Origin of the sequence: Burkholderia sp. BCC1644 (assembly GCF_902833225.1) — a bacterium.
Lineage (GTDB): Bacteria > Pseudomonadota > Gammaproteobacteria > Burkholderiales > Burkholderiaceae > Burkholderia.
Genome location: NZ_CADFEI010000031.1, coordinates 1 through 56,083, shown reverse-complemented (window position 1 = coordinate 56,083; position 56,083 = coordinate 1). Strand labels below are relative to the sequence as shown.

Genomic DNA, 56,083 nt, shown 5'->3' with positions numbered 1-56,083 from the left:
CTCGACAAGATCCGGCAGAGCAACCTGATCTCGATCGGCCATCGCGAAACGTCGGTGCCGTTCTCCTATGTCGATGCAGGCGGCAAGGTGACCGGCTTCTCGCAGGACCTCTGCGACCGCGTGATCGCCGCGGTGAAGGCGCGCACCGGCAAGCCCGACCTCCAGGTGCGGTTCATCCCCGTCACGTCGCAGAACCGCATCCCGCTCGTGCAGAACGGCACCGTCGACCTCGAATGCGGCGTGACCACCAACCTCGCCGCGCGCCACGCGCAGGTCGCGTTCTCAACCACCTTCTTCGTCGCGACGACGAGGCTGCTCACGCGCACGACGTCGGGCATCCGCGACTTCCCCGACCTCGCCGGCAAGACGGTCGTGACCAACCAGGGCACGACGTCGGAACGCCTGCTGCGCAAGATGAACGAGGAAAAGAAGATGAACATGCAGATCATCAGCGCGAAGGACTATGGCGAAGGACGCCTCACGCTCGAATCGGGCCGCGCGGCCGCGTACATGATGGACGACGTGCTGCTCGCGGGCGTGCGCCAGCTTGCCGCGAAACCGGCCGACTGGCAGATCGTCGGCACGCCGCAGTCGTCGGAAGCCTACGGGTTCATGCTGCGCAAGGACGACCCGCAGTTCAAGGCGCTCGTCGACGGCGTGCTCGTGCAGTTGATGAAGCGCGGCGAGATCAATGCGCTGTACGACAAATGGTTCATGAAGCCGGTGCCGCCGAAGGGGCTGTCGTTCGACTTCCCGATGAGCGACGTGATCAAGGCGCGCTATGCGGCGCCGAACGATGCGCCGCTCGAGTGAGCGCCGCGTGTGGACGTGCGCTCACGCGCGCGTCCACGCAACGCACGCCGCATAGCCGGGCGCCGCGTCGAGCCACGCCGCGTCGAACGCCGCGACGCCGGCGGCAGGCGCGGCCGGCTCGACGATCGTCGTCCCGGGTGTCGCGGCATCGCGCGGCGGCACGACCGCGAACGCGCGCAGGCCGCCGACGATGCCCGTGCCGAGCGCCTTGAGCAACGCCTCCTTCGCGGACCACACGCGCATGAATTCGCTCGCGCGCACCGCGAGCGGCATGCCGTCGAGATACGCGACCTCGGCGGGTGCGCAGACTTCACGCGTCAGCGCGCGCCAGTCGGCTGCGCGGCTGCAGCCCTCGATATCGACGCCGACGCGCCCCGCCGGTGCCCACGCGATCAACGCATGATCGCCTGCGTGAGACACGTTGAAGTCGAGCGATACGCGATGCACGCGGTCCAGCGACGGCCGCTCCGATTCGTCGACGACGATCGCGACCGTGTGCGGCGCGATACCGAGCGCCGCGCCGAGCACGTCGCGCAACGCGGCGCGCGTCGCGGCGCTGCGCACCGCATCCTCGTGGCGCAGGAAGCGCGCGGCCCGCGCACGCTCGTCGTCGCCGAGCGCCGCATAGGCTGGCGACATCAGCGGCACGCGCCAGTCGAAATCGATCCGCACGACCCGCACGCCGGCACCGGACGCGGCAGCCGGCACGTCGAGCGCGTGCACGCGCCACGCACGGGGCGTTTCTGGCGGGGAAGCGGATTCGGACGGAATGGACATCGGCACGCGCAGCCTGTGCTGTGAGGGGAAACGTCCGATGTTAATCGATCGCACCGGCCAGCGACCGGCGCAGCGGGATCAGGAAGCGGATCGCGACAGCGCGACGCGTGGCGCGCGCCCCGTCACCCGTTCGCGACCACGCCCGCCACGCTGCTGGCCGTTACCGGCCCGCGCGACGCCGGATGAAGCGCATGCACCGCGCCCGGCGCATCGGCCGGCAGCACGCCGTGTTGCAGCCAGTACAGCGCGACGGGCCACAGCGTGTCGGTGAAGCGGCTGTGGAAAAACGCGAAATGCCCGATCGCGTCGACACCGATGTCGGCCGGCGCGATCCGCAGGTGCGTGACGTTGCTGCCCGTGTAGTAGCCGACCAGCCGCTCGATCGCGTCGACCGTGCCGAACGCGTCGTCGTCGATGCCGATCGCGAGCATCGGCGCAGACAGCCCTGCGAAGCGCGCGGGCAATGCCGCGCGGCTGACGTTACCGGCATCGAGCATGCCGCCGATGTAGCCGTCTTCGAAACGCGGCTGCGCGCGCGCCCACGACAGCGCGACCCCGCGCGGCGTGTCCTCCATCCAGCCGAGCCGCTTCGCGGGCACATAGCCGAACACGGCCGCGAGCGCGGGCATCGCGACATGCCACTTCCACCACATGCGGCGCCGCTCGGCCGGCAGGTAATCGCGCCAGTACGCATACTGCGCGCCGACGGTCACCGCATGCCGCACGTGCACGTTCGATGGTGCGAGCCCGAGCAGGCAGCCGCCGATGCTGTGCGCGACGACATCGAGCGGCTGGCCGGGAAACGCGTCGCGCGCATACTGCAACGCGGCTTCGCAATCGAGCCGCCCCCAGTCGAGCCAGTTTGCGTGCAGCTTCGCGAGGTGCGCGGGGCGCGAACCGCCGATGCCGCGATAGTCGTAGACGAGCACGTCGCGCCCCTGCGCGAACAGCCAGGCCGCGAAACGGAAGTAGTAGTCGCAGCGCACCGACGTCGCGCAATTGATGACCGTCACGGGCCGCACGGCGCCGCCGCCGCGATGGCGCCACACATGGCCACGCAATTCGTAACCGTCGGCCGCGCGCAGCGTCACGGGCTCCGGCGGCAATGCGCCCGCCGCGCGACCGCGCTGCGCTGCCCCGCTTCCTTCGTTCGAAATCGTCATCCTGTCTCCTGTCGGTCCGAGTTAGCGCTTTAGCGCTTACTCGGACCCCATGCTTCGCGGTCGGTCCGAGTTAGCGCTTTAGCGCTTACGCGGACCCCATGCTTCGCGGTCGGTCCGAGTTGGCGCTTTAGCGCTTACCCGGGCCCCATGCTTCGCGGTCGGCCCGAGTTGGCGCTTCAGCGCTTACCCGGACCCCATGCTTCGCGGTCGGTCCGCGCCCATCGCCAAGCCTCCATTGAACTTGACGCGTGCCGCGTTCTCAACCAATCTTGCTGCTCCGTTCGCATGAGTCACGCGCATGTCAACGCCTCTTGTCCGTCTTCCGTCGCTCGATCTCGTCCGCGGTTTCGTCGCGGTCGGCCGCCGCATGAGCATCACGCTCGCCGCACAGGATCTGTGCGTCACGCAGTCGGCGGTCAGCCGCCAGATCCATGCGCTCGAAGCGCACCTCGGCGTCGCGTTGCTGCAGCGCGGCTACCGGAAGATCGCGTTCACGCCGGAAGGCGAGCGGCTGTTCCGCGTCGCGGATGCGGCACTGCACGGCCTGCAGGACACCGTCGCGTCGCTCGCTGCCGCGCGCGAGCGCCAGCCCGTCACGATCACCGCGAGCATCGGCGTCACCGCGCTGTGGCTGTTGCCGCGGCTCGGCCGGTTGCAGGCACGCCTGCCCGCCATCGACCTGCGCGTCGCCGCGAACGACAAGGTACTCGATTTGCGCGCCGAAGGCATCGACCTGGGCATCCGCTATTGTCCGCGCGATCGCGCGCCGGCCGGCGCGCTGCGCCTGTTCGACGAGATCGTCGTCCCGGTCGCGCATCCCGCGCTCGCCACGCGGCCGGTCACGAGCGCGGCCGCGATCGCCGACCACGTGCTGCTCGAATTCGACGGGCCACCGCAACCGCAGCTCCAGTGGCACGCGCACCTGCATGCGGCCGGGCTCGGCGACGCGCGGCCGAAAGGCGTGCTGCGCTTCAACCAGTACGACCAGGTGATCCAGGCTGCGATCGCGGGCCAGGGCGTCGCGCTCGGCCGGCTCGCGCTCGTCGCGCCGATGCTCGCGGACGGTCGGCTCGCGGTGCTCGGGCCGCACACGCAGGCGCTGTCGGATACGTACGGCTACTGGCTGTTCCAGCACGATCCGGCCCCGCGCCGCGAAGTCGCCGATGTGCGCGACTGGATGCTCGCCGAAGCAGCCGAATGCGATGCGGCCATGCGCGCGCACGACACGACGTCGGCGGCGTAAGCCGGTGCAGGTTATCCGGCCGCACCCCGGCCGCGTGCGGCGCCTGCCGCTCCATCGCATTCCCCGCACGCATGCCAACCTGACCGAATGATCGCTTGAGCGGCACCGGGCGCGATCGTCTAATCGGATCGAGCGCGGCCGTTTCGCCGCGTACCTTCATCCGGAGACACGCATGACCCCGATCGAGCAGGAAGTCCGACGACGCTGGCTGCCCGTCCTGGCCGGCGGCCTGATCATGGGCGTCGCGCTCGGGATCCGCCATGTGCAGGGCCTGTTCCTCGCGCCCGTCTCGCTCGACCACGGCTGGTCGCGCGAAGCGTTCGGGCTCGCACTGGCGCTGCAGAACCTGATCTGGGGCGTCGCGCAGCCGTTCACGGGAATGATCGCCGACCGCTTCGGCTCGGTGCGCGTGATCGTCGCCGGGATGCTGCTGTATGCGGTCGGGCTCGTCACGATGGCGCAGGCAGCCACGACCGGCCTGTTCACCGTCGGCGCCGGGCTCGTGATCGGCATCGCGCTGTCGGGCTCGGCGTTCGCGTCGATCTACGGCGCGCTGAGCCGCCTGTTTCCGCCCGACCGGCGCGGCTGGGCGCTCGGCGTCGCGGGCGCGATCGGCGGGCTCGGCCAGTTCTGCATGGTGCCCGTCGCGCAGGAACTGATCGGCGGCATCGGCTGGCGGCTTGCGTTCATCGCGCTGGCGCTCGTCGCGGCGCTGCTCGCACCGCTCGCCGTGCTGCTGCGCGATCGCCCCGCGCAGGCGGTCGCCGCCGCCGGCCCCGACCAGTCGATCGGCGAAGCCGTGCGCGAGGCCTTCGCGCATCGCGGCTTCTGGCTGCTGAACGCGGGCTTCTTCGCGTGCGGCTTCCAGCTCGCGTTCATCGCGACCCACCTGCCCGCGTACCTGCTCGACCACGGGCTGCCGGCGCGCCACGCGAGCATCGCGCTCGCGCTGATCGCGCTGGCCAACGTGGCCGGCACCTATGCATGCGGCCACCTCGGCGGGCTGCTGCGGCGCAAGTACGTGCTGTCGGTGTTGTACCTCGTGCGTGCGCTCGCGATGACCGCATTCGTCGCCGTGCCGCTGTCGCCCGCGAGCGTGTACGTCTTCGCGGCCGTGATGGGGTTCACGTGGCTCGGCACGGTGCCGCTGACGAACGGCGTGATCTCGCAGGTGTTCGGCGTGCGCTACATCGCGACGCTGTTCGGCTTCGTGTTCTTCGGACACCAGCTCGGCAGCTTCTTCGGCGTCTGGCTCGGGGCGGTCGTCTACGACGCGACGCACTCGTACATGCCGCTGTGGATCGGCTCGATCGCGCTCGGCGTGCTCGCGGCGCTGCTGCATCTGCCGATCGACGACGCGCGCGTCGCGCGACCCGCATCGGGCAACACGGCATGGGCCTGATCCGCGCGGCGCTGACGGCCGGCATGCTCGCGTTCGTCACATGGTGCGGCGCGGCCTACTTCGATCCGGACATCGCGTATGCGCTGCTCGAACACGTCGCGTTCTGCAACTGACGCGGCAAATCGTGCCGCCAGGGTTGACCGTCAGCGGCGCTTCGGCAACGCGGCCAGCGCATCGAGCGCGCGGGCACGCGCGGCCGCATGCTCGACGAGCGGCTCCGGATAGTCGATGCCGAGCCGCACGCCGGCAGCCTCGCGTTCCAGCGGCGACGCTTCCCACGGCGCATGGATCGACGCGTTGTCGAGGCCCGCGAGTTCAGGCACCCAGCGCCGCACGTATGCGCCGTCCGGGTCGAACTTCTGCCCCTGCGCGACCGGATTGAAGATGCGGAAGTACGGCGCGGCATCGGCACCGCAGCCGGCCACCCACTGCCAGCTCGCCGCATTGTTCGCCGGGTCCGCATCGACCAGCGTGTCCCAGAACCACGCTTCGCCCGCGCGCCAGTCGAGCAGCAGATGCTTGATCAGGAACGATGCGACGACCATCCGCACGCGGTTGTGCATCCAGCCGGTCGCCCACAGCTCGCGCAGGCCCGCATCGACGAGCGGATAGCCGGTCAGCCCGCGCTGCCATGCGCGCAGCGCGGCGGGATCGTCACGCCACGGCATCGCATCGAACTGCGCGCGGAAGTTGTCGGTCGCGAGCGCCGGGAAGTGATACAGCAGCGTGTAGCTGAATTCGCGCCAGCCGAGCTCGCTCAGGAATTTGTCGGCGTCCGCGGCATACGCCGCGCCACCTGCATGCGCGGCGGCCTGCACCGCGTGCCATACCTGTCGCGGCGACACGTTGCCGAAGCGCAGGAACGGCGACAGCCGGCTCGTCGCGGGGCGGTCGGGATGGTCGCGCGCGTCCGCATAGCCAGCAAGCGCGGTCGTCAGGAATACGTCGAGTTGCGCGTGCGCGCCGGTTTCGTCAGGCGCGGGCCAAGCGTCGCGCAGGCCGCCTGCCCAGTCCGGCGCATGCGGCAGCAGCGCGAGCGCGTCGAGCGCCAGCGCACGGTCGCGCACGGCTTTGGGCCACGAATGAAACGCGATCCGCTCGGGTTCCGGCAGCGGCGCGGTGACAGTGCGATCGCGGCGCGCCGCCCGCCAGTACGCCGTGAACACCTGGTACGGCCCGCCGCTGCCCGTCAGCACCTCCCACGGCTCGTTCAGCAGGCTGCCGTTGCAGCTCTCGACCGTGACGCCGCGCGCCTTGAGCGACGCCTTCAGCGCCGCGTCGGCATCGCGCTGCGGCTGTGCATAGCGGCGGTTCCAGTACACGGCTTGCGCGCCCGTATCGTGCGCGACGCGCTCGATCTCGCGCTGCGCGTCGCCGCACAGCAGCAACAGGCGTCCGCCATGGCGCGCGAGTGCGGCATCGAGTCCGGCGAGCGAACCGTGCAGCCACCAGCGTGCCGCGCCGCCGAGCGGGCGCCCTGCGCCGTCGCCGGTGTCGTCGACGAATACACAGACGAGCGGCCGGCCCGACTCGACCGCGCGCGTCAGCGCGGGCTGGTCGGTCACGCGCAGATCGTCGCGGAACCAGACGATCGCGGGAGCAACGGACGACTTGGCGGGCACGGGCACCTCGATGACGAAAGCGGAGGAAGACGCGTATTGTCGCGGCTGCGCCGCGCGGTGTCGACGTTCGACGCGCCGACGGTCGCGGCAATCGCACCGCCTTGCCCGGTGAAACGCCTTAGTCCATTCCGACGATTCTCCGCCGCGTGCGCCGGCCTACGCTCGATGTCGGGTGCCCCGCGCTGCGCTGCGCGGCCCGACCTGCACCCGTCGCGCGCGCCGGCCGATACCGGCGCGACTCCTTCCGACCGCTGCGCCGCCTCAGGCCACCCGCGCGCGCAGCCTCATCCGATACGCCGCCATGACCAAACCCTCGAATCTCGTCACCTCGATCACCGTCGACATCGACGCACCGGCCTCCGTCGTGTGGGAAGTGCTGACCGACTTCCCGCGCTATGGCGAATGGAATACGTTTTGCGTCGGCTTCGAAACGACCGGCAAGCTCGGCGATTTCGTGCACATGCAGATTCGCATTCCGGGCACGGAGACCGTGATTCCCGTCAGCGAAATCCTCGTCGCCTGCGAGCCCGAGCGGCTGCTGTCGTGGGAGCAGCGCCCGACCGACGACAACAAGGACGCCGCGCGCCGCGACCAGTACATCGACGCGATCGGCGAGCAGCGCTGCCGCTATTTCACGACCGACCAGTTCCTCGGCGTCAACGCGGACACGATCATGCAGCAACACGGCGCCTGGGTGAAACAGGGATTCGACCAGTGCGCACGTGACGTGAAACAGCGCGCCGAAGCACTGCATGCGGCACGCAAGCGCAAAAGCGCGTGACCGGGAGCGGCCGATGCCCGATCTGCAAACGCTGTCAGACCACCACGACATCCGCGAGCTGGTCGTCGCGTATTCGAGCGCGATCGATGCGCGCGACTTCGACGCGCTCGACGCCGTGTTCACGCCCGACGCGGCGATCGACTACCGCGCGATGGGCGGCATTGCCGGCCGCTACCCGGACGTGAAGGCGTGGCTGCGCACCGTGCTGCCGCAGTTTCCGCAGTACCAGCACATGGTCGGCAACCTGTCGATCCGGCTTGATGGCGACACCGCGCGCGGCCGCACGATCTGCTTCAATCCGATGGAAGTGGTGCTGCCGGACGGCGGGACGCAGGTGATGTTTCTGGGGCTGTGGTACGTCGACCGGTTCGTCCGTACCGCGCGCGGCTGGCGCATCGCCGAACGCGTCGAGGAGCGTTGCTATGGCTACAACGTGCCGGCCGCGCTCGCGGGCGCGACCGGCTGAACCAGTCAGGACGCGCGCATCGTGCGATGGCCGCACGGTGCGCGCATGGCCGGCCGCTGCGTCAATCGAGCCGGAACGCCGCCTCGAAACGCTCGGCGAACGCGTCGAACTCGGCTTCCGGCAGATGGTTGATACCGCCCGCGCGCTTGCGCCCGCCGCCGGTCGCAAAGCCGCGGCAGAACTCGTCGGCGCCGAGCGGCCGGCCGTCGGGCACGCGCACACTGACGACGAGCCCGCCGTCCGCGCGCGGCGACAGCACCGCGAGCGCCGCATGCGGCGCATTGCGCATCCGTTCGTTCGCAAGCATGCCCGTCGCGCGTCGCGCCCATGGATGGTCCGGCATCCGGACCAGCGTCGCGCCCGGCACCTCGCGCAGCGGCGCGAGCGCGCACGCGCGCGCCATGTCGTCACGGTAACCGTCGCGCAGCGCGGCAAACACGTCGGTCCCGCGCACGAAATCGAGCGGCTCGGCGCAGGGCAGCATCGCGTCGGCGAGCGCCGCCGGATCGAAGTGCAGATCGCCGACGCACTCGCCGTACGCGTTGTAGTTCAGGTAGAGCCCGAGTTCGGCGAGCGTGCAGCGCTCGGCCTCGTCGATCCCGTGCTCGCGCGCGAGCGCGTCGCCGAGCGCCGGCAGCTCGTCGCCGAATGCTGCAGCGATCGCCCAGCGCACATGCCGGCCGCCGAGATGGCGGTTCACGATCACACTCGTGCAAACATCGGCCGCCGTATCGATATGCGCGTCGAAACGCGGATCGTCGGGCAGCTCGCCCGCGAAGTGATGGTCGAAATAGCGGACCGTCGCGCCGTCGCGCAGCAGCCGTGCACATGCGTCGCGGTTCTGGTCGTGCGACACGTCGAGCACGGTGACGATGTCGCCCGCGTGTGCGTCGATCCGCTCGAGCAGCTTGATGTCGCGCTTCACGCCGGTCACGAGCGTGCCGTGGACGCGCTCCGCGAGCCGCAGCTGCTGAAGCGCGCACAGGCCGTCGGCGTCGCCGTTGAACGCGAAAAAATGCCGCGCGTGTTGGTTGTCCTGCATGATCCGTTGCTCCATCGTCAAGGCATGAAATCGCCGCCGTTCGCGTCGAGCGTCGCGCCCGTCACCGCGTTCGCGTAGTCGGACGCGAGAAACAGCGCCGCGCGCGCGCAATCGTCGTCGGTCGGCAGCTTCGCGAGCGCAATATTAGACGCGATCGGCGCAATGATCTGCTCTTCCGTCATTCCGTATTCGGCGGCCGCCTGCCGGAAATACGTCTGCGTCGGCACGCCCCACATCCAGCCCATGTGGATGCTGTTCGCGCGAATGCCGTGCACGCCGAGCTCGCGTGCCAGGTATTTTGCCGCAACCGACAGCGCCCCCTTCGATACAGCGTAGCCGCCCTCCCCTGCAAACGGCTTGCGGGTCGCCTGCGTGTTGATCATCACGATCGCGCCGCGCTGCTGCCGCTTCATGTGCGGCACGACTTCCTGCGTCAGCGCCATCGTACCGAACACGTTGGTGTCGAACACCGCGCGCCAGCCGTCGAGGTCGGCTTCTTCCATCGGCTCCGGAAACGTGCCGTGCACGAACGCGCTGTTCACGAGCGCGTCGATCCGGCCGAAGCGCTCGACGGCCCGCGTCGCAAGCTGCCGGCATTGCGCGCGGTCGGTGATGTCGGTCTTCACTTTCAGCACGTCGCAATCGACGCCGAGCGCGCGGATCCGCGCTTGCGCGTCGTCGAGCTTTTCCATCGTGCGCGCGGCAACGACCACGCCGCGCGCGCCTTCGCGTGCGGCCTCGACCGCGAGCTTCACACCGAGCCCCGGCCCGATCCCGGAAATCACGACGATCTTGTCTTTCAGCAACATGGGTTGTCTCCTGGTTGTCGTTCGTCTCGCGGGCGCGGCCGTCAGCCGGCCGCCCGCAGGTGCCGCGCGCGATACGCGGCGAAGTCGTGCGCGAGCTGCGCGTCGGTGAAGCCGAAGCGCGCGATCGAATAGTCGTGCGCGGCGCGCTTGTCGCGGCCGTTACGCGCCATCCAGTCGGTCATCGCCGCGCGCTGCGCGGCGTCGAGCGGCATGCCGGCAAACGCATACACGGCCTCGGCAACGCCGAGCGGATTCGACACCGTGTCCTCGAATCGCACGTCGAGGAACCGGTCGGCCGGCAGCGCGTCGCGCGCCACCATCGCCGCGCCGATCGCGCGCGCCATTCCCGCGTTCCACTGCGCGCCGACGGCGAGCGGATCGGGATCGTCGGCATACATCTGCCACAGCGTGTGCGCCATGCTCGCCATCGACGGAATCGTCTGCGCGGGATCGCGGTGCGTGAGCACGACCTGCGCGCGCGGAAACACGCGGCACAGCACGTCGATCGCATGCAGGTGCTGCGGCGTCTTCAGCAGCCAGCGCTGCGCCGGCGCAACGCCGCGCCGCGCCTTCTGCCACTGCAGGAACTGCAGCATCCGCTTCAGGTACGTGTAGACCGGCGTGAGATCCTGCCGCGCGAGCCACGCCGTGTAGCGCGGAACGTTCGCGTACGAATCCATCGCGCACACGAACGAATGCTCCATCAGCATGAACTCCTCGTCGGCGAGCATCGCATCGAGCGGATGGATCGTCAGGATCTGCGGAATGCAGTCGACCATCATCGCGACCTCGGCCTGCGCGCGCGCGATGCGCACGGCCGGCGCGTCGAGCGTCTCGCCCGCGAGCGGCGCCGGGTAGCGTGTCTCCCACCATGCGGCCGAATGAAAGCGTGGATCGACGGCCAGCAGCCGCTGCAGCAGCGTCGTACCCGTGCGCGGCAGGCCGACGATCACGAGCGGATCGTCGATCGCGATGTCCGCAATCTCCGGATGACGCCCGAAGTAATCCTCGACGACGAGCCGGTTCACGAGCTGGCCGACGAGTTTCTCGCGCATCATCTGCGCGCCGCGTGCGGACAGCTTCGCTTCGTCGATCAGCGATTCGCACATCACGTCGAGCGCCTCGCGATACGGCCCGTCGCCGAACGCGGCGAGCCCGCCCGTGCGCGACACGGCCTCGGCGATCAGTCCGTCGGGAGCCAGCAGCGTGCGAATCTGGTCGAGCGGCGCGTTCATGCGGCCTCCTTCAGCGTGGCGAGCTTCACGACGCGCGTGCGCGGATGCACCGGTTGCGCCGCGCCGACCCAGCGCCAGCAGATCGTGCCGGTGCGATGTCCGGCCGTATCGAGCCAGTTCGCGTCGTGCGGCCGCGCGGCCGCGACGACGACCGTCACGCCGCCGTCGGCGTTCAACCGTGCGCTGTGCTTGTTCACGCAGATGTCGAAGTGCCGGTAGTCGAGCGACTCCATCCAGTAGTTGTTGAGCTGTACGTTCCAGAAGTCGCAGTCGGGCACCGTGTCGACGTCGATCACGAGCGCCTCGTCGTCGGCCAGCGCCCAGCACGAGTGGTAGTAGTAGATGTTCGGGTCGCCGCCAACCGACTGGCACAGCGCCTGGTCGGCGGGCGGCAGCGCGTTCACGTGCGACTGGTAGCTCGCCGCCCAGTCCGCGAACAGCTTCGACGTCTGCTCGACGAATTGCGCGGCGCGCGTGAGGCCGCCCTGCAGCACGAGCGGATCGAGCGGCGCCGGCCGGTCGCCGGCGCCGATGCGCTCGATCTTCAGTTGCGCAGGCGTTTCCGTGCGCCGGTCGAGGAAGGTCTGGCGCACGAGCAGCGCGTTCGTGCCCGGCTCCATGCGCACCCAGTTGCCCGCGCGCGGCGTCTCGCCCAGCATGATCTCGAAGCTGCCGTCCGGTGCGATCTCGAGCTGCTTCGCGTCGAGAAAGCCCGTCTGCAGCATCTTGCCGTCGGTTTCGTAGCCGCCCTTCTGCGTGCCGAAGCTCAGGTACGCGACCGTGCCGCGCCGCCCCGTCACGCGATATTCGCAGCGTCCGTCGAGCCGCGCGTACTGGTACAGGTTGTCGGGATTGTCCGCGCCGATCTTCGCGGTCTCGTGCGACGGCGAGAAAAAGCCGGGCCACGCGCCGTCCGCGAACTCGACGTGCATTTCGAGCGCGATGCGCATCAGCCGGCTCAGGTAGCGGAAGCCTTCCGCGCGTGTCAGCGGATCGTCCGGCGCTTCGGCGCGCAGGATCTGTTGTCCGCTGCGTTTCAGGGTGTCGCAGAAATCGGCCCAGGTCTGGCCCGAAAGCAATTGCGTGGCACGTGTGTCGTCCGTCATGTGTCGTCTCCGCCGATGGTCGAGCGCTCACCTTAAGCGCCGCCGCCGCGCGCCACTTCGTCCGGGTGGACTAAGGAAAGATCCGCTCCGCCGCCGCAGGCCGGTTTAGTCCACCCGGACGAAGAGCGGCATGCCGCTCGCTCGATACCGTTGGCGTCATGCACGAAACGCCGCACATGTCGCGCGGCACCGGCATGAAACAAGGAGACGAACGATGTTGACCCACTTGGAGCGGCTGGAGGCCGAAAGCATCCACATCATGCGCGAGGTGGTGGCCGAGAGCGAGAACCCGGTGATGCTGTATTCGATCGGCAAGGACAGCTCGGTCATGCTGCATCTCGCGATGAAGGCGTTCTACCCGGCGAAGCCGCCCTTTCCGCTGCTGCACGTCGATACGACGTGGAAATTCCGCGAGATGATCGCGTTTCGCGACGAGACGGCCGCGCGCCTCGGCCTCGACCTGCGCGTACACATCAACCCCGAGGGCGTCGCGAACGACATCAACCCGTTCACGCACGGCTCGGCCGTGCACACCGACGTGTGGAAGACCCAGGGGCTCAAGCAGGCGCTCGATCACTACGGCTTCGACGCCGCATTCGGCGGCGCGCGCCGCGACGAGGAGAAATCGCGCGCGAAGGAACGCATCGTGTCGCTGCGCTCGGAACAGCACCGCTGGGACCCGAAGCGCCAGCGCCCCGAACTCTGGTCGCTGTACAACGCGCGCAAGCGCAAGGGCGAAAGCCTGCGCGTGTTTCCGATCTCGAACTGGACCGAGCTCGACATCTGGCAGTACATCCAGCTTCACGACATTCCGATCGTGCCGCTCTACTACGCGAAGGAGCGGCCCGTCGTCGAACGCGACGGCGCGCTGATCATGGTCGACGATGAACGATTGCCGCTGGGCGACGGCGAGCAGCCGCAGATGCGCAAGGTGCGCTTTCGCACGCTCGGCTGCTATCCGCTGACGGGCGCGATCGACAGCGATGCGACGTCGCTCGACGACATCCTGCAGGAGATGCGCGAGACGCGCACATCCGAGCGTCAAGGACGACTGATCGACAGCGATTCGGCCGGTTCGATGGAAAAGAAGAAACAGGAGGGATATTTCTGATGGCACACGTACTCATTGCGCCCGACGAGCTCGCGCGCCACACCCCCGAAGCGCCCGCGACCGGCGACGCGCCCACGCAAACCCAGGACCTGCTGCGGTTCATCACCTGCGGCAGCGTCGACGACGGCAAGAGCACGCTGATCGGCCGCCTGCTGTACGAGTCGAACATGCTGTTCGACGACCAGCTCACGCAGCTCGAAGCCGATTCGAAGAAGGTCGGCACGCAAGGCGGCGAACTCGATTTCGCGCTGCTCGTCGACGGCCTGTCGGCCGAACGCGAGCAAGGGATCACGATCGACGTCGCGTACCGCTTCTTCGCGACCGCACGACGCAAGTTCATCGTCGCCGATACGCCGGGCCACGAGCAATACACGCGCAACATGATCACCGGCGCGTCGACCGCCGATCTCGCGGTGATCCTGATCGATGCGCGCAAGGGCGTGCTCACGCAGACGCGCCGCCACAGCCATCTCGTCGCGCTGATCGGCATCAAGCGCGTCGTGCTCGCGATCAACAAGATGGATCTCGTCGACTACGACCAGGCCGTGTTCGACCGCATCGACGCCGACTATCGCGCGTTCGCGGCCGAACTCGGGCTCGCGGACATCGTCAGCATCCCGATGTCGGCGCTGCGCGGCGACAACGTGATCGCGCCCAGCGCACGCATGCCGTGGTACGCCGGAGCGTCGCTGATGCAGCATCTCGACCACCTGCCGCTCGCCGCGCGCGTGACGCGCGACGAACCGTTCCGGCTGCCCGTGCAGTGGGTCAACCGCCCGCACCTGAACTTCCGTGGTTATGCGGGCAGCATCGCGTCGGGCGAGATCCGCGTCGGCGAGCGCGTGCGCGTGCTGCCGTCCGGCAAGGAGAGCCGTGTCGCATCGGTGATCACGCAAAGCGGCGACAGCGACATCGCGCACGCCGGCGACGCAGTGACGCTCACGCTCGCCGACGAGATCGACATCAGCCGCGGCGACATGATCGCGCGCGCCGATGCCCCGCCGGAAGTCGCCGACCAGTTCGAGGCGACACTCGTGTGGATGCACGACGAGCCGATGCTGCCCGGCCGCCCGTATCTCGTGAAGCTCGGCACGCAGACGGTCGGCGCGACCGGCGCGACGCCGAAGTACAAGATCGACGTGAACACGCGCGAGCATCTCGCCGCGCGCACGCTCTCGCTCAACGAGATCGGCGTGTGCAACCTGAGCTTCGACCGGCCCGTCGCGTTCGATCCGTACGACCGCAACCGTCATACGGGCGGCTTCATCGTGATCGACCGCTTCACCAACGACACGGTCGGCGCCGGGATGCTGCACTTCGCGCTGCGCCGTGCGCACAACGTGCACTGGCAGGCCGTCGACGTCGATCGCGACGCGCGCGCGGTACAGAAGGCCCAGACGCCGCGCATCGTGTGGCTGACGGGGCTGTCGGGCGCCGGCAAGTCGACGATCGCGAACCTCGTCGAGAAGCGGCTGCACGCGCTCGGCAAGCACACGTACCTGCTCGACGGCGACAACGTGCGGCACGGACTCAATCGCGATCTCGGCTTCACCGAGGCCGATCGCGTGGAGAACATCCGGCGCGTTGCCGAAGTCGCGCGGCTGATGCTCGACGCGGGGCTCATCACGCTCGTGTCGTTCATCTCGCCGTTCCGCGCGGAACGCGAGATGGCGCGTGCGCTCGTCGGTCCCGACGAGTTCGTCGAAGTGTTCGTCGACACGCCGCTCTCGGTCGCCGAGGAGCGCGATCCAAAGGGCCTGTACAAGAAGGCGCGGCGCGGCGAGCTGAAGCACTTCACGGGCATCGACTCGCCGTACGAGCCGCCCGCGCAGCCCGAACTGCGCGTCGACACGGTGGCCGAGTCGCCGGAGGAAGCCGCCGACCGCATCGTCGCGTACCTGCTGCGCGAGCGCGCGGCGTGAGCGCCGCAGGCGGGCGGCCCGATGGTTGCCCGCCTGCCCGCGTCGCCTACTCCGTTCGGATGACGCGGGCCGCCAGCCGGCCGGTATGCTGGTCCGGGAACCCTTCATCCCGACCAAGGAGAACACGAGCATGCGGATCGCGCTGGCGCCCGGCGATACGGCCACGCACGACGGCTTCGACGACGCGGCCTGGACGGCACGCGAACTCAGCGCGTGGCTCGGGCTCGTCTATCAGGGGCCGTCGGAAGCGACGCCGTGGGCCGGCTTTCTCGAAGCGGCTCGCGTGCGGCTCGACGCAAGCTTCACGACGCTCGTGCTGCGCAATCCGGGCGGCGCACGGCACGGGCTCATCATCAACGCGTCGACGCACGGCCCGCTGCTGCCCGGCGAGCCGTCGTACAGCGAGCAGTTCTATGCGCTGTGCCCGTTTCTCGACCAACCGCCTGGCCAGGTCTTCACGGCCGACCGGCTGTTCGGCGAAACCGCATGGCGCGCGCACGACTTCTACCGGCAGTATCTGCAGCCGCTCGACCTGCGCTACATCCTCGGCGCGAACCTGCGCGGCGAACGCGGCGTCGAGTGCGCGTTCTTCGTGAGCCGCGCACACGGCAGCCGCGATTTCGACGCCGCCGAGCGCGCGCAGGTCGCGACGCTGCTGCCGCACCTGCAGCGCGCGGTCGAACTCCATGCGGCATTCGACGTGCTCGATGCCGAACGCGCGCTGTACGCGGGCACCGTCGACCGGCTCGATGTCGGCACCGCGATCGTCGACGAGGACGGCCGCGTGATCAAGCGCAACCGCATCGCCGAACGGCTGATCGAGCAGCAGGACGGGCTGTGCGTGCGCCAGGAGCGGCTCCACGCATCGTGCCCGCTCGACGAGCGCCGGCTGCAGAAGGCGCTGCAGGCCGCGCTCGAGCATTTCCGCGCAGGCGCGCTCACGCGCATCGAGGCCACCACGCTGTCGCGCCCCGGCGGCGCAATGCCGCTGAGCGTGCTGCTGCGCCCGCTCGCGCCCTACCGCGGCGCCGAGGACCGCCAGCACCGGCCGGCCGTCGCGGTGTTCGTGCGCGATCCCGCGTCGTCGCCGCAGACGTCGCGCGACATGCTGCACCGGCTGTTCCGGCTCACGCCGATGGAGACCGAGATCGCGCTGCTGCTCGTCGACGGGCTGACGCTCGACGAAGCGGCCGCCGCGACTGGCATCACGAAGAACACCGCCCGCGCGCACCTGCGCGGCATCTTCGCGAAAACGGGCGCGACGCGGCAGGCCGTGCTCGTGAAGACGCTGCTCAACAGCGTCGTGTCGATGGCGTAGCGACCAGCGGCCAGGCGCCGGTTGGCCGGCGCTATCTCGGCTCATGTCATACGTCATCAGACATTGACGATCGTCACACCGGTTGCGTGAAATTCCCCAATATTTGAACTATTTTCGGGTAAACCCGCGACGTCTTCATCCGCACTCAGGCGTACCATGTCATACGACGACATACTACATAGATTGCTACCCAGACGCCGACGCGGGCCGCCGCCCCGTCCGCCGCCCGATCGGAGACACCCTTGAACCCGCCCTCGTCCGCCCTCCCCGGCCGCGACCCGCTCGCGTCCGCCGTCTCGAAAGTGAAGTGGCACGTGCTGCCGCTCGTGCTGATCATGTTCATCGCGAACTACATCGACCGCGTGAACGTCGGCTTCGTCGATCGCCACCTCGAAGCGTCGATCGGCATCGGCGCAGCCGCGTACGGGCTCGGCGCCGGGCTGTTCTTCGTCGGCTATGCGTTGTTCGAAGTGCCGTCGAACCTGTTGATGCAGCGCTATGGCGCACGCGTGTGGCTCGCCCGCATCATGGCGACGTGGGGCATCGTCGCGGCCGCGATGGCGTTCGTGTGGAACGACACGTCGTTCTACACGCTGCGCTTCCTGCTCGGCGTGGCCGAGGCCGGTTTCTTCCCCGGCGTCGTGCTGTACCTGTCGCAATGGCTGCCGCCGCAGGAGCGCGGCAAGGCGATGGCGATCTTCCTCGGCGGCTCGGCGTTCGCGTCGGTGCTGTCCGGGCCCGTGACGGGCGCGCTGCTGTCGATCCGCGGCTTCGGCCTCGAAGGCTGGCAGTGGATGTTCCTGATCGAAGGGCTGTTCTCGGTCGCGCTGTGCGGCGCGAGCTGGCTGCTGCTGAAATCGCACATCCGCGACGCGACGTGGCTCACGGCCGAAGAACGCACGGCGCTGCAGAACGCGCTCGACGAGGAACGCGCGGCGCGCGACATGCGCTCGAACGTGCCGGTGCGCGCCACCGCGCTGCTGCGCGATCCGCAGATCGTGCTGTTCTGCTTCCTGTACTTCTCGATCCAGCTGACGATCTACGCGGCCACGTTCTGGCTGCCGACGATCATCCGCAAGATGGGCGGCCTCACCGATTTCCAGGTCGGCCTGTACAACACGATTCCGTGGATGATCGCGATCGGCGCGATGTACGGCTTCGCGTTGCTGTCGTCGAAGTGGAAGCATCCGCAGCGCTGGCTGGCGTGCGCGCTCGTGCTCGCTGCGTGCGGGTTGTTCGCGTCGACGTCGCACGATCCGGTGTGGTCGTTCGCGTCGATCTGCTTCGCCGCGCTCGGCTTCAAGGCCGCGTCGTCGCTGTTCTGGCCGATCCCGCAAGGCTATCTCGACACGCGCGTGGCCGCGGCCGTGATCGCGCTGATCAACTCGGTCGGCAACCTCGGCGGCTTCGTCGCGCCGACGGCGTTCGGCTATCTGAAGCAACATACGGGTTCGATCACGGGCGGCCTGTATGCGCTCGCGATCGCTTCGCTCGTCGCCGCGGCCGCCGCGCTGTTCGCGCGCACGCACCGGCGCAGCGATCCGCCGCGCGGCCTGCCGGCCGACGAATCCTTCACGAACGCCTCGATGCTCCGCCATGCCGAACACTGACCGCCTGACCGTCGTCGTCTCGAATGCCGCCGACGGCGACCTCGCCACGTTCTCCCTCGCCGGCGACGGCACGCTCGCGCCGCTCGCCCGCTACCCGGCCGCCGACGTCGCGATGCCGATCGCCGTGCAGGCCGACCGCGCACGGCTTTACGTCGCGACCCGCGGCGAACAGCCGACGATCGTCGCCTTCCGCATCGCCGTCACGGGTGCGCTCGCACGGATCGGCACGACCGCGATCGACGCGAGCCACGCGTACCTGTCGCTCGACCGCAGCGGCCGCTGGCTGCTCGGCGCGTCGTACGGCGGGAATTCGCTGAGCCTCTACGACGCCGCGCGCATCCGCGACGGCGACGGTACGCCGCTGCAGGTCGCGGGCGGCATCGCGAACGCCCACTCGGTGATCGTGTCGCCGGACAACCGTTTCGCGTACGTCAGCTCGCTCGGCTCGGACCGCGTGTTCGGCTTCGCGCTCGTCGAGGATGCGGCCGGCCTGCGTGCGGTCGAGCACGGCGAAACGCGCGTGCCGACCGGTTTCGGCCCGCGTCACCTGCAGTTCGCGGATGACGGCCGAACGCTCATCGTCGTCAGCGAATTCCAGGCCACGCTCGCGACCTTTGCACGCGACCCCGGCACCGGCCGGCTCGGCGATGCGCACGTGAGCCCGCGCCATCCGGCCGTCGCCGAACTCGCGCAGGGCCATGCGCGGCCGCCCGCGCCCGCCGAGCCTTCCGTCTGGGCCGCCGACCTGCACCTGACGCCCGACGAACGCTTCGCGTATGTCAGCGAGCGGACGTCGAGCCGCCTGCTCTGCTATCGCCGCAACGAAAACGGGGCGTTCGAACCCGCACACGCGACGGCGACCGAGACGCAGCCGCGCGGGTTCGCGATCGATCCGTCGGGACGCTGGCTCGTCGCCTGCGGCGAACAGTCGGAACACGTGGCGGTGTACGCGATCGCGCCGGACGACGGTGCGCTGACGCCGCACGCGCGCGTGCCGGGCGGACGCGGCGCGAACTGGATCGCGATCGTCTGAGAAAGGGAAACGCGGGGCTTGACTCGGCAGGCCCGCCACGCTGGCCGGTGCACGCCCGCGTTCAGCGCCGCTCGCTCGGCGCGACGCCCGTCCAGCGCTTGAATGCGCGCGTGAAATTGGCGCGGTCCGTATAGCCGACGCGCGCCGCGATCTCGTCGACCGGCAGGCGCGTGCCTTCGAGCAGCCGCAGCGCGTCGCGCAACCGGATCTCGTCGAGCAGCGCCGAATAGGTCGCACCGTAATCGGCGAGCTTGCGCTTGAGCGTGCGCGCCGACACATGGAGTTCGCGCGCGACGTCGTCGACCGACGGATAACCGTCGTCGCCGCAGATCAGCAGGTTGCGCACGCGCTCGACGATGCTCTCCGCATAACCGAGCCGCGCGAGTTCGGCCTCGCACTGCTGCACGATCATCTGCGCGGTCTGCGCGTTCGCGGTGCCGATCGGCTCGTCGAGCAGCGCGGCGTCGCAACGGATGCGGTTCGCGCTCGCGTCGAAATGGCAGCGCGGCAGCCGCGCGCGATAACGCTCGAACCACGGCGGCTCGGGCCATTCGAAATGGAGTTCGGCGCGCGACTGCAGCGTGCGGCCCGGCGCCGGATACAGCAGCGAATTGAACAGGATCGCGGTCTCGACCAGGAAGTTCTCGACCGCGAACTGGCGCAGCCGGCCGAGCGGAAACGCTTCGAGCACGTCGATGTCGACGATGCCGTCGAGCTGCGCGAGCCGCACCGAGAAAAACGGCACGCGCGTCGGCAGGTAGCGGATGCCGAGCGCGATCGCCTCGCCGAGCGTCGCGCAGCTCATCAGCCCGAAACCGATCAGCCCCGCTTTCGTCAGGCTGCTGCGCAGGCCGATCTCGATCGCGATCGACGGATCGTCCGTCGCGTCGAGCAGGTTGAACACGATCGCCGCCTGCTGCAGCGGCGTGATGCGCGCATCGGGCTGCGCGAGCCGGTCGCGCTCGACGCCCGAGCCGGCAAGAATGCGGCCGCCGTCGATGCCGCGCTCCTCGGCCAGCATCAGCATGAACAGCGCATACGCGGACGACACCGTCGCCTTGTTCAACTGGCGCGCGGCATCCGGGACGGACAGGACCATGCGGCGGACTCCGGAACGGTTTCGGCGGATTGTAGCGTCGCTGGCCCGCAATGACACCATGGCGGCCCTCTACCCCGGCGGCCAACGTGGCCCGAAATGACACCGTCATTGGCACCGGCGGCCCTCGCATGCGGTCCGGTGGGCGCCTATGCTTGTCACATCGGCATTGCGCCCTACTCTTTCCGCACGGATTCCGGTCGATGAGCCAACCCGCACGAACCGTCTTTCGCCACGACGCAGACAAGGTCGCGTACGTCCGCCGCGAGGTCAACGCCGCGAGCGATGCGATCCGCGCGCGCTTTCCGCTGCTCGACAACCAGAACCTCGTCGGCGCGACCGTGATGGCCGTGTCGGTGAGCGCGATGCTCGCGATCGCGTGGCTGTATGCGCGCGGCGCGATCGCGTGGTACGTTGCGCTGCCGCTCGCCGCGTTCGTCACGTCGCTGATCCACGAGCTCGAGCACGACCTGATCCACCTGATGTACTTCAAGAAGACGCCGTGGGCCTATCACCTGATGATGGCGCTGTGCTGGCTCACGCGGCCCGGCACGATCAACCCGTGGACGCGGCGGCGCATGCACCTGCATCACCACAAGGTGTCGGGCGGCGAATCGGATCTCGAGGAATTCGGCATCACGAACGGCGAACGCTGGGGCGTGAAGCGCCTGCTGATGATCGCCGACGGCATGCTCGCCGTCGTGCTGCGGCCGGCCGCGATGCGCCGCAAGGTGAAGCAGTATGTGGCCGCGCAACCGGTGCAGGATCCGTCGGAACGCCTGCAGCTGCGCGTCGAGCAGGTGTCGTCGTACATGCCGGTCGGCCACCTGTATTACGCGCTGTGGCATGCGTTCATCGTCTATCACGTCGGCCTGTTCGCGCTGCATGCATTCGGCTACACGGTGACGGTACCGGCCGTCGTCGCGCGCGTGATGAATGTCGTCGACTTCCTCGCGGTGGTGTGGCTCGGGCCGAACTTCGTGCGCAGCTTCTGCATCAACTTCGTCAGCTCGAACATGCACTACTTCGGCGACATCGATTCGCGCAACGTGATCCAGCAGACGCAGGTGCTGAACCCGTGGTGGATGGTGCCGTTCCAGCTGTTCTGCTTCAATTTCGGCAGCACGCACGCGATCCATCACTTCGTGGTGCGCGATCCGTTCTACATCCGGCAACTGACCGTGCGCACCGCGCATGCGGCGCTGCGTGAAGTCGGCGTGCGCTTCAACGACGTCGGCACGTTCGCGCGTGCGAATCGCTGGGGCGGTTATCGTCCGTCGCGCGGTACGCGTCAGGCGCAGGCCGACGCGTAACGCGCCGAATCAATCGCCGATCGGCGGCATCGGGCCCTGCCCGCGGATCCACGACCAGTTCGCGAGTTCGGCCATTTCCTTGTCGCCGCGACTGTCGCCGTACGCGAACAGTTGCTTCGGCGGCCGGTTGCCCCACCATCCGCGCAGCCGCACGACCTTCTGCGGCCCCCAGCAGTTCTCGCCGTCGAGCCGGCCGGCGAACCTGCCGCCCTCGAATGCAAGCTGCGTCGCGAGCACCGCATCGAAGCCGGCCGTCTTCGCCCACTTCTCCAGATACAGCGACGGCGACGCGCTGACCAGCACGACTTCGTGCCCGCGCGCCCGATGCTCGCGAATGCGGTCGAGCATTTCCGGACGCACGAGGCCCGGCAGATAGCTGTCGACGAACGTGCGCGCCTGCGCATCGAGTGCGTCCTCGCGGATCGGCCCGAATGCGAACGACGCGAACTTCGCCTTCGCGTCGCCGCGCGACAGCAGCCCGGCCTTCATCGCGATGATCCACGGCAACGCGCGCAGCCCGGCCCATGCGAAGCGCGGCGTGCCGACCGCGTAGCGGACGAAATGACGAAAGCTGTCGGTAGTCGTGATGGTGCCGTCGAAATCGAATGCGGCGACGATGCGGTCAGTCATGGAGAATCGGCGGGAAAGCGATGGAATGCCCGGGAAGATAGCAGACTCGCGACGCCACGCGCGAAACGCCGTGATGCGGCATGGCCCGGGCAGCGGCCACACCCGCCGCAGCGCGCGTGGCCGTGCCGTTTGCTCAGCGCGGCGGCCGCGCGGCGAATGCCGCCGGCAGCACGACGTTCATCAGGTGATCGGCGCGCGACAGCAGATCGGTCACGCGCTCGTCGAGCCCGCGCAGTTGCGCCGGCTGCATCCGGATCTGCTGAACGGCCTGCCCGACGATGTTGCGGCGGTCGAACAGCGTGCGCTCGACGCCGGCGTCATCCGGCGCGCGCACGACGTCCGACACCGCGCTCAGCGCCGCAAGCACGACCACGAGGTTTTCTTCCGCATGGCGGACCTTCGCGGCGAGTTCCTCGGTGCGGCGCGGGAAGAAGCCGAGCGACTGCTTGAGCGCACCGATCGCCGCGCGGTAGTCGACCTGCCCCGATGCCGCGCCGAACCAGCGTTCGAACATGCCGGCCTTGCGCGTCGCCTGCGAGAGCATCCCGGCCATCATGTCGGCCGCGCCGAGTTCGTTGAACTCGCGCGTCGTCGCCGCGACGGCCTCGACGAGATTGCCGGCCGTCTCCAGTGCGCCGTCGCCGATCGTCGCGACCGTCGCGAGCTTCAACGGCACCAGTTGCCGGATGTGCCGCTCGATGCGCGGCGCGTAGTCGGGATAGAGATTCGGGAAGCTGGCCTGCGCGGCGCGGAAGCAGGCTTCGAGCTGCGGGTGGTTCGATTCGCCAAACAGCGCGCGGCCGACCGCTTCGGCCGGCGCCGCGCGCACGGCTTGATCGGACGCCGGCGCCGGCCCGAAGTCGAGCGCCTGCGGCGCGGGCCGCTCGGGCGCACGCGCGGCCGGCGCACCGGCCGCGGGCGGCGCGTCGAACGCAAGACGCCCGGGCGTGCGCTCGGGCGTCGTATCGAACTCGAGCCGCTTCGGCTCGTCGGACGGATTCGTCATTGCCGCTTCCTGCCCGGCGCGGCGGTGTTCCGCACGCCGGGCTGCCGCCAGTCAGACCGCGCCGCCGTACGCGCGCACGAAATCGCCGAGGCCACGGTTGTAGCCGGCGCCGACCGCCTTGAACATGAAATGGCCGTCGCGGCGATAGAAGCTGCCGACCTGCACCGACGTCTCCATCGAGAAGTCCTCTTCGAGCGCGTACTTCGCGATCACCGCGCCCGTCACCTCGTCGGCGATCTGGATGTAGCTGTTGCGCACCTGCCCGAAATTCTGGCGACGCGCTTCGGCCTGGTCGATCGTCACGACCACCGAGATTTCCTCGATGTCGGCCGCGAGCTTCGTCACGTCGATGAAGATCACTTCGTCGTCGCCGTCGCCGCTGCCCGTGCGGTTGTCGCCGCTATGCACGACGCCCAGGCACTTCGACGCGGGCATTCCGCGCTTCGGAAAATCGTCGCCCGGCTGGGTGAAGGTGTCCTTGCGCTCCATCGTGCGCACTTCGCTGTTGTAGAACACGAAGTGCTGATCCGAGATCAGCCTCGGATTGCTCTGCGCGTCGTACTTGCACAGGAACACCGACACGTCGAGATCGAAGTCCGTGCCCGTGTCCGTTGCGTTCGCGTCCCAACCGAGACCGATGCGGAATTTCTGCGTGCCGGGCGCTTCCTTCGACAGGTTGACGCGACCGCCTTTCGACAAATTGATCATCTGAACCTCTTCTGCTGGAACCGCCGTTGCGCCGGCGGCAATGCCGGGCCGCACGGTGCGGCCCTTCGTTGATGGTTTTCGTGACGCGCGTGACGCGCGCTTATTCGCCCGCCACCGCGGTGCGGTCTTCCCTGCGCTGCACGACGATCGACGACCACACGGCCGCGGCGATCATCGCCGCGCCGATCAGGCCGGTGACGACCTCGGGTACCTCGAACTTCACGCCGAGGAACATGATCGTTGCGAGCGCACCGATCGCCCAGAACGCGCCGTGCTCGAGAAAGCGGTACTGCGCGAGCGTGCCCTTCTTCAGCAGCACGAGCGTCATCTCCCGGATGTAGGCCGCGCCGACGCCGAGGCCGAGCGCGATCAGGAAGATGTTGTTCGACAGGGCGAACGCGCCGATCACGCCGTCGAAGCTGAACGACGAATCGAGCACTTCGAGATACATGAAGCCCGCGACGCCTTCGCGCACCACGCGTGTGCCCGTCTCGCCGCCGCCGACCAGGTCGCCCACGCCGTGCGCGATCACGAAGCCGATCACGCCGAACGCGCCCGCGAGCAGGAAGCTGACCTGCTCGGCTGCCGGCACGTAGAACGACGCGACGATCACGATCGCGAGCGTCAGCGCCACTTCGAGCGCGGTGATGCGGCCGAGGTGGCGCATCGGGCCTTCGAGAAAGCCGATCCAGTGCTCGTCCTTCTCGGTGTCGAGCATGAACTTGAAGAACACCATCAGCAGGAACGCGCCGCCGAACGCCGACACCTCGTGATGCGCGGACGTCAGCACGGCCGCGTACTTCTCCGGCGATTCGATCGCGAGCGTCAGCGCATCCCACAGGCCGATGTGGCCGATCACCGCGACGATCAGCAGCGGGAACACGAGCCGCATGCCGAACACCGCGACCGGCAGGCCGAACACCATGAAGCGGTTGCGCCACTTCTCCGACCAGTTCTTGAGCACCGATGCATTGACGACCGCGTTGTCGAGCGACAGCGAAATTTCGAGCACACACAGGACCGCGACGATCAGCATGTCCTTCACGCCGCCGAGGAGATAGGCCGCGACCAGCGCGAGCACCGTGAGCGACAACGGGATCTTGAAGTCTTTCAACATGATGGGGTAATCGAGTTCAGAAAAATGGGCGTGCGGGCCGCGCTTACTTCGCGCGCACCCAGTCGCAGAATTCCTGCGTGATCAGCTGTTCGTAGATCTGTTCGTCGCTGATATTCAGCGATTCGAGATGCAGGAAGCCGACGTTCGGCATTTCGTCCGCGATTTCCGCGAGGAAGCCGAATTCGCTCGGATCGCCGACGCCGACGAGCGACCAGTACAACGGGAAGTGCTGCGACTCGGCCAGCAGCTGACGCACGCGCTTGCGGTCGTTCTTCGGGTTCTGGCCGTCGGTGACGAACAGCACCCACGCAGGCAGATGGCCGTTCACCGGCGCGGAGGCGGCCGGCGAGGACGTGTCGTCCGCACTGCCGAACAGCCGGCTCAGGAAACCGCGCTTTGCTTCGCGCTTCGGCTCCGGCGCGCGGAAGAAGAAATCGACGATGTCGTTCATCACCGGCGCGTACTGCGTGCCGCCCCACTTCTCGATCCGTGCTTCGAGCACGTGATCGGAGATGTACGAGCCGTAGTTGTCCGGCGTCGCGGTCGGCAGGCGGTCGTAGCCTTCGGTGAAGGTCCAGGTGTCGACTTCGCCGTTGTCGTCGAACTTCAACGCGATGCCGAGGATCCGGTCGTGCGTCTCCTGGATCACGCCCGACTGGTACAGCGGCTTCGCGGAACCCGAGATGTCGAGCGCCGCGCCGACACGCACGACGGGCGGCTTCAGGATCTGGCGTTTTTCGAGGACGATCGCGACCTTCGCCGCGCGTTTCTCAAGCGTAATCATGCGGTGTTCTCTCAGTTCTCTCAGTTGTGCTTCGGAGCGAATCGGGTGATCAGGTCCTGTTCGAGCTGGCGCAGGCGCGGCGCGTCCTGCTCGCGCTGGCGCTTGCCGTCGGCGATGATCTGCGTGATGTCGTCGAACGCGCCGAACAGCTGCTGCTGCGCGTATTCGAACGTATCGGTCGAGATCACCGGACGCTGGCCGAGCTTCGCGACTTCCTGCGCGTTCTGGCGGTTCAGGTCGGCCTGCGCGCGGATCGCCTCGTCGGCCGCGTCGTACGTCGCGTTCGCGAGCGCCGCCGCGCGCTTCGTGCTGAGCTGATCGAGGTAGAGCGCGAACGCGTTGGTCCACGCGGGGATCAGCACGGTCTTGATCGTCATGAACTTCGACGTCAGCGTGCGTTTCTGGTCCTGCTCCATCCGGATCTGCGGCGCGAGCTGCTTCGACATCAGCATTGCGCGATCGAGGTCGTCGAGCTTGCTTTCGAGCGCGTCGACCTTGCGCTTCACGTCGAGCAGGCGCTGCGCGGCGAACGCATCGTCCGCCGGCTGCTGGCCGGCCGCAAGATGCGCGCGCAACGTCGCGAGCGCCGTTTCGCCGTGCGCCTTCGACTGCGCGAGCTCCTGGTGCAGCGCGTAGTTGTCGTTGTACATCCGCTCGAGCTCGTCGATGCCGGCCTTCTGCCGCTGCGCATGATTTTCGAGCTCGACGACGAGCGTATCCATCCGCTTGCTCACCGACTCGTATTGCGACAGCAGCTTCTCCTTGGTCGAGCGGAACAGCCGCGTGACCTGCGTCAGCAGCCCGCCCTTGTCGGCGCCGCGCGGGTCGAGCCCCTTCGCGGTGGCGATCAGTTCGTTGAGCTTGTCGCCGAACTGGTCGGCATCCGACGCGCGAACGCTCGCGAGAATCTGCTGGGAGAAGGCCGCGATCCGCGTACCCTGCGTCGCGCCGAGCTGATCGATCTCGTCGACGGTGATCAGGCGCGCGTGCTCCGTCGGCTGTGCGGCCGGCGCCACGACGCTGGCGACGGCGGCTGGCACGGCGACGGGTGACGAAGACGGGGTGGAAGGACGGACGCTTACCGCATCGGATTTCTTGTCATCGAATAGCGGCTTCATGTGGCTACCACGTTTCCTTTTCTGCTTTTTGCTACGTGTTGTCGTCGTGCGCGCAAGGCGCGCATCCGCGATTGCCGTCGTGCTCTCTCACGGGCGGCAGACGGACAATAAATGGCACGAGTGCATCGCGTCAAGGGAAGGAATTCTTTCAATTTCCATTCATTTTGTAATGATGCGGACGGAGGCGATGTCTGCTCGGCGCCACGTATGCCGCGATGCGCCTTGGTCGCACCGGATCAGGACAGATAAAAACTTACACGTCTGATCAATGTGAAAGAAAATTGAAATCACCAGTATTCGGGAATTTCGGACGGCTCGAATGTGCGGATAAAACGCTCGCGGCCGCCGATCGCGCGTCAGCGATCCTGCATGCGATTCATGCCGAGCCGAGGCAGGACGAACGGCACCACCAGGTCACGAATCGTGAAATCCCATCGTCCGTCGAACCCGACGAAGGTCGCGCTGAAATGCCGGTCGTCGGCCCAGGTCAGGTCGTCCAGATGGCACGACGCATACATCGCGCCGACCGTACGCCGCGCGAGCACCTTCAGCGAATCCTTCGACACGAGCGTGAACGTAACGGCTTCCTCGAACGGGCAGTCGTAGTCGGTGACGAGCAGATACGCGGCCGGCGTCTCGAACTGGCGCAGCAGCACGTAGCCGGAAACGGCAAGCGCGGAACGCACGCCATCGACAAGCACATGCGTGCGCGACGGCCACTTCTCATACGGACCGTCGTGCGTCTCGAGCGCAAAGCGATCGACCGGCGTCATCGTCGCATCGGTGTCGGCGCGCCGCTTCCCCGCTGCAGCGCCGCGTCAGTGAGCGGCCTTGCGATACAACGCGACGTACCCCGCGAGCATCAGCAGCAGCGACCCGCTGACCCGGTTCAGCCACTTCTCCCCGGCCGCTTTCCACACGCGGACCGAATGCACGCCGAGCAGCGCGTAACCGGTCATCCCGATCACATCGATCGCGACGATCGTCGCCGCGAGGATCGCGTACTGCGGCGCGATCGCGTGCGACCGGTCGACGAACTGCGGCAGCAGCGCGGACATGAACAGGTAGTACTTCGGGTTGCTCATCGCGACGAAAAAGCTCTTCAGGAAGGCGGTCCGGCGATCGGGCGTCGCGGGTACGTCTGCCTGCTCGACCGCGGCGCTACCGCTCGACATCAGCATCCTGACGCCGACGTACGCAAGCCACGCCGCGCCGAGCAGCTTCAGCGTCACGAACGCCGTTTCCGACGCGTCGAGCAGCACGCCGAGGCCGAGACCGACCAGCGCGACAAGCACGACGTCGGCCGTGACGGCGCCGAGCATCCCGACCATCGCGTGACGCAATCCGTACCGCGAGCCGTTGCTCATCGCGAGCAGCACCGTCGGGCCGGGCGTCGCGACGCCGACGGACAGGATCAGGGCGAATGCAAGCAAGGCGGAGAGCGACATGGCGTGGCGTTCCTTCTGAAGAGAGCGGTCGAAGCGGATGGCATCGTCGTCCATCGGCCGCGCGGACAGAAAGCAACGCGCGCCATTTGATACGACGAATGCCGTCGGCCAATGATCGCATGTTCATCGCGATCCTCGCTCGGCGACTGTGCACCGGCGATCCTGCCCGGCGACCACCCGCTTTCCCGAATAGTGAGCCGATTATTCTGTAAACGACAATCATTCTCGTTTACGTTAGACTCCGCCGCTTGATAAAAACACGTCCGCGACAGTACGGACGCGTCACGCCGCCCGGATTCCGATTTGCCGCCCTGGGATGGATCACCGACCACACCCGATTTGCGTCCCATGTCGACACTTTCGTTACCTGTCCGGCGTCTCACGCCGATTGCCTTCGGCATTGCGCTCGCCTGTACCCTTCCCGCCTCCGCGCGGGCCCAGCAGGCCGCTCCCGCCGCCAATGCGACGCCCGACGCAACCGTGTTGCCGTCGATCACCGTGACCGGCGCCGCCGAGCCGCTGCCCGGCGACCTCGCACCGACCTACGTGGGCGGCCAGGTCGCGCGTGGTGCGGATTACGGCGTGCTCGGCCGGCAAAAGGCCAGCGACGTGCCGTTCAGCATGACCACCTACACGTCGAAACTGATCGAGGACCAGCAGGCACGCACGCTCGCCGACGTGCTCGACAACGATCCGGCCGTGCGCAGCGCGTCCGGTTACGGCAACTTCTCGCAGGTGTTCGTCATCCGCGGTTTCGAACTCGCCGGCGACGACGTGTCGTTGAACGGCCTGTACGGCGTCACGCCGCGACAGCTCGTCGAAACCGAAGCGGTCGAACGCGTCGACGTGTTCAAGGGGGCGAATGCGTTCCTGAGCGGTGCATCGCCGAACGATTCGGCGGTTGGCGGCGGCGTGAACCTGCAGTTGAAGCGCGCGGACGACAAGCCGCTCACGCGCGTCACCGTCGACGGCGCCACGTCCGGTTCGCTCGGCACGCACGTGGACATCGGCCGCCGCTTCGGCAGCGAAGGCCAGTTCGGCGTACGCGTGAACCAGTCGATCGGCGGCGGCGACACGGCCGTCGACGGCGAGCGCCACCGCAACAACGTGACGGCCGTATCGCTCGACTGGCGCGGCGACAAGCTGCGCCTGTCCGGCGACTTCCTGTATCAGCGGGCGCGGATCGACAACGGCCGCCCCGTCGTGCTGATCAGCGGCAACCAGTTGCCGGCCGTGCCGTCCGCGACGCACAACTATGCGCAGCCGTGGAGCTTCAGCGAGCTCGAGGACACGGTCGGCATCGTGCGCGCCGAATACGATTTCCTGCCCGCGTGGACTGCCTACGTATCGGCCGGCGCGCGCCATACGAACGAGCACGGCGACTACTACACGCCGACCTACTCGTCGTCCGGCACGACCGGCTCGCGCCTGAGCGTGCCGCACAAGGAAGATGCGCAATCCGCCGAAGCCGGCGTGCGCGGCCGCTTCACGACCGGCCCCGTGTCGCACTTCGTGACGGCCGGCGCGTCGTTCATCCGCATCGACAGCCAGTCCGCATACACGATGTCGAATGCGTTCCCGACGACGCTCTACGATCCGTCGCCGGTCGGATTCCCGGCGACGGCCTACACGGGCGGCGACATGAGCGATCCCGGTACGGTGACGAAGACCTGGCTGCGCAGCTTCGCGGTGTCCGATACGCTCGGCTTCCTCGACGACCGCGTGCTGTTCACGATCGGCGCGCGCCGCCAGTCGATCTCGGTCGACAACTTCGACTACACGGGCGCGGTCACGGCCGCCTACAGCGACGCGATCACGACGCCGGTGTTCGGCCTCGTCGTGAAACCGTGGCGCAACGTGTCGATCTTCGCGAACCGCAGCGAGGCGCTCGCGCAGGGTGAGATCGCGCCGAGCACCGCGCGCAACGCGGGTCAAGCGCTGTCGCCGTACCGGTCGAAGCAGGTCGAAGCCGGGATCCGCTACGACACCGACAAGTACGGTGCGTCGCTTGCGCTGTTCCAGATCGAGAAGCCGATGGCGTACACCGACCCGGCGTCGAACCTGTTCGGCGCCGACGGCACGCAGCGGCACCGCGGCATCGAAACGGCCGTGTACGGCGAACCGTGGAAAGGCGTGCGGCTGATCGCAGGCGCGACGTACCTCAATGCGACGCTGCAGAACACGGCAGGTGGTGCGAACGACGGCAACCGGCCGATCGGCGTGCCGTCGTTCCTGTTCAACGCGGGCGCGGAATACGACGTGCCGATGCTGAACGGGCTCACGCTGACTGCGCGCTGGATCCACACGGGGCCGCAGTACCTGGACGTCGCGAACACGATGTCGATCCAGGCGTGGGACCGCTTCGACCTCGGTGCGCGCTACGCGACGGACGTGTTCGGCAAGAAGACGACGTTCCGCGCGACCGTACGCAACGTCGCGAACAAGTCGTACTGGTCGTCGACGATCGGCGGGTATCTGACGCAGGGCGATCCGCGGTCGGTGTGGCTGTCGATGACGACGGATTTTTGACGATTGCGGAAGGAAGTGGCGAGCTGCCGCCAGAGTTTGCTATACTCTCGGTCTTCCGGAGAGATGGATGAGTGGTTTAAGTCGCACGCCTGGAAAGCGTGTATAGGTTAATCGCCTATCGGGGGTTCGAATCCCCCTCTCTCCGCCAGGACATCAGCAAAAACGGGCCGCTCGGCCCGTTTTTCGTTTCAGCACGCCAAAGCGCCCGCCAATCGTCGGCGTGTCGACTGTTGGCGGCACCCCTGATGCGTTCTTCTTGCATCGTCGATTCGCCCCCCGCCTGCCCCGGACGCGCGCGCTGCGCCGACACACCCGCCATCACGCGCTTCGCATCGCTTTTCGCCGCCATGCATCGAACGCATGGCGCAGGCCATGCAATTCAATGCGCTCCCGATTGCTTCATTGTCTTTCTCGACCCGACGAAGCCTCACTCAATCCGTCCGTCGAAATTGAATGACGACCGCATATCGGAATCGCAGATCGTCGGCAACTCAAATTTTCCGGTATGCGGCCGTTAAACTGACTTCCCGATAAACGATATAAACGCGCGTAGAGACCATGAAAAAGAAAACACGGATAGCGATCGCCGGGATCGCTATCGCCGCGGGCGTGGCATCCAGTTATGCGAGCCCGTACATCACGATGTATCAGTTGCGATCGGCCATCGCCGACAAGGATCCCGATTCGTTTTCCTCGCACGTCGACTTTCCATCGCTGCGCGAAAGCCTGCGTGCGCAACTCATGACCGTGATGCAGGCGAAAATCGCGAATTCGCCCGACCTGAATGGAAATTCATTCGCTGGTCTGGGAATGATGATGGCAATGGGCATTGCGAATCAGGTCATCGACACCATGGTTACACCGGCGGGCGTCATGACCATGATGGCTCAGGGAGCGGCCAAACCGGTGCGCTCCAGCGTACCGGCATCCTCTTCCGAACCGTCGGAAAGGGCTCATGCGGGGTCCGCCGCCGCCGCACCGCAAACATCCGCCAGCACGCCGAAGGCCGACTATTCGGTAGGCTACAAGAGCTGGTCGACTGTCACCGCAACGGCGCGAAAAGGAACGGACGACGAGGTGACGTTTGTCTTCAAGCGTGACGGCCTCTGGTCCTGGAAACTGAGCGGAATCAATCTGCCGACCGACAAATTCGGTTCAAACTGATCGCCAGGAAGCGGATCGGCACCCTGCGCGGCCGGTCCGCTTTGTCGTTCGGGCCGAGCGCACGTCGCGCATCGAATCCCGAACACCACACGCTAAAGATGTGTATTCTTCTGACGATATCCGAGGTTTCAGCTCCGCGAGTCAGATCCATGCGATTCAGTCCAGGGTTCGCCTTGACGGTTGTCGCTGCGACGATGCTGTCAGCTTGCGCAACGGCATTTTCGCCGCCGTCGATCAGTACCACCGTCGCGGTAACGTCTCCCCCGCCGTTCGAGAAATCGTTGCGCGACGGCGGATCGTCGACCGACGTGTCGGTCATCGGTCAGTCCGCCTCCCAATTTCGCACGCTTCTTTCCATACGCGAGTGCGCTGCCGGCAAATGCGCGGCGGGAATCGCCATGCCGACGCTCGCGGTCACGGTTCAACGCGTGTCCGAAGGACAGGCGGCAATACGCTTCTCGGTCAACGGTGATATCGGCAGCAGCCAGACGCTGAAGTCGCAAACCGGGAACGCCGCGTCGGAAGTGACGATGTCGATCCCGTCGAGCGCGACACCGATCAACGATCGATTTGCCGTTGACCGGGTCGCGACGATCAAGGTCGGCGAGTTTCGGCACGTGGCACTGCCGCACGGCATCCGTGCCTATGTCTGCGTCGCGATACCGAACGCCAATGGCATGACGGACGGAAGCTGCGACTTCAGTCGGGTGCAGACGACCAAGGGGGCCGAGCTCGGCATTTCCGCGCTCTGACCCACCCGTCGCGCCGCCGGTACGGGCGGGTTCCGGCACGTGAGCATGCCGGACGACACCCGCATCACGGATGCCTGATGTAATCCACCAATGCCCGCGTGTATTCATCCGGCTTTCGATCGAACAGACTCACGACGATCGCCACCGCAAACCCCGCCGGCACCCCGAACACCCCCGAGCTGATCGGCTCGATCCCGAACCACGTGCGCCCCGCGAACCCGGTCCATTGCGTGAAGAACGGATACGTCGACACGATGTAGTACACGCACACCGTCAACCCCGTCACCATCCCGGCGATGGCACCACGCGTCGTCGTGCGCTTCCAGAACACGCCGAGCACCAGCACCGGAAAGAAGCTCGAGGCCGCCAGCGAAAACGCGGCACCGACGAGAAACAGGATCTTCCCGGTATTGAGCGACGCGACATACGACGCGAACAGCGCGACGCCGAGCAGCAATACCTTCGAGATCGTCACGCGCCGCTGGCTCGACGCGTCAGGCGCGACCATGCAGTAATAGACATCGTGCGACAGCGCGTTCGCGATCGTCAGCAGCAGCCCGTCCGCGGTCGACAGCGCCGCGGCAAGCGCACCGGCCGCGATCAGCCCCGACACGACATACGGCAGTCCCGCGATTTCCGGCGCGGCCAGCACGACCATGTCCGGCTGCATCTGGATTTCCGACCAGTGCACGATGCCGTCGCGAATCACCTCGACGACGCTGATCAGGTCCGGTTCGAAGTGATGCCATTGCGTGACCCACGCCGGCAATTCGGCGAACGGCCGCCCGACGAGGTTCGCGAGGATCTCGTACTTGATCAGCACCGCGAGCACCGGCACGCTCAAATAGAACAGCGCAATGAAGAACAGCGTCCAGCCGACCGAGCGTCGCGCCGACGCGACCGACGTGGTCGTGTTGTAGCGCGTCAGGATGTGCGGCAGGCTCGCGGTGCCGAGTGAAAGGCACAGCAGCAACGCGAGGAAATTGCGCTCGCGCGGCTTGCGTTCGTCTTCGCTCGCGGCGGGAAACGGCTCGTGCATCGGCACGGGCGGCTCGGCGCGCGCCAGCAGGTCGTCACGCGCCTGCGTCCACGCGACGCGCGCCGCCGCCGGGTCGCGCGGGAAATCGGCCAGTTCGCGCTCGCGCTGGCTGATCTCGCGCAGCGGCCCGTTGTGGCGCCGCAGGTCGGCAAGCTGATCGGTGAGATGCCGGCGTGCGTCCGCATAGGATGCCGGCAGCCGGTCGAGCCGCGTCTGGATATCCGAGGCCTGCCGGCGGTACGCGTCGCGCACCTGCTGCTCGTCGGACGCATCGCGCACCTGCGCCTCGCGCGCCGCGACACGCTCCATCAGCTTGCCGTAATTGAACTGCGGCACCGGGCCAAGTCCGTTCTTCATCGCGATCAGCGACACCGGAATCAGGATCGCGCTGATCAGGATGATGTACTGCGCGACCTGCGTCCACGTGACCGCGCGCATCCCGCCGAGAAACGAGCACACGAGAATGCCCGCGAGCCCGCAGAAGATCCCGATCGCGAAATCGACGCCGATGAAGCGCGTCGCGATCAGGCCGATCCCCTGGATCTGCGCGACCAGATACACGAACGAACACAGGATCGCCGCGCCCGCCGCGAGCGCGCGCACGGCCGTGCTCGAAAAACGCGTGCCGAGAAAATCGGGAATCGTGTAGCGCGCGAGCTTGCGCACATACGGTGCGAGCAGGAACGCGACGAGGCAGAACCCGCCGGTCCAGCCCATCACGTACGCGAGCGCGTCGTAGCCGGTCGAGTACAGCGATCCCGCCAGACCGATGAACGACGCGGCCGACAGCCAGTCGGCCGCCGTCGCCATCCCGTTGAACGCGGACGGCACGCGCCGCCCGGCCACGTAGTATTCGACGAGATCGGACGTGCGCGACAGCAGCCCGATCACCGCATACACGGCGATCGGTACGAACAGGAACACGTAGCCGATCCAGACGCCGGAGCCGGTCGCGCGCTCGATCCGCCACATCAGCAGCACGAACCCGAGAAACCCCAGCGTGTAGAGCGCGTACGCGCGGATCAGTCGATGCGTCAGCATGAATCAGCGCCCGCCGTTCACGTTACCGGCCTGCGCCGCATGATCGTCGTACGCGCGGCGCAGCGTGCGGTCCGCGCGCTGCATCAGCCCGATGTAGACGACGATCAGCACGAGATACACCAGAATCGCACCCTGCGCGCCGACATAGAACGGCAGGCTGAACCCGGCGAAGCGGATGCCCGCGAGCGCGGGCCCGAAGAACGGCACGATGAACGATACCGAAAAACCGATCACCATCAGCACCGCGATCAGCGCGACGTTGAAGCGCCAGTAGCGCGCGTGGGCACGCGCGAGCGGCTCGGGAACGGGCGGTGGCGCAGCAGGCGCCGAACGGGTCGGAACGATCATGCCGTTATGTAGCAAAAAGCCCCTGCGCGGGCAATCGGGATTGCCGCGCAGGGGCTCGTGCGCGAGATGCGCGACCGCTACGATCAGCGCACTTCCGTGAGCTGTTCGAGGATGGCCGGATTCTCGAGCGTGGACGTATCCTGCGTGATCGCCTCGCCCTTCGCGAGCGAGCGCAGCAGGCGCCGCATGATCTTGCCGGAACGTGTCTTCGGGAGGTTGTCGCCGAAGCGGATGTCCTTCGGCTTCGCGATCGGCCCGATCTGCTTGCCGACCCAGTCGCGCAGCGTCTTCGCGAGCGCCGCGGCTTCCTCGCCTTCCGGACGCGAACGCTTCAGCACGACAAACGCAACGACCGCCTCGCCCGTCGTATCGTCCGGACGGCCGACCACGGCCGCTTCGGCCACGAGTTCGTGCGAGACCAGCGCCGATTCGATTTCCATCGTGCCGAGCCGGTGGCCCGACACGTTCAGCACGTCGTCGATCCGGCCCATGATCGTGAAGTAGCCGGTGTCCTTGTCACGCACGGTGCCGTCGCCGGCGAGATACAGCGTGCCACCGAGTTCTTCCGGGTAGTAGCTCTTCTTGAAGCGTTCCGGGTCGCCCCAGATCGTGCGGATCATCGCCGGCCACGGGCGCTTGACGACGAGGATGCCGCCCTGCCCGTTCGGCACATCCTGGCCCGTCTCGTCGACCACCGCGGCCATGATGCCCGGCAGCGGCAGCGTGCACGAACCGGGCACGGTCGGCGTGGCGCCCGGCAGCGGCGTGATCATGTGGCCGCCCGTCTCGGTCTGCCACCACGTATCGACGATCGGGCAGCGCTCCTGGCCGACGTGCTTGTGATACCACATCCATGCTTCCGGATTGATCGGTTCGCCGACCGTGCCGATGATGCGCAGGCTCGACAGGTCATGGCTCTTCGGATGCACCTTGTCGTCGGCTTCGGCCGCCTTGATCAGCGAACGGATCGCGGTCGGCGCGGTGTAGAACACGGTGACCTTGTGGTCGCCGATCATCTTCCAGAAGCGGCCTGCGTCCGGATAGGTCGGCACGCCTTCGAACACGACCTGCGTGCCGCCGCACGCGAGCGGGCCGTACGTGATGTACGTGTGGCCCGTGACCCAGCCGATGTCGGCCGTGCACCAGAACACGTCGTCGGGTTTCCAGTCGAAGGTCCACTTCATCGTCTGCGCGGCCCACAGCAGGTAGCCGCCCGTGCTGTGCTGCACGCCCTTCGGCTTGCCGGTCGAGCCCGACGTATACAGGATGAACAGCGGATGCTCGGCGCCAACCCATTCCGGCGCGCACGTGTCGGACTCGCCGTCGGCGATCTCGTGCATCCACAGGTCGCGGTCGGCGTGCCAGTCGACCTTGCCGCCGGTGCGGCGATAGACGATCACGCTCTTCACCGCTTCGCAGCCGCCCATCGCGATCGCTTCGTCGGCGATGCTCTTGAGCGGCAGCGTCTTGCCGCCGCGAGCCTGTTCGTCGGCCGTGATCAGCGCGACCGCGCCGACGTCGACGAGCCGCTCGTTCAGCGATTTCGCGGAGAAGCCGCCGAACACGACCGAGTGCGTCGCGCCGATGCGCGCGCAGGCCTGCATCGCGACGATGCCTTCGATCGACATCGGAATATAGATGACGACGCGATCGCCCTTGCCGATCCCGCGTTTCTTCAGCGCATTCGCGAAGCGCGACACGCGCGCCAGCAGATCCGCATAGGTGACGCGCGTGACCGTGCCGTCGTCGGCCTCGAAGATCACCGCGACGCGCTCGCCGTTGCCGGCTTCGACGTGACGGTCGAGGCAGTTGTACGACGCGTTCAGCTCGCCGTCGTCGAACCACTTGTAGAACGGCGCGTTGGACTCGTCGAGCACTTTCGTGAACGGCTTGTGCCACGCAAGACCCTCGCGCGCGAGACGCGCCCAGAATCCTTCGTAATCGTTTTCGGCCTCGGCGGCGAGCGCACGATAGGCCGGCATGCCGGAAATGGTTGCCGCCTTCTCGAGCGCCGCGGGCGGCGCAAACTGACGGGTTTCGTGAAGAACCGATTCAATCGCAGACATCGACTACCCCTTGGTGAACATGAATCCTCTGCATGGCGGCGCGATCGTGCGCGCCGCGCGTCTTGGCCGGCGCATGCGCGCCGCTGTCTCCTACCCACCACCCGCACACGGCCCGGAGGCCACCGCGCGATGCTGCGCCGCACCACATCGCACGATGGCGACCGGGCGACCCGACAGTGTCCACAATAAGCGCTCCAACTTACCCGTCACTTACGCGGCACGGCCGTTTCGCCCAGCGGGCGGCGGCGCTTGCAGCTTTACGCTGTAACGAGCGCGACCCTACAATCCTAACTGAACTCGCCTTCCGGATTCCAGCTTGAATCGCTACGCTTTCTTTCTCGTTCTGTCGATGCTGTTCGTCGGCAGCAATGTCGGTATCGGCAAATCGATCGTCGCCTTCGTTCCCGTCGCCATTCTCGCCACGCTGCGCTTCGTGATCGCGATCGCCGTGCTGTGGCCGCTGTTCAGCCCGGTGAAGATGCGCACCGTCAAACGCGGCGAATGGCTGAACCTGTTCCTGCAGGCATTCTTCGGCACCTTCATGTTCACGCTGCTGATGCTGAACGGCGTGCAGCGCACGAGCGCGGTCGCGGCCGGCGTGATCACCAGCACGATCCCGGCGATCGTCGCGCTGTTCGCGTGGCTGATCCTGCGTGAAAAACCGAACGGCCGTGCGCTCGTGTCGATCGCGCTCGCGATCGCCGGCGTCGTGACGATCAATCTCGCGAACGGCAGCGCCGCCGGGCATGGCGAGTCGTCGCTCACCGGCAACCTGCTGATCCTTGGCGCGGTGTGCTGCGAATCGATCTACGTGATCCTGTCGCGCCGCCTCACGCAGACGCTCGCGCCGATCGACATCTGCGCATACACCCACCTGTTCGGCCTGTGCCTGATGCTGCCGCTCGGCGCGACGGCCATGTGGCATTTCGATTACGCGAGCGTGCCGGCCGGCACCTGGGCGCTCGTCGTCTGGTACGGCCTGTCGGCCAGCATCTTCTCGTTCTGGCTGTGGATGAAAGGCATCCGGCACGTGCCGGGCAGCCTCGCCGGTGTGTTCAGCGCGGTGCTGCCGGTCGCCGCGGCCGCGTATGGCATCGCGTTCCTCGGCGAGCGCCCGACGCTCGCGCACGGCATCGCGCTCGCGTGCGTCGTCACCGGCATCGTGCTCGCGAGCCTGCGCGTGAAGCGCGTGCCCGCTGCCGCCTCCTGATCCGTCCCTGGCAGTGCCGGCGCGTCACTGCAGTCGCGCCGGCCGACGCGTTACAATAGCGCGCCTTTTCAAGATTACCCCCGATACCTGCGCACCGCGCCCGACTCTCCACCATGTCTGCCCCGCATTCGCCCGGCCGCCCCACGCGTCGCCCGCTTCGCCCGCTTCCCGCGCTGATTTTCATGAGCCGCTGGCTCCAGGTTCCGCTTTACCTCGGCCTGATCGTCGCGCAGGCCGTCTACGTGTTCCTGTTCCTGAAGGAAGTCTGGCACCTGCTGTCGCATGCGACCAGCCTCGACGAGATCAGCGTGATGCTCGCGGTGCTCGGCCTGATCGACGTGGTGATGATCTCGAACCTGCTGATCATGGTGATCGTCGGCGGGTATGAAACGTTCGTGTCGCGCCTCGGCATCGAGGGCCACCCCGACGAGCCCGAATGGCTCGACCACGTGAACGCGGGCGTGCTGAAGGTCAAGCTGTCGATGGCGCTGATCAGCATTTCGTCGATCCACCTGCTGAAGACGTTCATCAACCCCGACCAGCACACGATGCACGCGATCATGTGGCAGGTGATCATCCACGTGTCGTTCCTCGTGTCGGCGCTCGTGATGGCGTGGGTCGACCGCCTGACGACGCACACGCACCCGGCCCATTTCCACGAGCCGCACGCCCACGACGGGCACGCGCCTGCAGCGAACGAGCCCCGCAAGCCGGCCGAAGCAGCCGTCAACGCATAAACGCATTCCCCACTGTCCCCACAGAGTCTCAGCCATGACCGTCATCAAACAGGAAGACCTGATCCAGAGCATCGCGGATTCGCTGCAGTACATCAGCTACTACCACCCGCTCGACTACATCCAGGCCCTCGGCCGCGCGTACGAGCTGGAAGAGAGCCCGGCCGCGAAGGACGCGATCGCGCAGATCCTCACGAACAGCCGCATGTGCGCGGAAGGCAAGCGCCCGATCTGCCAGGACACCGGCATCGTCACGATCTTCGTGAAGGTCGGCATGGACGTGCGCTGGGACGGCGCGACGATGGGCCTCACCGACATGATCAACGAAGGCGTGCGCCGCGGTTACACGCACCCGGACAACGTGCTGCGCGCATCGATCGTCAACCCGCCCGAAGGCGCCCGCAAGAACACGAAGGACAACACGCCGGCCGTGATCCACTACGAGATCGTGTCGGGCGACAAGGTCGACGTGCAGGTCGCGGCGAAGGGCGGCGGCTCGGAGAACAAGTCGAAGTTCGTGATGCTGAACCCGTCTGACTCGATCGTCGACTGGGTACTGAAGACGGTCCCGACGATGGGCGCGGGCTGGTGCCCGCCCGGCATGCTCGGGATCGGCATCGGCGGCACCGCCGAGAAGGCGATGCTGATGGCGAAGGAATCGCTGATGGAGCCGATCGACATCCAGGAAATCATCGCGCGCGGCCCGAAGGACTGGGTCGAGGAGCTGCGCGTCGAGCTGCACGAGAAGGTCAACGCACTCGGTATCGGCGCGCAGGGCCTCGGCGGCCTGGCGACCGTGCTCGACGTGAAGATCATGGCGGCACCGACGCATGCGGCATCGAAGCCGGTTGCGCTGATCCCGAACTGCGCGGCCACGCGCCACGCGCACTTCGTGCTCGACGGCTCGGGCCCGGCCAAGCTTGAAGCGCCGTCGCTCGACGCCTGGCCGAAGGTCCAGTGGGAACCGAACACGGAAACGAGCAAGCGCGTCGACCTGAACACGCTGACGCCGGAAGAAGTCGCCAGCTGGGCGCCGGGCCAGACGCTGCTGCTGTCGGGCAAGATGCTCACCGGCCGCGACGCCGCGCACAAGCGCATCGCCGACATGCTCGCCAAGGGCGAGAAGCTGCCGGTCGACTTCACCAACCGCGTGATCTACTACGTCGGCCCGGTCGATCCGGTGCGCGACGAAGTGGTCGGCCCGGCCGGCCCGACGACGGCCACGCGCATGGACAAGTTCACCGAGACGATGCTCGCACAGACGGGCCTGATCTCGATGGTCGGCAAGGCCGAGCGCGGCCCGGTCGCGATCGACGCGATCAAGAAGCACAAGGCGGCCTACCTGATGGCCGTCGGCGGCGCGGCTTACCTGGTGTCGAAGGCGATCCGCGGCGCGAAGGTGCTCGCGTTCGAAGACCTCGGCATGGAAGCGATCTACGAGTTCGACGTGCAGGACATGCCGGTGACGGTTGCCGTCGATTCGTCGGGCACGTCGGTGCACCAGACCGGTCCGAAGGAGTGGCAAGCGAAGATCGGCAAGATCCCGGTCGCAACCGCTTAAGCGCGATCGCACGAAAGGCCGGACGGAAGTCCGGCCTTTTTACTTCTCATTCTCATTATTGTGTACGGCCGGTTATCCGAGGCTGATTCTCATTACACGCAAAAGGCAGGCCAGACAAGGCTTTGAGGCTTGGCTTTTCTCGTTCGAGCGATTATCGTTCGGTTTCTGAAGCCCCACTGAACAAGGAACAGCCATGCAAGGCGACAAGAAAGTCATCGAATACCTGAACGCCCAACTGAAGAACGAACTCACGGCGATCAACCAGTACTTCCTGCATGCCCGCATGTACAAGCACTGGGGCCTCGACAAGCTCGGCAAGCACGAGTACGACGAGTCGATCGGCGAGATGAAGCACGCCGACTGGCTGATCGAGCGCGTGTTCATGCTCGACGGCCTGCCGAACCTGCAGGATCTGCACAAGCTGCTCGTCGGCGAGGAAACCGAAGAGATCCTGAAGTGCGACCTGAAGCTCGAGCAGATCTCGCAATCCACCTGCAAGGAAGCGATCGCCTACTGCGAAACGGTTCGCGACTACGTGTCGCGCGAGATCTTCGAGAAGATCCTCGACGACACCGAAGAGCACATCGACTGGCTGGAAACGCAGATCGACCTGATCGGCAAGGTCGGCCTGCAGAACTACCAGCAAACGATGATGGGTTCGCCCGAGTAACCGGTCGCCCTGCCACCTTGACGTCTGCACGACGATGACGAACCAGCCAGCCGCTTCCGCGGTCCGCCCTGCCGCCCCTGTCGGAATCTTCGACTCGGGGCTCGGCGGCCTGTCGGTGCTGCGCGCCGTGCGCGCGCACCTGCCCGGCGAGTCGTTCGTCTACGCAGCCGATTCGCAGCACGCGCCGTATGGTCCGCGCGACGAGGCGTTCATTACCGAACGCACGCTGGCCATCGGCGAGTGGCTCGCCCGCGAAGGTGCGAAAGCGCTGGTCATCGCGTGCAACACCGCCACGGCGCGGGCGATCGCGGCCATTCGCGAACGCCTGGCGATTCCGCTCGTCGGCGTCGAGCCAGGCATCAAGCCGGCCGCCGCACTGTCCGCGACCGGCGTCGCGGGTGTCCTCGCCACCCAATCGACGCTGAACAGCCCGCGCTTCCAGGCGTTGCTCGACCGCTACGGCGCCGGCCGCCGCTTCATCTGCCAGCCCGGCCACGGGCTCGTCGAAGCGATCGAACGCGGCGACACGAACTCGCCCGCCCTGCGTGCGTTGCTCGAGCGTTACCTGCAGCCGATGCTCGACGAAGGCGCCGATACGCTGGTGCTCGGCTGCACGCATTACCCGTTCTTCACGGACACGATTCGTGACCTTGTTGGCGACCGCCTGACGATCGTCGACACGAGCGATGCGATCGCCCGCCAGCTCGCGCGGGTGCTCGACGAACGCGGCCTGCGCGCGCCGGCCGGCATGCCTGCCGCGCCGCCCCGCTTCTGCTCGACGAGCGACGGCGTGCAACTGCGCGCCCTCGCATCGACGCTGCTCGGCCTCGACGCGCCGGTCGAGTCCGTCACCATTTCCTCGCCGAACGCACGCGCCTGCGCGACCGCCTGACACGGGCCTGCAGGCCCGCTCCCGCCGCGGCTCCGCCGCCCCAGCCGCTTCAAGGGTCTGATGACCTTAAAAAAAGCCCGACCCAGGCTTGTCAACGCCCGCAAAATTAATGATAATAATTCGCATTAACGTTAGCTATCGCAACTCATCATGATCGTCTGCGTGTGCAAGTCTGTTTCCGATCGCAAGATTCGCGCGTCCCTCGCCGAGGGCGTCAACTCTTTCGATGAACTCCAGTTCGAACTCGGCGTGGCCACGTGCTGCGGCAAGTGCGAGGAGTCCGTACGCGACCTCATGGCCGAGCAAGGCGTCTGCGCGAGCCGGTGCGGTGTCGAGCATCACGCTCACCCGATCCCGGTCACGTTCTACGAACGCAAGGCAGCCTGACCGGCGCCGAGTGTGCGCATGCGGCCCAGGCCGCATTTTTTGTTTTGACCGTCAGCAAGCCATCGTCCGCGCGAGCCAGCGGCTTACCTGCCAAGGAGCCTGTCATGGAATTGCTGATCGGATTTGTGACCACCGTTTGCATCTCGCTGCTGATCTTCCGCAAGTGATGCCGATTCACCCGCCGCGCCCCGGGTGCGACATCGTTCTTTCAAGCTAACATGCAGGCTTCGCATCTCGCTCCTGCCGGCGCCATGCCGGCTGCACCACGTATGAATCCCCGAGTGATCGTCGTCGCGGTCGGTGTGCTTGCCGCACACGCGATCATGCTGACGGCCGCCTGGCTCCATCGCAACGCGCCGCCGCCGAAATCGGTCGAGGTCCAGACGATCACCGCGCAGCTCATCACGCCTGCACCGATCGCGCAGCAGGTTGCGGCCGAATCGATCCCGCAACCCGCGCCGCCGAAGCCCGTGCCGCGCGTGAAGCCGAAGGTCGAGCCGAAGCCGGTGCAGAAAGCGGCGAAGCCGACGCCCCAGCCGGTTGCGCAATCGCCGGCCCCGTCGCCGACACCCGCGCCTGCCGCCGATCCGACGCCCGCGCCTGCCGCGCCCGCCCCCGCAGCACCGGCCGCCACACCCGGCCCGGCGCGCGAAACGATGCAGGTCAGCGCGCCGAAGAACGTGCCGACGCTCCAATGCAACTTCGTGAAGCCCGACTACCCGTCGATGTCGCGCCGCCGCGGCGAATCGGGCACGGCCTATGTCCACTTCGTCGTCGGCGTGACCGGCAAGATCGAAAGCATCGATCTGCAAAAGAGCAGCGGCTACCCGCGCCTCGACGATGCCGCACTCGACGCGATGCGCTCGACCACCTGCCGTCCGTACCTCGAGAACGGCCAGGCGATCCGCGCCGCCCGCACACAGCCCTACAGCTTCGGGCTCACCGACTAACCTGCCTCATCCGGAAGATTCAAAGGAAACAAGAAAATGCAAAGCTACGGTATCGCGCACGTCTGGGCGCAAGGTGATTTCGTCACGCGCGCCATCGCGATCACGCTGCTCGTGATGTCGGTCCTGTCGTGGATGGTGATCGTCATCAAGGGCTGGAACGTGATCCGCCTGAACCGCCTCACGAAGAATGCCGAACAGGCATTCTGGCATTCGGACGATTTCGACGACGGTATCAAGAAGCTCGGCCTTGCCGCATCGACGCCGAACGACAACCCGTTCCTCGCGCTCGCGCTGTCGGGCAAGGAAGCCGCCGACCACCACCATCAGACGCAACCGCACCTGCACGACCGCATGGACGTATCGGACTGGGTCACGCGCTGCCTGAAGGACACGATGGACGAAGGCATCTCGCGCATGCAGAGCGGCCTCGCGATCCTCGCATCGATCGGCAGCACGGCGCCGTTCGTCGGCCTGTTCGGCACGGTCTGGGGGATCTACCACGCACTGCTCGCCATCGGCGCAACCGGCCAGACGTCGATCGACCAGGTCGCAGGCCCGGTCGGCGAATCGCTGATCATGACGGCCTTCGGCCTGTTCGTCGCGATTCCGGCCGTGCTCGGCTACAACGCACTGACGCGTGCGAACAAGGGCATCGTCAGCAAGCTGCGCCGCTTCGCGCACGGCCTGCACGCGTACTTCGTGACGGGCGCGAGCCTCGCATCGTCGTCGACGCGCGACGGCCTGCGTCTCGCCGCGCGCGCCAGCTGAGACGGGGTGAACCATGGCCATGAATACCGGTTTCAGCGACGATGACGACGATGCAGTGATGAGCGAGATCAACATGACGCCGCTCGTCGACGTCATGCTCGTACTCCTGATCATTTTCCTCGTGACGATCCCGGCGATGCAGCATGCGGTGAAGATCGACCTGCCGCACGCCAGCAGCCAGCCCGTCGACGAAAAACCGCAGACGGTCGACGTCGCGATCCAGGGCGACGGCACGATTCTGTGGGACGACCATACGGTCACGCGCGAACAGTTGCAGGCTCGCATCGCGGAAGCCGCGAAACGCACGCCGCAGCCCGAGTTGCACCTGCGTGCGGATCGCAAGGTTGCGTACGAGCACGTCGCAGAAGTGATGTCGGATGCACAGGCAGGCGGCCTGACGAAGCTCGGTTTCGTGACCGAGCCGGGCGCGAAAGCGAAGTAACGCGCGCACGTCTTGCGGTAACGCATCGCCGGCACCTCGCCGGCCGCACAAAGTAAAAGGCCTTCATCGCCAGATGAAGGCCTTTTTTCATGCGCACGCGGGCGCCTTCGGGCGGCGGGCTCTTTGGCGGTATCGGTTGCGCCTCGAGCAACGCAAATGCGACTCTGCCGTGGTCTGCACGGACTGCGCGTTCTGCCCTATCTGGCTCGCAATATATGCGGCCACCTGATTTCGCTCAGAACTTCCTTCACGAAATGGGATTTCAATATAGGCCCGCACGCGCGCGCATTCAAGGTTCCGGCGATTGAAACTTGCGATTGCAGACGACGCTTCAATGACAAAACAAATTTGCGTCGTCGCGCGCGCCGTGTTCAGGTCGCCGAAACATCGGCCGCGGCTTCCTTCTTCGCGCGCTCGGGACAACCGGGCTCCTTGTACGCGCCGTGATCGAGCTTCTCGACCAGGTAGTCGACGAACGCACGCACCGCAGGCGGCATCCCCTGCCGCGACACGAACACCGCATACAGCTGCGGCACCGGCAGCGTCCAGCCCGGCATCACGGGCGACAGTTGCCCCGCACGCAGCGCGTTGCCGTACATCATCTCCGGCAGCGCCGCGATGCCGAGACCGTCGAGCACGGCCTCGCGGATCGTCATCAGGTCGGCCGTCACGAGCCGCGGGTCGTGATCGTGCACATGGCGCGTCCCGTCCGGCGCGATCAGGTTGAATACATGCCGCCCGTCGACGCTCGGCGTATCGAGCGTCTCGAAGCCGGTCAGGTCGTCCGGCACCAGCGGCGGCGCATTCTGGCTCAGCAGGCTCGGCGCGCCGACCAGCATCTGCTCGGTACGCCATAGCGGCCGTACGACGATGTTGGCGTTCTGTGGCGGCTCCGAGCGCACGCGCAGCGCGACGTCGATCGAATCCTCGAACAGGTCGATCACGCGATTCGTCACGCGGACGTGCACCTTCACCTCGGGATAACGACGCAGGAATTCGGGCAGGATGCGCGACAGCATCGTCTGCGACAGCGTGACGGGCACGCTGACCCGCACGGAGCCGCGCGGCGACGCACGCAACTGCTGCACCGCGTTCATCGCGGCCTGCGCCTCGGCCAGCATCGCCTGGCAATGCTGGTAGAACAGTTCCCCCGCCTCGGTCAGCGCGAGCTTGCGCGTCGAGCGCTGCAGCAGGCGCACGCCAAGCGCCGCCTCGAGCTCGGTCAGGCGCCGCGACAGGCGCGATTTCGAGATGCCCAGCACGCGCTCCGCGGCCGAGAAACCGCCATGTTCGACGACCTGCGAAAAGTACATCAGGTCGTTCAGGTTATGTGCATCGATATTCATCTCATCGTTCCAATTTCAGAACAATCCATTGCGAACCGCCGCAAATCGAACGGTAAAACGCCCAATATAATAGCGCTATGTTTCAAAAATAACGCTATTCCGACGATTTCGAGGGCTTCCCCATGACGACCGCTCGCTCGCTTGACCGTACCTACCCCGCACTTCGCACGACCGAAGGCGGCGGCTTTGTGGTTCACCGTCCGTTCCCGACCCGGCTGCTGATGGACTTCGATCCGTTCCTGCTGCTCGACGAAATGGGCCCCGTCGACTACGCGCCCGGCGAAGCCGTGGGCGCGCCCGACCATCCGCATCGCGGCTTCGAGACCGTGACGTATGCGCTCGACGGCCGCTTCCGCCATCGCGACTCGTCCGGCCATGCAGGCACGCTCGGCCCGGGCGACGTGCAGTGGATGACGGCCGGCGCCGGCGTCGTGCACAGCGAGATGCCCGATCCCGCGTTTGCGCAGGCGGGCGGCCGCTCGCACGGCTTTCAGCTGTGGGTCAACCTGCCGCGCCGCGACAAGATGATCGCACCGCGCTACCAGGAGATTCCGGCCGACCGCATCCCGACCGCGACGTCGCCGGACGGCCGCGCGCGCGTCCGCGTGATCGCCGGCGAAGCGTTCGGCGTCCAGGCCGCGATCGAGACGCGCACACCGATCCTCTACCAGCATTTCACGCTGGAACCCGGCGCAACGGTCACGCAGCCCGTGCCGGCCGGTTATCGCGTGTTTGCCTATCCGATCGACGGCACGGGCCTCTACGGGCCCGACAGGCAGGCTGTCGACGCCCGACACATGATCGTCTACGGCGACGACGGCGACACGGTCACGTTCGCCGCCGGCGACTCGCCGCTCGACCTGCTGCTGATCGGCGGCGTGCCGCTCAACGAGCCGATCGTCCGCTACGGCCCGTTCGTGATGAATACCGAGGAAGAGATCCGGCAGGCCGTCGTCGACTACCAGACGGGCCGCATGGGCCGCATCGAAGCATGACGCCCGATCGGGGGCGGCAGGTGCCGCGAAACGAGTGGTTTTGCGTCACAATGACTTCTTGAACCATGTGGCCACCCGCCACCAGAAGGAACCCGTCCCCTTGAACTTCGAACATCTGATCCAGATCAACGCCGACGATCCGTCAGTACCGACCCTCACCCGCGACCAGCTCTGGGAGGGTCTCGTCCTGCGCGCCGAACAGCCGCAACTGTTCGTGCTCGGCCTCGACAGCTGCGTCGTCCTCGAACGGACGGACACGACGCTCGAGCGTGAACTGCACTACGGCCATGCGACCGTGCGCGATCACGTCACGTTCACGCCGAACCATCAGGTTCGCTACGACATCCGCGCGGCCGATGGCGAGATCGGCGGTTCGCTGACGATGACGATCGAGGAACGCGACGACCACGAGCTGTTCCTGCGTTTCGAGTACCGCACCACGCTGACCGTTACCGACGACAGCGAAGATGCGCGGCAGACGCACGGGATCGTCAAGGAGGCCTACCGCACGTCGGACATCGACACGGTCCGCCTGATCCGCGAATACACACAGGGCCGCAAGGACCCCGATCCGCTGCACTGACCCCGACGGCGGCCCGCAGGCCGCCATTTGACTCAAGCTATCAGGTCTGGTGTTTCGATCGATAAAGAGTTTTTGTAAATGGGAATAGTTATCATTTAGAATTCATTCCATCGTATCGACAGTCACCGATCAAACCGAATGACCGACACCATGCGCCCGACCACGCTGACCCTGCACCGCACGACCGGCACCGCAGCCAGCAGCCGTCAGAAGACGGCAGCGGTCACCACGCCGGCGAAGCCCGCCGGCAACCGCGATGCAGGCACGCGGGTCGTCAACAGCGACGCGCTGTTGCAAGGCCACAGCCACATCAGCATCGCGCACAACGGAGAGACGTATCAGTTGCGCGCCACGCGACTCGGCAAACTGATCCTGACGAAGTAAGACAGAGTATTGTGGGGACCACCTCCCTGAGAGGTGTTGGGCAGTAGCCAGCGTAACGGCTTGCACGCGAGATCTAGACCCCTTCGTGCAAACACACTCAAGCAGCCGTTGCAGCAAGCCAAGCCACTTTTTTGGTTCTCGCACAAGGTAGAAAAAAAGCGGCACGTCGAAGGACGTGCCGCTTTTTTGTTTGCGCGGTCAACGCAGGAGGCATGCCGCTCACGTACGTTGGCGTGCTGTCGCATGCGGCCGAAGCCGCCTGCAAGAGGCTTCAGAAACCCCAGAACATCAGCCACCATGCGCTGTCGACGACGGCCAACCCAGCGGCAAACAATGCGAATGCCGCGAGCCGGCGCGGCCACGCCGCATAGCGCCCCGTCACCTTCCACGCGAGCCACGCGCTCCATGCATTGGCACCGACCAGGATTGCGATACGCACGTCGGTCGCCCAGCCGAGCGGCACATGCTCCGCGCGCAGCAGCGACAGCGTCGTGGCCGACAGGCCGAGGAACACGCCCGCGCCCGCGATCGGGATCAGCGCCTGCGCAAGATGATGCAGCCGCACGCGATCGAAGCGGCCGAGCATCAGCGTGGCGCCGGCCAGCAGCACCAGCAGCGCCGTGCCGTACACGAGCCCCGTGCCGACGATGTAGCTGACGATCAGCCCGCCGTCGAGCCACGAAAACACGTCGTTGCGATCCGGATAGTGCGTGAGCAGGAACCACGGCGCATTCGTTTCGAGCGGCCACGTGATGTCGCGGTCGATCAGCCAGCCCGCGAGCCATTGCTTGATCTGCACGAACCACGGGCTGACGGTCCAGTGAAACGCACCGATCGCAACGCCGAGCAGGCCGTACAGGATCAGCGCGGTGTCCCACGGGTTCGCCTTTTGCGCGCCGAGGTTCACGACTTCGTCGGACGGCGAGCGCAACGACAGCGAGATCGCATCGCGGTGCCCGCTGCAGCGGCCGCACATATGGCAGTCCGCCGCGCCCTTCATGTTGCGCAACGGCACGAGCGGCGCGCAGTTGATCGGAATCACGCGATGGCCATGCTCGCCGTTCCTGTACGAACGGCGCCATGCATCCTCGTCGACCTTGTAGCGCATCGGCGCGAGCCGCGCGAGCAGCCCGAACACGCCGTTGACCGGGCACAGGTACTTGCACCACACGCGCTTCTCGCGGCCGTACAGCACGCCGATCACGATCGCGCCGACGGTCGAGCCGCCGAGCACGAACAGCACCGCGAGCGGGTACTGGTACACGCTCACCATCTGCCCGTAGATCGTCGTGATCCCGAACGCGACGAACGGCCAGCCGCCCCACCGGATCCAGCGCGGAATCGGACCGCCGCGACCAAACTTGCTCGCGTATTCGGTGAGTGCGCCTTCCGGGCACAGCACGCCGCACCACACGCGGCCGAGCATCACCATCGACAGCAGCACGAACGGCCACCAGATGCCCCAGAACGCGAACTGTGCGATCAGCGTGAGGTTGTTCCACAGATGCGCGGAATCGTCCGGCAGCGGCAACACCGCCGGGACGATGATCAGGAATGCGTAGACCGCGACGACGATCCACTGGATGCCGCGGATCAGCGCGCCGTGGCGCTGCATCCACTGGCCGGCCTGTGCGAGCCAGCCCGGCTTGGCTGCGGCGACCACGCTCATGCCGCGCGGCCTGCGGCGACGGCCGGACGACGGCTCGCGCGCTTCATCAGCAGCCACACGACGGCCCAGTACACCGCATAGGCGACCAGGTTGGTCAGCGCCGGGTGCGCACGATAGCCGGTCAGCGTTGCGACGAGCGAGCCGAACGTGCCCGAATCATCGAGGATCGCGGACGTATCCCACACCTGCGAGATGCCGAGCGGCAGGATTTCCTTGTCGATCAGCTTGTCGACGCCGGTCTGGAACAATCCCGCGCCGAGGAACAGCAGCATCACTTCGGTGACACGGAAGAAGTGCCGCCACGAGAAGTACTTGCCGCCGAGCTGCAGCAGATAGAACGTGAAGAACGCCAGGCCGAGACCGATCAGGACCGCGAGCATCTGGCTGCCGTCGACGTGACCCGACTGGCCGAAACCGAGGCCGTACAGGAAGATCACCGTCTCGCTGCCTTCGCGCGCGATTGCAAGCGCAACCAGCACGGCGACACCCCACCAGTTCGAATCGCGCGTACTCTGCTGCAGCGATTGCTCCATGTCACGCTTCAGCGTACGGCCGTGCCGGCGCATCCACAGCACCATCTGCACGATCAGCACGCATGCGATCAGCACCATCGCGGTCTGGAAGTAGTCCTGCGCGTCGCCGGACAGCACTTCGGTGAAACCGACCAGCGCGGCGCCGAGGCCCACGGCCATCAGCAAGCCGACACCGACGCCGGCCCACAGGAAAGGCAGGCCGCGGCGCGCGTCGTCGTCGCCGTTTTTCAGCCATGCATAGAGAATGCCGACGACGAGCAGCGCTTCGACGCTCTCCCGCCAGACGATGAACAAGATCTGACCCATCGATACCTCCTGACGCGCGGGGCAAGGGATTTGTGCGCCCGCACGCAGATAAAACGCGTTACTTCGCGACGATCACGCCCTGTGCCTGCTGGTGGAAATCGTCGAAAAACTTGTATTCGCCCGGCGACAGCGGAGCGACGACCACGAACGAATCGGCGCCCGGTGCGAGCACCTTCTCCTTGCGCAGCTGCACGCTCTCGAATTCGGCGGCGCCCTTGCCGGTGTTCTTGATCTCGATCTTGAAACGCTGGCCGGCCGGCACTTCGATGCGGGCGGGATTCAGCTTGCCGTCCGTCATCTCGAGCTTGAACGTCGGCAGGTCGGCAGCATGCGCTGCGCCGGCGAGCCACAACGCAGCGGCTGCGGCAACGATTTTCTGGGGAATTTTCATTCTGGGTTCTCTACGCCGACGGCGCGCCGAAGCGCGCCGTTCGTGATGCCACCGATCAGTAACCGCCCTTCTTGCCGATACCGGCGAACGGGAAGTCGTACTCGAGCGTAACGGGCTTGAACCACGCGCCCACGCCCGTTTCCTTGTCGATGTGGCGGCCGAATGCCATGTGACCCGACTGCATCGGCGGCTTGACGACCATCGTCAGGTGATACTTGCCCGGGCCGTTCAGCTTCACGTTGTCGCCATAGTGCGGGCCGTCGCTCGCGACCATGCCCATCAGGTCGCCTTCAGCCTTCCACTTCGTGTCGCCCTGCTTCGTCAGCTTGTACGTGACCTGCAGGTACGGCATCCAGTCGCCTTCCGCGAAACCCGTCGGGTTGTTCTTGACCGCATGAATGTCGGCCTCGAGGTGGATGTCGGAATCCGACGCCTTGCGCATCATCCCTTCCGGATCCATCGTGATCGGCTGCAGGTACACCGCGCCGATTTCCATGCCGCCCTGGATCTGCTGCTTGCCGATCGGATATTCGGCAGCCGAGGCCGACATCGCGGCAAGCGCCGCCGCTACCGCAACCGTCGTGCGGATGAACGAAGAACCCAACATGGACACTCCTTGTTATTTGTCTGACTATCTTGACGACACGCGGGCCGCCGCCGGGGCCGCCCGCTGGAAACACTAACGCGACGAAGAACGTTAATGCGAACAATTCTCAATAATTGCGAAGTTTAGCACCGAACCCGTTTCGGAACAAACGAAGAGCCGTGTAAACCCCTGATCCGACAAGGCTTACAGGCTCGTTACCAACCCGATTCGGTGACGCTTGGAAAGATTTACCGGCCGCCGCTGATGTGATCGCCGACATTCGCGCCGAACACGCGCTCGCGCAGCACGGCAAGCTGGTCGCGCGTCGCGGCGGCCTTCTCGAACTCGAGGTTCTTCGCGTAGTCGGCCATCTGCTTCTCGAGACGCTTGATTTCCTTCGCGAGCTGCTTTTCCGACATGTCCTCGAATTTCGCGCGCTGCTGCGCTTCCTTCAGCTCCGCGCGCGCCTCGTCCGCGTTGTAGACGCCGTCGATGATGTCCTTGATGCGCTTCACGACACCGCGCGGCGTGATGCCCATCTTTTCGTTGTAGGCCATCTGCTTCGCGCGGCGGCGCTCGGTTTCGCCGATCGCGCGCGTCATCGAATCGGTCATGTTGTCGGCGTAGAGGATCGCCTTGCCGTTCACGTTCCGCGCGGCGCGGCCGATCGTCTGGATCAGCGAGCGCTCGGCGCGCAGGAAGCCTTCCTTGTCCGCGTCGAGGATCGCGACGAGCGACACTTCCGGAATGTCGAGACCTTCACGCAGCAGGTTGATCCCGACCAGCACGTCGAACGTGCCGAGCCGCAGGTCCCGGATGATCTCGACGCGCTCGACCGTGTCGATGTCGCTGTGCAGGTAACGCACCTTGACGCCGTGGTCGGCCAGGAACTCGGTGAGCTGTTCGGCCATGCGCTTGGTCAGCACGGTGATCAGCACGCGCTCGCCGGCCTTCACGCGCTCGTTGATCTCGGTCAGCACGTCGTCGACCTGCGAGCTCGCCGGCCGCACCTCGATTTCCGGATCGACGAGGCCCGTCGGCCGCACGACCTGCTCGGCGATCTGCCCCGTCACGCGCTTCTCGTAGTCGGCCGGCGTGGCCGACACGAACACGACCTGGCGCATCTTGCGCTCGAACTCGGGGAACTTCAGCGGCCGGTTGTCGAGCGCCGACGGCAGGCGGAACCCGTAATTGACGAGGTTTTCCTTGCGCGCGCGGTCGCCGTTGTACATGCCGTTCAGCTGGCCGATCAACACGTGCGATTCGTCGAGCAGCATCAGCGCATCGGGCGGCAGGTAGTCGACGAGCGTCGGCGGCGGATCGCCGGGCTCCGCCCCCGAGAAATGCCGCGAGTAGTTCTCGATGCCCTTGCAGAAGCCGAGCTCCTGCAGCATCTCGAGATCGAAACGCGTGCGCTGTTCGAGGCGCTGCGCCTCGACGAGCTTGCCGTCGCGATGGAAAAACTCGAGGCGTTCGCGCAATTCGTCCTTGATCGTCTCGACCGCCCGCATCACGGTGTCGCGCGGCGTCACGTAGTGCGACGACGGATACACGGTGAAGCGCGGAATCTTCTGCCGCACGCGCCCCGTCAGCGGGTCGAACAGCTGCAGCGTCTCGACCTCGTCGTCGAACAGTTCGACGCGCACGGCCATTTCCGCGTGTTCGGCCGGGAAGATGTCGATCGTGTCGCCGCGTACGCGGAACGTGCCGCGCTGGAAATCCTGCTCGTTGCGTGTGTACTGCATCGCGATCAGCCGCGCGATCACGTCGCGCTGGCCGAGCTTGTCGCCGGTGCGCAGCGTCAGGATCATCCGGTGGTATTCGGACGGGTTGCCGATACCGTAGATCGCCGACACCGTCGCGACGATCACCACGTCGCGGCGCTCCATCAGGCTCTTCGTCGCCGACAGCCGCATCTGCTCGATGTGCTCGTTGATCGACGAATCCTTCTCGATGAACAGGTCGCGCTGCGGCACATAGGCCTCAGGCTGGTAGTAGTCGTAGTACGAGACGAAGTACTCGACCGCGTTGCGCGGGAAGAACTCGCGGAACTCCGCATAGAGCTGCGCCGCGAGCGTCTTGTTCGGCGCGAACACGATGGCCGGGCGGCCGAGCCGCGCGATCGTGTTGGCCATCGTGAAGGTCTTGCCCGACCCCGTCACGCCGAGCAGCGTCTGGAAGGCAAGGCCATCGCCGACGCCTTCGACGAGCGTCTCGATCGCGGTCGGCTGGTCGCCCGCAGGCAGGTACGGCTGATACAGCTGGAACGGCGACCCTTCGAAGGTGACGAATCTGGATTCGTCGAGCGCGTCGCCGACTTCGGCATGATGTTCGGACATGGAATACGGCCGGAGCAAGGGCAAAGAAAGCATTCTAGCGCTTCGCGGCGTCTCGAACTGCTGTCGGCTCCTGACGCCCGGCGGCCGGCCGAAATCGCGATTCGCCGCCGAATCGCCCGCCCCCGCCAGCGCGAATTCGCTACAATATCAGGCTGCTGCGCTTTCCGGCGTCGCGCCGTTGGCGCGCGGTCCGCTGCGCCCGCCCCGCCGGCTGAAAGCCTGACCCTCTTTTCACTACTGCCGAATCATCATGTCGCTCTTCTCCGCTGTCCAGCTTGCTCCCCGCGACCCGATCCTGGGCCTGAACGAAGCCTTCAACGCCGATGCGCGTCCGACCAAGGTCAACCTCGGCGTCGGTGTGTACACGAACGAAGAAGGCAAGATTCCGCTGCTGCGCGCGGTGCGCGAAGCCGAGAAGGTGCGTGTCGAGGCAGGCCTGCCGCGCGGCTACCTGCCGATCGACGGGATCGCCGCCTACGATGCGGCCGTGCAGAAGCTGCTGCTCGGCAACGATTCGCCGCTGATCGCGGCGGGCCGCGTGGTCACGGCCCAGGCACTGGGCGGCACGGGCGCGCTGAAGATCGGCGCCGATTTCCTGCGCACCGTGAACCCGAACGTGAAGGTCGCGATCAGCGATCCGAGCTGGGAAAACCACCGCGCGCTGTTCGAAGCGGCCGGTTTCGAAGTGGTCGCGTACCCGTACTACGACGCGGCCACCAACGGCGTGAACTTCGAAGGCATGCTGTCGGCGCTGAACAGCTACGAAGCCGGCACGGTCGTCGTGCTGCACGCGTGCTGCCACAACCCGACCGGCGTGGATCTCACCGAAGCGCAATGGCAACAGGTCGTCGACGTCGTGAAGGCGCGCAACCTCGTGCCGTTCCTCGACATGGCGTACCAGGGCTTCGGCGAGAACATCGAGGCCGATGCCGCTGCCGTGCGTCTGTTTGCCGCGGCCGACCTGAACGCATTCGTGTCGTCGTCGTTCTCGAAGTCGTTCTCGCTGTACGGCGAACGCGTCGGCGCGCTGTCGATCATCACGTCGAGCAAGGAAGAAGCGACGCGCGTGCTGTCGCAACTGAAGCGCGTGATCCGCACGAACTACTCGAACCCGCCGACCCACGGTGGCGCCGTCGTCGCAGCCGTGCTCGCATCGCCGGAACTGCACGCTTCGTGGGTGCAGGAACTCGGCGAGATGCGCGATCGCATCCGCGCAATGCGTAATGGTCTCGTCGAGCGCCTGAAGGCAAGCGGCGTCGATCGCGACTTCAGCTTCATCAACGCGCAACGCGGGATGTTCTCGTATTCGGGCCTGACCTCGGCACAAGTCGATCGCCTGCGCGACGAGTTCGGCATCTATGCGGTCGGCACGGGCCGGATCTGCGTTGCCGCGCTGAACATGCGCAACCTCGATGCCGTCGCCAATGCAGTCGCAGCCGTCCTGAAGTAATACGGCGTCGGGTGGCGGCCGCGACCGGCTGCGCCCTGCCGACATGAAAAACGCGCTCCGTGGAGCGCGTTTTTTATTGCCGTTCGCCGGCGGGCAGCTACGCCGCCCGTGCCCGCGTTACTGCATGAACCAGCCGTGGCTGACGACGACCGACTGGCCCGTGAGCGCGGCGCTCGGGAACGCCGACAGGAACAGCACCGTCTGCGCGACGTCCTGCACCGTCGTGAACACGCCGTCGACCGTGTTGCCGAGCATCACCTTCTTGATCACTTCTT

The 56,083-nt window shown here is 66.6% G+C and carries 54 protein-coding genes, 1 tRNA gene and 1 pseudogene (1 of these 56 cut by a window edge); 29 read left to right on the top strand and 27 right to left on the bottom strand.

What is annotated here, in order from left to right:
• Positions 1–813, top strand: the 3' portion of a protein-coding gene (locus tag HWX87_RS36170; RefSeq protein ID WP_176051609.1) for a glutamate/aspartate ABC transporter substrate-binding protein. 108 nt of this gene lie to the left of the window's left edge; only the last 813 of its 921 coding nucleotides appear in the window; its start codon lies beyond the left edge, outside the window; its stop codon occupies positions 811–813.
• Between the two features lie 21 nt (positions 814–834).
• Here the strand turns inward: HWX87_RS36170 and HWX87_RS36165 are convergent, their stop codons facing one another.
• A complete protein-coding gene (locus HWX87_RS36165; RefSeq protein ID WP_176051608.1) occupies positions 835–1,590 on the bottom strand; it encodes a 4'-phosphopantetheinyl transferase superfamily protein in 756 nt (251 codons plus the stop codon).
• Between the two features lie 122 nt (positions 1,591–1,712).
• Positions 1,713–2,753: an alpha/beta fold hydrolase gene (locus tag HWX87_RS36160; RefSeq protein ID WP_176051607.1), complete on the bottom strand. Its 1,041-nt coding sequence runs from the start codon at positions 2,751–2,753 to the stop codon at positions 1,713–1,715.
• Positions 2,754–3,051: 298 nt separating this feature from the next.
• On the opposite strand from HWX87_RS36160, the gene HWX87_RS36155 reads away from it, so the two are divergent.
• From HWX87_RS36155 to HWX87_RS38285, 3 genes are all read left to right on the top strand, one after another.
• Entirely contained in the window at positions 3,052–3,996 is a 945-nt protein-coding gene (locus tag HWX87_RS36155; RefSeq protein WP_176051606.1) for a LysR substrate-binding domain-containing protein, read from the top strand.
• Positions 3,997–4,168: 172 nt separating this feature from the next.
• Positions 4,169–5,398, top strand: a complete 1,230-nt coding sequence (locus tag HWX87_RS36150) for an MFS transporter (protein WP_176051605.1) — start codon at positions 4,169–4,171, stop codon at positions 5,396–5,398.
• Complete coding sequence (locus HWX87_RS38285) at positions 5,389–5,511, top strand: hypothetical protein (RefSeq protein ID WP_279612995.1); 123 nt, start codon at positions 5,389–5,391, stop codon at positions 5,509–5,511. Before HWX87_RS36150 ends, HWX87_RS38285 begins: the two co-directional genes overlap by 10 nt.
• A 30-nt stretch (positions 5,512–5,541) precedes the next feature.
• Here the strand turns inward: HWX87_RS38285 and HWX87_RS36145 are convergent, their stop codons facing one another.
• A complete protein-coding gene (locus HWX87_RS36145) occupies positions 5,542–7,020 on the bottom strand; it encodes a deoxyribodipyrimidine photo-lyase (RefSeq protein ID WP_176051604.1) in 1,479 nt (492 codons plus the stop codon).
• 301 nt (positions 7,021–7,321) lie between these two features.
• Here HWX87_RS36145 and HWX87_RS36140 point away from each other — a divergent pair, with 301 nt between their 5' ends.
• Together HWX87_RS36140 and HWX87_RS36135 are read left to right on the top strand one after the other, a co-directional pair.
• On the top strand, positions 7,322–7,801 hold the full coding sequence (locus HWX87_RS36140) for an SRPBCC domain-containing protein (protein WP_176051603.1): 480 nt from the start codon (positions 7,322–7,324) through the stop codon (positions 7,799–7,801).
• A 13-nt stretch (positions 7,802–7,814) separates the two neighbouring features.
• Positions 7,815–8,267, top strand: a complete 453-nt coding sequence (locus HWX87_RS36135) for a nuclear transport factor 2 family protein (protein WP_176051602.1) — start codon at positions 7,815–7,817, stop codon at positions 8,265–8,267.
• 61 nt (positions 8,268–8,328) lie between these two features.
• On the opposite strand, the gene HWX87_RS36130 is transcribed toward HWX87_RS36135, so the two are convergent.
• Genes HWX87_RS36130 through HWX87_RS36115 form a run of 4 tightly spaced genes read right to left on the bottom strand, consistent with a single transcriptional unit; the run spans position 8,329 to position 12,459 of the window.
• Positions 8,329–9,309 carry an acetyltransferase gene (locus HWX87_RS36130; RefSeq protein WP_176051601.1) on the bottom strand — a complete coding sequence of 327 codons (981 nt, stop codon included), beginning with the start codon at positions 9,307–9,309 and terminating at the stop codon, positions 8,329–8,331.
• A 17-nt stretch (positions 9,310–9,326) separates the two neighbouring features.
• Entirely contained in the window at positions 9,327–10,118 is a 792-nt protein-coding gene (locus HWX87_RS36125; RefSeq protein ID WP_176051600.1) for an SDR family oxidoreductase, read from the bottom strand.
• Positions 10,119–10,159: 41 nt separating this feature from the next.
• A complete protein-coding gene (locus HWX87_RS36120) occupies positions 10,160–11,353 on the bottom strand; it encodes a sulfotransferase (RefSeq protein WP_176051599.1) in 1,194 nt (397 codons plus the stop codon).
• Entirely contained in the window at positions 11,350–12,459 is a 1,110-nt protein-coding gene (locus tag HWX87_RS36115) for a DUF1214 domain-containing protein (protein ID WP_176051598.1), read from the bottom strand. Before HWX87_RS36115 ends, HWX87_RS36120 begins: the two co-directional genes overlap by 4 nt.
• A 130-nt stretch (positions 12,460–12,589) precedes the next feature.
• On the opposite strand from HWX87_RS36115, the gene cysD reads away from it, so the two are divergent.
• The 5 genes from cysD to HWX87_RS36090 all read left to right on the top strand — a co-directional run bounded on the left by cysD (position 12,590) and on the right by HWX87_RS36090 (position 19,453).
• Positions 12,590–13,570: a sulfate adenylyltransferase subunit CysD gene (gene cysD / locus HWX87_RS36110; RefSeq protein WP_279612994.1), complete on the top strand. Its 981-nt coding sequence runs from the start codon at positions 12,590–12,592 to the stop codon at positions 13,568–13,570.
• Positions 13,570–15,492, top strand: coding sequence for a sulfate adenylyltransferase subunit CysN (gene cysN, locus HWX87_RS36105; RefSeq protein ID WP_176051596.1), 1,923 nt, complete (start codon positions 13,570–13,572; stop codon positions 15,490–15,492). The genes cysD and cysN overlap by 1 nt, the downstream gene beginning before the upstream one ends.
• A gap of 130 nt (positions 15,493–15,622) precedes the next feature.
• Positions 15,623–16,810, top strand: coding sequence for a helix-turn-helix transcriptional regulator (locus HWX87_RS36100; RefSeq protein ID WP_176051595.1), 1,188 nt, complete (start codon positions 15,623–15,625; stop codon positions 16,808–16,810).
• A 242-nt stretch (positions 16,811–17,052) separates the two neighbouring features.
• Complete coding sequence (locus HWX87_RS36095; RefSeq protein WP_176051594.1) at positions 17,053–18,420, top strand: MFS transporter; 1,368 nt, start codon at positions 17,053–17,055, stop codon at positions 18,418–18,420.
• Entirely contained in the window at positions 18,407–19,453 is a 1,047-nt protein-coding gene (locus HWX87_RS36090) for a beta-propeller fold lactonase family protein (RefSeq protein WP_176051593.1), read from the top strand. The genes HWX87_RS36095 and HWX87_RS36090 overlap by 14 nt, the downstream gene beginning before the upstream one ends.
• 61 nt (positions 19,454–19,514) lie before the next feature.
• Here HWX87_RS36090 and HWX87_RS36085 read toward each other — a convergent pair whose 3' ends face one another.
• On the bottom strand, positions 19,515–20,552 hold the full coding sequence (locus tag HWX87_RS36085) for an AraC family transcriptional regulator (protein ID WP_176051592.1): 1,038 nt from the start codon (positions 20,550–20,552) through the stop codon (positions 19,515–19,517).
• A gap of 200 nt (positions 20,553–20,752) precedes the next feature.
• On the opposite strand from HWX87_RS36085, the gene HWX87_RS36080 reads away from it, so the two are divergent.
• Positions 20,753–21,862, top strand: a complete 1,110-nt coding sequence (locus HWX87_RS36080) for a fatty acid desaturase (protein ID WP_176051591.1) — start codon at positions 20,753–20,755, stop codon at positions 21,860–21,862.
• 9 nt (positions 21,863–21,871) lie between these two features.
• On the opposite strand, the gene HWX87_RS36075 is transcribed toward HWX87_RS36080, so the two are convergent.
• From HWX87_RS36075 to HWX87_RS36040, 8 genes are all read right to left on the bottom strand, one after another.
• The gene (locus tag HWX87_RS36075; protein WP_176051590.1) at positions 21,872–22,492 is read right to left on the bottom strand and encodes an HAD family hydrolase; all 621 of its coding nucleotides are present in this window, start codon (positions 22,490–22,492) and stop codon (positions 21,872–21,874) included.
• 133 nt (positions 22,493–22,625) lie between these two features.
• Positions 22,626–23,498, bottom strand: coding sequence for a hypothetical protein (locus HWX87_RS36070; RefSeq protein WP_176051589.1), 873 nt, complete (start codon positions 23,496–23,498; stop codon positions 22,626–22,628).
• Between the two features lie 51 nt (positions 23,499–23,549).
• Complete coding sequence (locus HWX87_RS36065; RefSeq protein ID WP_176051588.1) at positions 23,550–24,206, bottom strand: TerD family protein; 657 nt, start codon at positions 24,204–24,206, stop codon at positions 23,550–23,552.
• A gap of 100 nt (positions 24,207–24,306) precedes the next feature.
• Positions 24,307–25,323 carry a DUF475 domain-containing protein gene (locus HWX87_RS36060; RefSeq protein WP_176051587.1) on the bottom strand — a complete coding sequence of 339 codons (1,017 nt, stop codon included), beginning with the start codon at positions 25,321–25,323 and terminating at the stop codon, positions 24,307–24,309.
• Positions 25,324–25,366: 43 nt separating this feature from the next.
• Positions 25,367–26,107 carry a VWA domain-containing protein gene (locus HWX87_RS36055; protein WP_176051586.1) on the bottom strand — a complete coding sequence of 247 codons (741 nt, stop codon included), beginning with the start codon at positions 26,105–26,107 and terminating at the stop codon, positions 25,367–25,369.
• A gap of 20 nt (positions 26,108–26,127) precedes the next feature.
• Positions 26,128–27,225: a toxic anion resistance protein gene (locus HWX87_RS36050; RefSeq protein WP_176051585.1), complete on the bottom strand. Its 1,098-nt coding sequence runs from the start codon at positions 27,223–27,225 to the stop codon at positions 26,128–26,130.
• Between the two features lie 356 nt (positions 27,226–27,581).
• Positions 27,582–27,998 carry a hypothetical protein gene (locus HWX87_RS36045; protein ID WP_176051584.1) on the bottom strand — a complete coding sequence of 139 codons (417 nt, stop codon included), beginning with the start codon at positions 27,996–27,998 and terminating at the stop codon, positions 27,582–27,584.
• 45 nt (positions 27,999–28,043) lie between these two features.
• Positions 28,044–28,673, bottom strand: a complete 630-nt coding sequence (locus tag HWX87_RS36040; RefSeq protein WP_176051583.1) for a LysE family translocator — start codon at positions 28,671–28,673, stop codon at positions 28,044–28,046.
• A 348-nt stretch (positions 28,674–29,021) separates the two neighbouring features.
• Here HWX87_RS36040 and HWX87_RS36035 point away from each other — a divergent pair, with 348 nt between their 5' ends.
• The 3 genes from HWX87_RS36035 to HWX87_RS36025 all read left to right on the top strand — a co-directional run bounded on the left by HWX87_RS36035 (position 29,022) and on the right by HWX87_RS36025 (position 32,366).
• Positions 29,022–31,202 (top strand): TonB-dependent siderophore receptor, encoded by a 2,181-nt coding sequence (locus HWX87_RS36035; protein ID WP_176051582.1) that lies wholly within the window; start codon positions 29,022–29,024, stop codon positions 31,200–31,202.
• A gap of 57 nt (positions 31,203–31,259) precedes the next feature.
• Positions 31,260–31,350: transfer RNA gene (locus tag HWX87_RS36030), tRNA-Ser, on the top strand.
• A gap of 410 nt (positions 31,351–31,760) precedes the next feature.
• Positions 31,761–32,366 carry a DUF2939 domain-containing protein gene (locus tag HWX87_RS36025; RefSeq protein ID WP_176051581.1) on the top strand — a complete coding sequence of 202 codons (606 nt, stop codon included), beginning with the start codon at positions 31,761–31,763 and terminating at the stop codon, positions 32,364–32,366.
• Here the strand turns inward: HWX87_RS36025 and HWX87_RS38185 are convergent.
• On the bottom strand, positions 32,332–32,685 hold the full coding sequence (locus HWX87_RS38185; RefSeq protein WP_244137830.1) for a hypothetical protein: 354 nt from the start codon (positions 32,683–32,685) through the stop codon (positions 32,332–32,334). The genes HWX87_RS36025 and HWX87_RS38185 overlap by 35 nt on opposite strands.
• 79 nt (positions 32,686–32,764) lie before the next feature.
• Here HWX87_RS38185 and HWX87_RS38180 point away from each other — a divergent pair, with 79 nt between their 5' ends.
• A complete protein-coding gene (locus tag HWX87_RS38180; protein ID WP_244137829.1) occupies positions 32,765–33,118 on the top strand; it encodes a hypothetical protein in 354 nt (117 codons plus the stop codon).
• A gap of 64 nt (positions 33,119–33,182) precedes the next feature.
• On the opposite strand, the gene HWX87_RS36015 is transcribed toward HWX87_RS38180, so the two are convergent.
• From HWX87_RS36015 to acs, 3 genes are all read right to left on the bottom strand, one after another.
• Entirely contained in the window at positions 33,183–35,198 is a 2,016-nt protein-coding gene (locus tag HWX87_RS36015) for a sodium:solute symporter family protein (protein ID WP_176051579.1), read from the bottom strand.
• 3 nt (positions 35,199–35,201) lie between these two features.
• Positions 35,202–35,546 carry a DUF4212 domain-containing protein gene (locus HWX87_RS36010; RefSeq protein WP_176051578.1) on the bottom strand — a complete coding sequence of 115 codons (345 nt, stop codon included), beginning with the start codon at positions 35,544–35,546 and terminating at the stop codon, positions 35,202–35,204.
• An 83-nt stretch (positions 35,547–35,629) separates the two neighbouring features.
• Positions 35,630–37,612 carry an acetate--CoA ligase gene (gene acs, locus HWX87_RS36005; protein WP_176051577.1) on the bottom strand — a complete coding sequence of 661 codons (1,983 nt, stop codon included), beginning with the start codon at positions 37,610–37,612 and terminating at the stop codon, positions 35,630–35,632.
• A 316-nt stretch (positions 37,613–37,928) separates the two neighbouring features.
• On the opposite strand from acs, the gene HWX87_RS36000 reads away from it, so the two are divergent.
• From HWX87_RS36000 to HWX87_RS35960, 9 genes are all read left to right on the top strand, one after another.
• Positions 37,929–38,822 (top strand): DMT family transporter, encoded by an 894-nt coding sequence (locus tag HWX87_RS36000; RefSeq protein WP_176051576.1) that lies wholly within the window; start codon positions 37,929–37,931, stop codon positions 38,820–38,822.
• 113 nt (positions 38,823–38,935) lie between these two features.
• On the top strand, positions 38,936–39,559 hold the full coding sequence (locus HWX87_RS35995; protein WP_176051575.1) for a TIGR00645 family protein: 624 nt from the start codon (positions 38,936–38,938) through the stop codon (positions 39,557–39,559).
• Positions 39,560–39,593: 34 nt separating this feature from the next.
• Positions 39,594–41,117 (top strand): fumarate hydratase, encoded by a 1,524-nt coding sequence (locus HWX87_RS35990; protein ID WP_176051574.1) that lies wholly within the window; start codon positions 39,594–39,596, stop codon positions 41,115–41,117.
• A 193-nt stretch (positions 41,118–41,310) separates the two neighbouring features.
• A complete protein-coding gene (gene bfr, locus HWX87_RS35985; RefSeq protein ID WP_176051573.1) occupies positions 41,311–41,787 on the top strand; it encodes a bacterioferritin in 477 nt (158 codons plus the stop codon).
• Between the two features lie 34 nt (positions 41,788–41,821).
• Positions 41,822–42,679 carry a glutamate racemase gene (gene murI / locus HWX87_RS35980; RefSeq protein WP_176051572.1) on the top strand — a complete coding sequence of 286 codons (858 nt, stop codon included), beginning with the start codon at positions 41,822–41,824 and terminating at the stop codon, positions 42,677–42,679.
• Between the two features lie 150 nt (positions 42,680–42,829).
• Positions 42,830–43,066, top strand: coding sequence for a (2Fe-2S)-binding protein (locus HWX87_RS35975; protein ID WP_039370093.1), 237 nt, complete (start codon positions 42,830–42,832; stop codon positions 43,064–43,066).
• Between the two features lie 218 nt (positions 43,067–43,284).
• Positions 43,285–44,016: an energy transducer TonB gene (locus HWX87_RS35970; RefSeq protein ID WP_176051571.1), complete on the top strand. Its 732-nt coding sequence runs from the start codon at positions 43,285–43,287 to the stop codon at positions 44,014–44,016.
• Positions 44,017–44,052: 36 nt separating this feature from the next.
• Positions 44,053–44,784, top strand: coding sequence for a MotA/TolQ/ExbB proton channel family protein (locus HWX87_RS35965; protein ID WP_176051570.1), 732 nt, complete (start codon positions 44,053–44,055; stop codon positions 44,782–44,784).
• 13 nt (positions 44,785–44,797) lie between these two features.
• Complete coding sequence (locus tag HWX87_RS35960; RefSeq protein WP_006478310.1) at positions 44,798–45,226, top strand: biopolymer transporter ExbD; 429 nt, start codon at positions 44,798–44,800, stop codon at positions 45,224–45,226.
• Positions 45,227–45,597: 371 nt separating this feature from the next.
• Here the strand turns inward: HWX87_RS35960 and HWX87_RS35955 are convergent, their stop codons facing one another.
• Positions 45,598–46,572 (bottom strand): LysR family transcriptional regulator, encoded by a 975-nt coding sequence (locus HWX87_RS35955; protein WP_176051569.1) that lies wholly within the window; start codon positions 46,570–46,572, stop codon positions 45,598–45,600.
• A gap of 122 nt (positions 46,573–46,694) precedes the next feature.
• On the opposite strand from HWX87_RS35955, the gene HWX87_RS35950 reads away from it, so the two are divergent.
• The 3 genes from HWX87_RS35950 (at position 46,695) to HWX87_RS35940 (ending at position 48,534) form a co-directional block, all read left to right on the top strand.
• Positions 46,695–47,567 (top strand): pirin family protein, encoded by an 873-nt coding sequence (locus HWX87_RS35950; protein WP_176051568.1) that lies wholly within the window; start codon positions 46,695–46,697, stop codon positions 47,565–47,567.
• Positions 47,568–47,667: 100 nt separating this feature from the next.
• On the top strand, positions 47,668–48,150 hold the full coding sequence (locus tag HWX87_RS35945) for an SRPBCC family protein (protein WP_176051567.1): 483 nt from the start codon (positions 47,668–47,670) through the stop codon (positions 48,148–48,150).
• A 138-nt stretch (positions 48,151–48,288) separates the two neighbouring features.
• Complete coding sequence (locus tag HWX87_RS35940) at positions 48,289–48,534, top strand: hemin uptake protein HemP (protein WP_176051566.1); 246 nt, start codon at positions 48,289–48,291, stop codon at positions 48,532–48,534.
• A gap of 271 nt (positions 48,535–48,805) precedes the next feature.
• Here HWX87_RS35940 and HWX87_RS35935 read toward each other — a convergent pair whose 3' ends face one another.
• From HWX87_RS35935 to uvrB, 5 genes are all read right to left on the bottom strand, one after another.
• Positions 48,806–50,203 carry a 4Fe-4S binding protein gene (locus HWX87_RS35935; RefSeq protein WP_176051565.1) on the bottom strand — a complete coding sequence of 466 codons (1,398 nt, stop codon included), beginning with the start codon at positions 50,201–50,203 and terminating at the stop codon, positions 48,806–48,808.
• On the bottom strand, positions 50,200–51,042 hold the full coding sequence (locus HWX87_RS35930; RefSeq protein ID WP_059233632.1) for an FTR1 family protein: 843 nt from the start codon (positions 51,040–51,042) through the stop codon (positions 50,200–50,202). The genes HWX87_RS35935 and HWX87_RS35930 overlap by 4 nt, the downstream gene beginning before the upstream one ends.
• Positions 51,043–51,100: 58 nt before the next feature.
• Complete coding sequence (locus HWX87_RS35925) at positions 51,101–51,433, bottom strand: cupredoxin domain-containing protein (protein ID WP_034190351.1); 333 nt, start codon at positions 51,431–51,433, stop codon at positions 51,101–51,103.
• Between the two features lie 55 nt (positions 51,434–51,488).
• Positions 51,489–52,040: an iron transporter gene (locus HWX87_RS35920; protein ID WP_059233631.1), complete on the bottom strand. Its 552-nt coding sequence runs from the start codon at positions 52,038–52,040 to the stop codon at positions 51,489–51,491.
• 227 nt (positions 52,041–52,267) lie between these two features.
• On the bottom strand, positions 52,268–54,358 hold the full coding sequence (gene uvrB / locus HWX87_RS35915) for an excinuclease ABC subunit UvrB (RefSeq protein ID WP_176051564.1): 2,091 nt from the start codon (positions 54,356–54,358) through the stop codon (positions 52,268–52,270).
• 250 nt (positions 54,359–54,608) lie between these two features.
• Here uvrB and HWX87_RS35910 point away from each other — a divergent pair, with 250 nt between their 5' ends.
• Complete coding sequence (locus HWX87_RS35910; RefSeq protein ID WP_176051563.1) at positions 54,609–55,808, top strand: amino acid aminotransferase; 1,200 nt, start codon at positions 54,609–54,611, stop codon at positions 55,806–55,808.
• Positions 55,809–55,925: 117 nt separating this feature from the next.
• On the opposite strand, the pseudogene HWX87_RS35905 reads toward HWX87_RS35910, so the two are convergent.
• Positions 55,926–56,083 (bottom strand): annotated as a pseudogene (locus tag HWX87_RS35905) (3-hydroxybutyrate dehydrogenase); the annotation flags it as partial.

Coding starts and splice junctions, on each gene's coding strand:
- HWX87_RS35960 (WP_006478310.1), top strand. CDS start 44,798: ATGGCCATGAATACCGGTTTCAGCGACGATGACGACGATGCAGTGATG.
- HWX87_RS36070 (WP_176051589.1), bottom strand. CDS start 23,498: ATGACGAATCCGTCCGACGAGCCGAAGCGGCTCGAGTTCGATACGACG.
- HWX87_RS36135 (WP_176051602.1), top strand. CDS start 7,815: ATGCCCGATCTGCAAACGCTGTCAGACCACCACGACATCCGCGAGCTG.
- HWX87_RS36160 (WP_176051607.1), bottom strand. CDS start 2,753: ATGACGATTTCGAACGAAGGAAGCGGGGCAGCGCAGCGCGGTCGCGCG.
- HWX87_RS38285 (WP_279612995.1), top strand. CDS start 5,389: ATGGGCCTGATCCGCGCGGCGCTGACGGCCGGCATGCTCGCGTTCGTC.
- HWX87_RS36090 (WP_176051593.1), top strand. CDS start 18,407: ATGCCGAACACTGACCGCCTGACCGTCGTCGTCTCGAATGCCGCCGAC.
- HWX87_RS35955 (WP_176051569.1), bottom strand. CDS start 46,572: ATGAATATCGATGCACATAACCTGAACGACCTGATGTACTTTTCGCAG.
- acs (WP_176051577.1), bottom strand. CDS start 37,612: ATGTCTGCGATTGAATCGGTTCTTCACGAAACCCGTCAGTTTGCGCCG.
- HWX87_RS36055 (WP_176051586.1), bottom strand. CDS start 26,107: ATGATTACGCTTGAGAAACGCGCGGCGAAGGTCGCGATCGTCCTCGAA.
- HWX87_RS36035 (WP_176051582.1), top strand. CDS start 29,022: ATGTCGACACTTTCGTTACCTGTCCGGCGTCTCACGCCGATTGCCTTC.
- HWX87_RS36045 (WP_176051584.1), bottom strand. CDS start 27,998: ATGACGCCGGTCGATCGCTTTGCGCTCGAGACGCACGACGGTCCGTAT.
- bfr (WP_176051573.1), top strand. CDS start 41,311: ATGCAAGGCGACAAGAAAGTCATCGAATACCTGAACGCCCAACTGAAG.
- HWX87_RS36040 (WP_176051583.1), bottom strand. CDS start 28,673: ATGTCGCTCTCCGCCTTGCTTGCATTCGCCCTGATCCTGTCCGTCGGC.
- HWX87_RS36025 (WP_176051581.1), top strand. CDS start 31,761: ATGAAAAAGAAAACACGGATAGCGATCGCCGGGATCGCTATCGCCGCG.
- cysN (WP_176051596.1), top strand. CDS start 13,570: ATGGCACACGTACTCATTGCGCCCGACGAGCTCGCGCGCCACACCCCC.
- HWX87_RS36050 (WP_176051585.1), bottom strand. CDS start 27,225: ATGAAGCCGCTATTCGATGACAAGAAATCCGATGCGGTAAGCGTCCGT.
- HWX87_RS35930 (WP_059233632.1), bottom strand. CDS start 51,042: ATGGGTCAGATCTTGTTCATCGTCTGGCGGGAGAGCGTCGAAGCGCTG.
- HWX87_RS35940 (WP_176051566.1), top strand. CDS start 48,289: ATGACCGACACCATGCGCCCGACCACGCTGACCCTGCACCGCACGACC.
- HWX87_RS36130 (WP_176051601.1), bottom strand. CDS start 9,309: ATGCAGGACAACCAACACGCGCGGCATTTTTTCGCGTTCAACGGCGAC.
- HWX87_RS36140 (WP_176051603.1), top strand. CDS start 7,322: ATGACCAAACCCTCGAATCTCGTCACCTCGATCACCGTCGACATCGAC.
- HWX87_RS36015 (WP_176051579.1), bottom strand. CDS start 35,198: ATGCTGACGCATCGACTGATCCGCGCGTACGCGCTCTACACGCTGGGG.
- HWX87_RS36065 (WP_176051588.1), bottom strand. CDS start 24,206: ATGATCAATTTGTCGAAAGGCGGTCGCGTCAACCTGTCGAAGGAAGCG.
- HWX87_RS35975 (WP_039370093.1), top strand. CDS start 42,830: ATGATCGTCTGCGTGTGCAAGTCTGTTTCCGATCGCAAGATTCGCGCG.
- HWX87_RS36075 (WP_176051590.1), bottom strand. CDS start 22,492: ATGACTGACCGCATCGTCGCCGCATTCGATTTCGACGGCACCATCACG.
- murI (WP_176051572.1), top strand. CDS start 41,822: ATGACGAACCAGCCAGCCGCTTCCGCGGTCCGCCCTGCCGCCCCTGTC.
- HWX87_RS35995 (WP_176051575.1), top strand. CDS start 38,936: ATGTCTGCCCCGCATTCGCCCGGCCGCCCCACGCGTCGCCCGCTTCGC.
- HWX87_RS36010 (WP_176051578.1), bottom strand. CDS start 35,546: ATGATCGTTCCGACCCGTTCGGCGCCTGCTGCGCCACCGCCCGTTCCC.
- HWX87_RS35910 (WP_176051563.1), top strand. CDS start 54,609: ATGTCGCTCTTCTCCGCTGTCCAGCTTGCTCCCCGCGACCCGATCCTG.
- HWX87_RS35970 (WP_176051571.1), top strand. CDS start 43,285: ATGCAGGCTTCGCATCTCGCTCCTGCCGGCGCCATGCCGGCTGCACCA.
- HWX87_RS36155 (WP_176051606.1), top strand. CDS start 3,052: ATGTCAACGCCTCTTGTCCGTCTTCCGTCGCTCGATCTCGTCCGCGGT.
- HWX87_RS36125 (WP_176051600.1), bottom strand. CDS start 10,118: ATGTTGCTGAAAGACAAGATCGTCGTGATTTCCGGGATCGGGCCGGGG.
- HWX87_RS36100 (WP_176051595.1), top strand. CDS start 15,623: ATGCGGATCGCGCTGGCGCCCGGCGATACGGCCACGCACGACGGCTTC.
- HWX87_RS36060 (WP_176051587.1), bottom strand. CDS start 25,323: ATGTTGAAAGACTTCAAGATCCCGTTGTCGCTCACGGTGCTCGCGCTG.
- HWX87_RS35935 (WP_176051565.1), bottom strand. CDS start 50,203: ATGAGCGTGGTCGCCGCAGCCAAGCCGGGCTGGCTCGCACAGGCCGGC.
- HWX87_RS36120 (WP_176051599.1), bottom strand. CDS start 11,353: ATGAACGCGCCGCTCGACCAGATTCGCACGCTGCTGGCTCCCGACGGA.
- uvrB (WP_176051564.1), bottom strand. CDS start 54,358: ATGTCCGAACATCATGCCGAAGTCGGCGACGCGCTCGACGAATCCAGA.
- HWX87_RS35925 (WP_034190351.1), bottom strand. CDS start 51,433: ATGAAAATTCCCCAGAAAATCGTTGCCGCAGCCGCTGCGTTGTGGCTC.
- cysD (WP_279612994.1), top strand. CDS start 12,590: ATGCCGCTCGCTCGATACCGTTGGCGTCATGCACGAAACGCCGCACAT.
- HWX87_RS35920 (WP_059233631.1), bottom strand. CDS start 52,040: ATGTTGGGTTCTTCGTTCATCCGCACGACGGTTGCGGTAGCGGCGGCG.
- HWX87_RS35990 (WP_176051574.1), top strand. CDS start 39,594: ATGACCGTCATCAAACAGGAAGACCTGATCCAGAGCATCGCGGATTCG.
- HWX87_RS36085 (WP_176051592.1), bottom strand. CDS start 20,552: ATGGTCCTGTCCGTCCCGGATGCCGCGCGCCAGTTGAACAAGGCGACG.
- HWX87_RS38180 (WP_244137829.1), top strand. CDS start 32,765: ATGCCGACGCTCGCGGTCACGGTTCAACGCGTGTCCGAAGGACAGGCG.
- HWX87_RS35950 (WP_176051568.1), top strand. CDS start 46,695: ATGACGACCGCTCGCTCGCTTGACCGTACCTACCCCGCACTTCGCACG.
- HWX87_RS36150 (WP_176051605.1), top strand. CDS start 4,169: ATGACCCCGATCGAGCAGGAAGTCCGACGACGCTGGCTGCCCGTCCTG.
- HWX87_RS36080 (WP_176051591.1), top strand. CDS start 20,753: ATGAGCCAACCCGCACGAACCGTCTTTCGCCACGACGCAGACAAGGTC.
- HWX87_RS38185 (WP_244137830.1), bottom strand. CDS start 32,685: ATGACCGACACGTCGGTCGACGATCCGCCGTCGCGCAACGATTTCTCG.
- HWX87_RS35965 (WP_176051570.1), top strand. CDS start 44,053: ATGCAAAGCTACGGTATCGCGCACGTCTGGGCGCAAGGTGATTTCGTC.
- HWX87_RS36115 (WP_176051598.1), bottom strand. CDS start 12,459: ATGACGGACGACACACGTGCCACGCAATTGCTTTCGGGCCAGACCTGG.
- HWX87_RS36165 (WP_176051608.1), bottom strand. CDS start 1,590: ATGTCCATTCCGTCCGAATCCGCTTCCCCGCCAGAAACGCCCCGTGCG.